This window comes from Embleya sp. NPDC056575 (assembly GCF_042793325.1).
Lineage (GTDB): Bacteria > Actinomycetota > Actinomycetes > Streptomycetales > Streptomycetaceae > Embleya.
In genome coordinates, this window is record NZ_JBHTVA010000032.1 from 59,602 (window position 1) to 116,381 (window position 56,780).

The 56,780-nt window shown below is 70.0% G+C and carries 55 protein-coding genes (1 of these 55 running past the window's edge); 22 read left to right on the top strand and 33 right to left on the bottom strand.

Annotation, left to right across the window (positions count from 1 at the left end; all coding sequences use genetic code 11):
* The first annotated feature begins 403 nt into the window (after positions 1–403).
* Positions 404–1,291 carry an enoyl-CoA hydratase/isomerase family protein gene (locus ACFRCG_RS25070; protein WP_380035042.1) on the top strand — a complete coding sequence of 296 codons (888 nt, stop codon included), beginning with the start codon at positions 404–406 and terminating at the stop codon, positions 1,289–1,291.
* A 189-nt stretch (positions 1,292–1,480) separates the two neighbouring features.
* Positions 1,481–2,035, top strand: a complete 555-nt coding sequence (locus ACFRCG_RS25075) for a flavin reductase family protein (RefSeq protein WP_379999252.1) — start codon at positions 1,481–1,483, stop codon at positions 2,033–2,035.
* Between the two features lie 63 nt (positions 2,036–2,098).
* Here ACFRCG_RS25075 and ACFRCG_RS25080 read toward each other — a convergent pair whose 3' ends face one another.
* The 3 genes from ACFRCG_RS25080 to ACFRCG_RS25090 form a co-directional block, all read right to left on the bottom strand.
* On the bottom strand, positions 2,099–3,760 hold the full coding sequence (locus ACFRCG_RS25080) for a cation acetate symporter (RefSeq protein ID WP_380035198.1): 1,662 nt from the start codon (positions 3,758–3,760) through the stop codon (positions 2,099–2,101).
* A 53-nt stretch (positions 3,761–3,813) separates the two neighbouring features.
* Complete coding sequence (locus ACFRCG_RS25085) at positions 3,814–4,239, bottom strand: DUF485 domain-containing protein (RefSeq protein ID WP_380035045.1); 426 nt, start codon at positions 4,237–4,239, stop codon at positions 3,814–3,816.
* Between the two features lie 365 nt (positions 4,240–4,604).
* On the bottom strand, positions 4,605–5,171 hold the full coding sequence (locus ACFRCG_RS25090) for an ATP-binding protein (RefSeq protein WP_380035048.1): 567 nt from the start codon (positions 5,169–5,171) through the stop codon (positions 4,605–4,607).
* A gap of 129 nt (positions 5,172–5,300) precedes the next feature.
* Here ACFRCG_RS25090 and ACFRCG_RS25095 point away from each other — a divergent pair, with 129 nt between their 5' ends.
* The gene (locus tag ACFRCG_RS25095; protein ID WP_380035051.1) at positions 5,301–6,152 is read left to right on the top strand and encodes a helix-turn-helix domain-containing protein; all 852 of its coding nucleotides are present in this window, start codon (positions 5,301–5,303) and stop codon (positions 6,150–6,152) included.
* Between the two features lie 8 nt (positions 6,153–6,160).
* A complete protein-coding gene (locus ACFRCG_RS25100; RefSeq protein ID WP_380035054.1) occupies positions 6,161–6,352 on the top strand; it encodes a hypothetical protein in 192 nt (63 codons plus the stop codon).
* A gap of 297 nt (positions 6,353–6,649) precedes the next feature.
* Here the strand turns inward: ACFRCG_RS25100 and ACFRCG_RS25105 are convergent, their stop codons facing one another.
* The 9 genes from ACFRCG_RS25105 to ACFRCG_RS25145 all read right to left on the bottom strand — a co-directional run bounded on the left by ACFRCG_RS25105 (position 6,650) and on the right by ACFRCG_RS25145 (position 15,146).
* The gene (locus ACFRCG_RS25105; RefSeq protein WP_380035057.1) at positions 6,650–7,360 is read right to left on the bottom strand and encodes a DinB family protein; all 711 of its coding nucleotides are present in this window, start codon (positions 7,358–7,360) and stop codon (positions 6,650–6,652) included.
* Between the two features lie 148 nt (positions 7,361–7,508).
* Positions 7,509–7,976, bottom strand: coding sequence for a MarR family transcriptional regulator (locus ACFRCG_RS25110; protein WP_380035060.1), 468 nt, complete (start codon positions 7,974–7,976; stop codon positions 7,509–7,511).
* Positions 7,977–8,101: 125 nt separating this feature from the next.
* The gene (locus ACFRCG_RS25115) at positions 8,102–8,614 is read right to left on the bottom strand and encodes a hypothetical protein (protein ID WP_380035063.1); all 513 of its coding nucleotides are present in this window, start codon (positions 8,612–8,614) and stop codon (positions 8,102–8,104) included.
* Between the two features lie 11 nt (positions 8,615–8,625).
* Positions 8,626–9,870: a hypothetical protein gene (locus tag ACFRCG_RS25120; protein ID WP_380035065.1), complete on the bottom strand. Its 1,245-nt coding sequence runs from the start codon at positions 9,868–9,870 to the stop codon at positions 8,626–8,628.
* Entirely contained in the window at positions 9,867–10,250 is a 384-nt protein-coding gene (locus ACFRCG_RS25125) for a hypothetical protein (RefSeq protein ID WP_380035068.1), read from the bottom strand. Before ACFRCG_RS25125 ends, ACFRCG_RS25120 begins: the two co-directional genes overlap by 4 nt.
* Positions 10,251–10,433: 183 nt before the next feature.
* On the bottom strand, positions 10,434–11,501 hold the full coding sequence (locus ACFRCG_RS25130; RefSeq protein WP_380035071.1) for a Zn-dependent alcohol dehydrogenase: 1,068 nt from the start codon (positions 11,499–11,501) through the stop codon (positions 10,434–10,436).
* 246 nt (positions 11,502–11,747) lie between these two features.
* Positions 11,748–13,130, bottom strand: a complete 1,383-nt coding sequence (locus tag ACFRCG_RS25135; RefSeq protein ID WP_380035074.1) for a hypothetical protein — start codon at positions 13,128–13,130, stop codon at positions 11,748–11,750.
* A gap of 69 nt (positions 13,131–13,199) precedes the next feature.
* On the bottom strand, positions 13,200–13,532 hold the full coding sequence (locus tag ACFRCG_RS25140; RefSeq protein ID WP_380035077.1) for a multiprotein-bridging factor 1 family protein: 333 nt from the start codon (positions 13,530–13,532) through the stop codon (positions 13,200–13,202).
* Positions 13,533–14,219: 687 nt separating this feature from the next.
* The gene (locus tag ACFRCG_RS25145; protein ID WP_380035080.1) at positions 14,220–15,146 is read right to left on the bottom strand and encodes a cyclase family protein; all 927 of its coding nucleotides are present in this window, start codon (positions 15,144–15,146) and stop codon (positions 14,220–14,222) included.
* A 336-nt stretch (positions 15,147–15,482) separates the two neighbouring features.
* Between ACFRCG_RS25145 and ACFRCG_RS25150 the strand changes: the two genes are divergently transcribed.
* The 3 genes from ACFRCG_RS25150 (at position 15,483) to ACFRCG_RS25160 (ending at position 18,485) form a co-directional block, all read left to right on the top strand.
* The gene (locus ACFRCG_RS25150; RefSeq protein WP_380035083.1) at positions 15,483–16,403 is read left to right on the top strand and encodes an SDR family oxidoreductase; all 921 of its coding nucleotides are present in this window, start codon (positions 15,483–15,485) and stop codon (positions 16,401–16,403) included.
* A gap of 115 nt (positions 16,404–16,518) precedes the next feature.
* Entirely contained in the window at positions 16,519–17,703 is a 1,185-nt protein-coding gene (locus tag ACFRCG_RS25155) for an acyl-CoA dehydrogenase family protein (RefSeq protein ID WP_380035086.1), read from the top strand.
* Positions 17,700–18,485, top strand: a complete 786-nt coding sequence (locus tag ACFRCG_RS25160) for an SDR family oxidoreductase (protein WP_380035089.1) — start codon at positions 17,700–17,702, stop codon at positions 18,483–18,485. Before ACFRCG_RS25155 ends, ACFRCG_RS25160 begins: the two co-directional genes overlap by 4 nt.
* A 172-nt stretch (positions 18,486–18,657) precedes the next feature.
* Here ACFRCG_RS25160 and ACFRCG_RS25165 read toward each other — a convergent pair whose 3' ends face one another.
* Positions 18,658–18,921 (bottom strand): hypothetical protein, encoded by a 264-nt coding sequence (locus ACFRCG_RS25165; protein WP_380035092.1) that lies wholly within the window; start codon positions 18,919–18,921, stop codon positions 18,658–18,660.
* Between the two features lie 384 nt (positions 18,922–19,305).
* Here ACFRCG_RS25165 and ACFRCG_RS25170 point away from each other — a divergent pair, with 384 nt between their 5' ends.
* The 5 genes from ACFRCG_RS25170 to ACFRCG_RS25190 are packed head-to-tail and all read left to right on the top strand — an operon-like array spanning position 19,306 to position 23,812.
* On the top strand, positions 19,306–20,487 hold the full coding sequence (locus tag ACFRCG_RS25170) for an acyl-CoA dehydrogenase family protein (protein ID WP_380035095.1): 1,182 nt from the start codon (positions 19,306–19,308) through the stop codon (positions 20,485–20,487).
* 12 nt (positions 20,488–20,499) lie between these two features.
* Positions 20,500–21,666: a CaiB/BaiF CoA transferase family protein gene (locus tag ACFRCG_RS25175; protein WP_380035098.1), complete on the top strand. Its 1,167-nt coding sequence runs from the start codon at positions 20,500–20,502 to the stop codon at positions 21,664–21,666.
* Positions 21,663–22,190 (top strand): MaoC family dehydratase N-terminal domain-containing protein, encoded by a 528-nt coding sequence (locus ACFRCG_RS25180; protein WP_380035100.1) that lies wholly within the window; start codon positions 21,663–21,665, stop codon positions 22,188–22,190. The genes ACFRCG_RS25175 and ACFRCG_RS25180 overlap by 4 nt, the downstream gene beginning before the upstream one ends.
* On the top strand, positions 22,187–22,660 hold the full coding sequence (locus ACFRCG_RS25185) for a hypothetical protein (protein ID WP_379999205.1): 474 nt from the start codon (positions 22,187–22,189) through the stop codon (positions 22,658–22,660). Before ACFRCG_RS25180 ends, ACFRCG_RS25185 begins: the two co-directional genes overlap by 4 nt.
* A gap of 12 nt (positions 22,661–22,672) precedes the next feature.
* A complete protein-coding gene (locus ACFRCG_RS25190) occupies positions 22,673–23,812 on the top strand; it encodes an acyl-CoA dehydrogenase family protein (RefSeq protein WP_380035103.1) in 1,140 nt (379 codons plus the stop codon).
* A gap of 1,608 nt (positions 23,813–25,420) precedes the next feature.
* Here ACFRCG_RS25190 and ACFRCG_RS25195 read toward each other — a convergent pair.
* The 3 genes from ACFRCG_RS25195 to ACFRCG_RS25205 form a co-directional block, all read right to left on the bottom strand.
* Entirely contained in the window at positions 25,421–25,966 is a 546-nt protein-coding gene (locus tag ACFRCG_RS25195; protein ID WP_380035106.1) for an AAA family ATPase, read from the bottom strand.
* 109 nt (positions 25,967–26,075) lie between these two features.
* A complete protein-coding gene (locus ACFRCG_RS25200; protein WP_380035109.1) occupies positions 26,076–26,636 on the bottom strand; it encodes a GNAT family N-acetyltransferase in 561 nt (186 codons plus the stop codon).
* Positions 26,637–26,807: 171 nt separating this feature from the next.
* Positions 26,808–27,368 (bottom strand): dihydrofolate reductase family protein, encoded by a 561-nt coding sequence (locus ACFRCG_RS25205; protein WP_380035112.1) that lies wholly within the window; start codon positions 27,366–27,368, stop codon positions 26,808–26,810.
* Between the two features lie 210 nt (positions 27,369–27,578).
* On the opposite strand from ACFRCG_RS25205, the gene ACFRCG_RS25210 reads away from it, so the two are divergent.
* Positions 27,579–28,454, top strand: coding sequence for a GyrI-like domain-containing protein (locus ACFRCG_RS25210; protein WP_380035115.1), 876 nt, complete (start codon positions 27,579–27,581; stop codon positions 28,452–28,454).
* A gap of 7 nt (positions 28,455–28,461) precedes the next feature.
* On the opposite strand, the gene ACFRCG_RS25215 is transcribed toward ACFRCG_RS25210, so the two are convergent.
* A complete protein-coding gene (locus ACFRCG_RS25215; protein ID WP_380035118.1) occupies positions 28,462–29,781 on the bottom strand; it encodes a DUF4419 domain-containing protein in 1,320 nt (439 codons plus the stop codon).
* A gap of 15 nt (positions 29,782–29,796) precedes the next feature.
* On the bottom strand, positions 29,797–30,576 hold the full coding sequence (locus ACFRCG_RS25220; RefSeq protein ID WP_380035121.1) for an SDR family NAD(P)-dependent oxidoreductase: 780 nt from the start codon (positions 30,574–30,576) through the stop codon (positions 29,797–29,799).
* Between the two features lie 196 nt (positions 30,577–30,772).
* Between ACFRCG_RS25220 and ACFRCG_RS25225 the strand changes: the two genes are divergently transcribed.
* The 4 genes from ACFRCG_RS25225 to ACFRCG_RS25240 all read left to right on the top strand — a co-directional run bounded on the left by ACFRCG_RS25225 (position 30,773) and on the right by ACFRCG_RS25240 (position 35,439).
* Entirely contained in the window at positions 30,773–31,498 is a 726-nt protein-coding gene (locus tag ACFRCG_RS25225) for a hypothetical protein (RefSeq protein WP_380035124.1), read from the top strand.
* Between the two features lie 109 nt (positions 31,499–31,607).
* A complete protein-coding gene (locus ACFRCG_RS25230) occupies positions 31,608–32,231 on the top strand; it encodes an ArsR/SmtB family transcription factor (protein ID WP_380035127.1) in 624 nt (207 codons plus the stop codon).
* Between the two features lie 169 nt (positions 32,232–32,400).
* Positions 32,401–34,512: an MMPL family transporter gene (locus ACFRCG_RS25235; protein ID WP_380035130.1), complete on the top strand. Its 2,112-nt coding sequence runs from the start codon at positions 32,401–32,403 to the stop codon at positions 34,510–34,512.
* 105 nt (positions 34,513–34,617) lie between these two features.
* On the top strand, positions 34,618–35,439 hold the full coding sequence (locus ACFRCG_RS25240; protein WP_380035132.1) for a class I SAM-dependent methyltransferase: 822 nt from the start codon (positions 34,618–34,620) through the stop codon (positions 35,437–35,439).
* 408 nt (positions 35,440–35,847) lie between these two features.
* Here the strand turns inward: ACFRCG_RS25240 and ACFRCG_RS25245 are convergent, their stop codons facing one another.
* The 4 genes from ACFRCG_RS25245 to ACFRCG_RS25260 form a co-directional block, all read right to left on the bottom strand.
* Complete coding sequence (locus tag ACFRCG_RS25245; protein ID WP_380035135.1) at positions 35,848–36,834, bottom strand: acyl-CoA dehydrogenase family protein; 987 nt, start codon at positions 36,832–36,834, stop codon at positions 35,848–35,850.
* Positions 36,835–36,883: 49 nt separating this feature from the next.
* The gene (locus ACFRCG_RS25250) at positions 36,884–38,071 is read right to left on the bottom strand and encodes an acyl-CoA dehydrogenase (protein ID WP_380035138.1); all 1,188 of its coding nucleotides are present in this window, start codon (positions 38,069–38,071) and stop codon (positions 36,884–36,886) included.
* 136 nt (positions 38,072–38,207) lie between these two features.
* Positions 38,208–39,116 (bottom strand): SDR family oxidoreductase, encoded by a 909-nt coding sequence (locus tag ACFRCG_RS25255; RefSeq protein WP_379999163.1) that lies wholly within the window; start codon positions 39,114–39,116, stop codon positions 38,208–38,210.
* Positions 39,117–39,412: 296 nt separating this feature from the next.
* The gene (locus ACFRCG_RS25260; protein ID WP_380035141.1) at positions 39,413–40,690 is read right to left on the bottom strand and encodes an amidohydrolase family protein; all 1,278 of its coding nucleotides are present in this window, start codon (positions 40,688–40,690) and stop codon (positions 39,413–39,415) included.
* A 98-nt stretch (positions 40,691–40,788) separates the two neighbouring features.
* Between ACFRCG_RS25260 and ACFRCG_RS25265 the strand changes: the two genes are divergently transcribed.
* Positions 40,789–41,403 carry an isochorismatase family protein gene (locus ACFRCG_RS25265; RefSeq protein ID WP_126639303.1) on the top strand — a complete coding sequence of 205 codons (615 nt, stop codon included), beginning with the start codon at positions 40,789–40,791 and terminating at the stop codon, positions 41,401–41,403.
* A gap of 77 nt (positions 41,404–41,480) precedes the next feature.
* Here ACFRCG_RS25265 and ACFRCG_RS25270 read toward each other — a convergent pair whose 3' ends face one another.
* Positions 41,481–43,043, bottom strand: coding sequence for a class I adenylate-forming enzyme family protein (locus tag ACFRCG_RS25270; protein ID WP_380035145.1), 1,563 nt, complete (start codon positions 43,041–43,043; stop codon positions 41,481–41,483).
* Positions 43,044–43,264: 221 nt separating this feature from the next.
* Between ACFRCG_RS25270 and ACFRCG_RS25275 the strand changes: the two genes are divergently transcribed.
* Positions 43,265–43,639: a Rieske (2Fe-2S) protein gene (locus ACFRCG_RS25275; protein WP_380035148.1), complete on the top strand. Its 375-nt coding sequence runs from the start codon at positions 43,265–43,267 to the stop codon at positions 43,637–43,639.
* A gap of 660 nt (positions 43,640–44,299) precedes the next feature.
* On the opposite strand, the gene ACFRCG_RS25280 is transcribed toward ACFRCG_RS25275, so the two are convergent.
* From ACFRCG_RS25280 to ACFRCG_RS25290, 3 genes are all read right to left on the bottom strand, one after another.
* The gene (locus tag ACFRCG_RS25280; RefSeq protein ID WP_380035151.1) at positions 44,300–44,887 is read right to left on the bottom strand and encodes a TetR/AcrR family transcriptional regulator; all 588 of its coding nucleotides are present in this window, start codon (positions 44,885–44,887) and stop codon (positions 44,300–44,302) included.
* The gene (locus ACFRCG_RS25285) at positions 44,880–45,311 is read right to left on the bottom strand and encodes a DUF4260 family protein (protein ID WP_380035154.1); all 432 of its coding nucleotides are present in this window, start codon (positions 45,309–45,311) and stop codon (positions 44,880–44,882) included. The genes ACFRCG_RS25280 and ACFRCG_RS25285 overlap by 8 nt, the downstream gene beginning before the upstream one ends.
* 1,162 nt (positions 45,312–46,473) lie before the next feature.
* Complete coding sequence (locus ACFRCG_RS25290) at positions 46,474–47,313, bottom strand: alpha/beta fold hydrolase (RefSeq protein WP_380035157.1); 840 nt, start codon at positions 47,311–47,313, stop codon at positions 46,474–46,476.
* A gap of 123 nt (positions 47,314–47,436) precedes the next feature.
* On the opposite strand from ACFRCG_RS25290, the gene ACFRCG_RS25295 reads away from it, so the two are divergent.
* Positions 47,437–47,931: a MarR family transcriptional regulator gene (locus ACFRCG_RS25295; protein WP_380035160.1), complete on the top strand. Its 495-nt coding sequence runs from the start codon at positions 47,437–47,439 to the stop codon at positions 47,929–47,931.
* A gap of 8 nt (positions 47,932–47,939) precedes the next feature.
* On the opposite strand, the gene ACFRCG_RS25300 is transcribed toward ACFRCG_RS25295, so the two are convergent.
* The 7 genes from ACFRCG_RS25300 to ACFRCG_RS25330 form a co-directional block, all read right to left on the bottom strand.
* Positions 47,940–48,560, bottom strand: coding sequence for a Uma2 family endonuclease (locus ACFRCG_RS25300; RefSeq protein WP_380035163.1), 621 nt, complete (start codon positions 48,558–48,560; stop codon positions 47,940–47,942).
* 127 nt (positions 48,561–48,687) lie between these two features.
* The gene (hemB, locus tag ACFRCG_RS25305) at positions 48,688–49,686 is read right to left on the bottom strand and encodes a porphobilinogen synthase (protein ID WP_380035167.1); all 999 of its coding nucleotides are present in this window, start codon (positions 49,684–49,686) and stop codon (positions 48,688–48,690) included.
* A 70-nt stretch (positions 49,687–49,756) separates the two neighbouring features.
* Positions 49,757–51,364, bottom strand: coding sequence for a uroporphyrinogen-III synthase (locus ACFRCG_RS25310; RefSeq protein WP_380035170.1), 1,608 nt, complete (start codon positions 51,362–51,364; stop codon positions 49,757–49,759).
* The gene (hemC, locus tag ACFRCG_RS25315; RefSeq protein WP_380035173.1) at positions 51,361–52,293 is read right to left on the bottom strand and encodes a hydroxymethylbilane synthase; all 933 of its coding nucleotides are present in this window, start codon (positions 52,291–52,293) and stop codon (positions 51,361–51,363) included. Before hemC ends, ACFRCG_RS25310 begins: the two co-directional genes overlap by 4 nt.
* Positions 52,290–53,618, bottom strand: coding sequence for a glutamyl-tRNA reductase (locus ACFRCG_RS25320; RefSeq protein ID WP_380035176.1), 1,329 nt, complete (start codon positions 53,616–53,618; stop codon positions 52,290–52,292). The genes hemC and ACFRCG_RS25320 overlap by 4 nt, the downstream gene beginning before the upstream one ends.
* A 58-nt stretch (positions 53,619–53,676) precedes the next feature.
* Positions 53,677–54,420: a redox-sensing transcriptional repressor Rex gene (locus ACFRCG_RS25325; protein WP_078976624.1), complete on the bottom strand. Its 744-nt coding sequence runs from the start codon at positions 54,418–54,420 to the stop codon at positions 53,677–53,679.
* 301 nt (positions 54,421–54,721) lie between these two features.
* The gene (locus ACFRCG_RS25330; protein ID WP_380035179.1) at positions 54,722–54,991 is read right to left on the bottom strand and encodes a glutaredoxin family protein; all 270 of its coding nucleotides are present in this window, start codon (positions 54,989–54,991) and stop codon (positions 54,722–54,724) included.
* A 140-nt stretch (positions 54,992–55,131) separates the two neighbouring features.
* Here ACFRCG_RS25330 and ACFRCG_RS25335 point away from each other — a divergent pair, with 140 nt between their 5' ends.
* Together ACFRCG_RS25335 and ACFRCG_RS25340 are read left to right on the top strand one after the other, a co-directional pair.
* The gene (locus ACFRCG_RS25335) at positions 55,132–56,037 is read left to right on the top strand and encodes an HAD family hydrolase (protein WP_380035182.1); all 906 of its coding nucleotides are present in this window, start codon (positions 55,132–55,134) and stop codon (positions 56,035–56,037) included.
* A 310-nt stretch (positions 56,038–56,347) separates the two neighbouring features.
* Positions 56,348–56,780: the 5' portion of an ECF subfamily RNA polymerase sigma factor, BldN family gene (locus tag ACFRCG_RS25340; RefSeq protein ID WP_380035185.1), read on the top strand. It continues 353 nt past the right edge of the window; the window shows 433 of its 786 coding nt (coding positions 1–433); it begins with the start codon at positions 56,348–56,350; the stop codon falls past the right edge of the window.

Below are 56,780 nucleotides of genomic sequence, written 5' to 3' on the forward strand. Positions count from 1 at the left end.
CGCGTTTGAGGCCACCCCAACCAGACCAACACTCGACGCCAGACACAAACCTCCCAGCCCGCCCGGCGCATGAGGCCACTCAGCCCGGCCGGCGCTTGAGGCCACCCAACCAGACCGACACACCACGCCAGACACAAACCTCCCAGCCCGGCCGGCGCATGAGGCCACTCAGCCCGGCCGGCGTTTGAGGCCACCCCAACCAGACCAACACTCGACGCCAGACACAAACCTCCCAGCCCGCCCGGCGCATGAGGCCACTCAGCCCGGCCGGCGCATGAGGCCAACCCAAACCAAACCAAAGCCCACGCCGGACACAACCCGGTCCAGCCCGGCCGGCATTTGAGGCCAACGCACGACCAGCCCGTCCGGCGCTCGAGGACGGCCAACCCACCCAGGAGCCACCATGACCACCCCCGACCAAGACCTGCTGCACAGCGTGCGCGCCGGCGTCCTGACCCTCACCCTCAACCGCCCCGCAGCCAGCAACTCCCTCACCTGGTCCCAACGCGAACTCCTGATCGACCTCCTGGCAGAGGCCTCCGCAACGGAACAGATCCGAGCCGTAATCCTCACCGCCGCAGGCCAAAAGCACTTCTGTACCGGCATGGACCTCCGCAGCAGCCCCGGCACCAAGTCCCTCCTCGCCGAAGCCGCAGCCCAAGCCGAAGACGCGAACACGGACACGGCCACGGCCACGGACACCGACACCCCCCAACCCCCCACCCGCCCCACCGGCTACGCCACCCGCATGATGAAGACGGGCGTCCAACGCCTCACCAACGCGATCCTGGACTGCGAAAAGCCCGTGCTCGCAGCAATCAACGGCACCACCGCCGGCTACGGCATGAGCCTCGCCCTCGCCTGCGACCTCGTGATCGCCGCCGACTCGGCCCGCTTCATCCAGATCTTCACCCGTCGCGGCCTGGTCCCGGACGGCGGCAGCGCCTACCTCCTCCCCCGCCTGGTCGGCCCACAGAAGGCCAAGGAACTCATGTTCTTCGGCGACGACCTCCCCGCCGCCGAGGCACTCCGGATCGGCGTCGTGAACAAGGTCGTCCCCGCCGACGAACTCGACGCCACGGCCCGCGAATGGGCCGAGCGCCTGGCCACGGGCCCCACCCGGGCGTACGCGTTCACCAAGCACCTGGTGAACCGCTCCCTCGAAAGCGACCGCACGACGGCCTTCGACGAGGAGGCCCGCATCGTCGAGGCGAACATGACCTCGCGCGACGCCAACGAGGGAGTCGCGTCGCTGATGGAGCGTCGCAAGCCGGAGTACTACGGCTGGTAATCGAACGCCGGCGGCCGGCCGAGGACCCCCACCACGGCCCGCCGACGGGCGGATGTGCCTTACGCCACAAGGCAACTGACGAGTCGTCAGATGTGACGAAGGACCCGCTCTCGTTTGATTGACGCAAGGAAATCGGGTGACGTAGCGTCACAGACCCGACGCCCCTAGACACCTGCGAGGAAGTCCATCATGGGCAAGATCGACGCAGCGAGCACGAAGCCGGCGGATCCCGCCGCGATCGCCCTGCCCGAGGGCGACGGCATCGTCGAGGCCGCCACGTTCCGACACGTCCTCGGCCACTTCGCCAGCGGCGTGACGGTGATCACTGCGCTCGACGGCGACACCCCGGTGGGCTTCGCGTGCCAGTCCTTCGCCTCGCTCTCGCTCGACCCGCCGCTGGTCACCTTCTTCGTCGCCAAGACCTCCACCACGTGGCCGCGGATCCGCCCGGGCGGCCGCTTCTGCGTCAACGTGCTCGCCGAGGACCAGGAAGCCCTGTGCCGCGCCTTCGCGGTCAGCGGCGCCGACAAGTTCGCCGGCGTCTCCCACGCCCCGACGCCGACCGGATCGCCGAGGCTGGACGACGTCCTGGCCTGGATCGACTGCACGCTGGAGAGCGTGGTGGACGGCGGCGACCACGAGATCGTGATCGGCCGGGTCCAGGCCCTCGACGCGCCGCGCGTGGAGTGCGCGCCGCTGCTGTTCTACAAGGGCCGCTTCGGCCACCCCAGCCGCAACGGGTAGCCACGATCCCGGACCCGGGCGCGAGTCGCCGGGACCGGAGTCCGGGACCGTGGCGGTGTGCGATCAGTGCGCGCCGGCTCCGGTCAGGGCCCTGACCTCGAGTTCGGCGAACTTGCGGTCGTCGTCGTCGGTACGCCGGCGGCGGGCCGACAGCGCGCCGATCGCGGCGCACGCGAAGCCGACCGGGATCGAGATGATGCCCGGGTTCTCCAGCGGGATCGGCGCCGGCGTCGTACAGCTGAACAGCGCCGTGGCGTTGCCCACGTCCTTGCGGTCCTTCGAGACGTCGCAGTCCGACGCCTGCTTGGCCGTCAACTGCTTGATCGCGGGCTTCGTGTCGGTGGCCCCGCCCCAGCAGATCGGGGACAACAACACCACGAGCACCGAGGTGACCAGGCCGCCGTAGATGCCGAACACCGCGCCGCGCGTGTTGAAGTTCTTCCAGAACAGCGAGAACAGGATGGCCGGCAGGTTCGCCGAGGCGGCGATCGCGAACGCCAGCGCGACCAGGAACGCCACGTTCAACTCGCGGGCGAACACCGACAGTACGATCGCGGCCGTACCGATCACCAGCGCCGAGATCCGCGCGACCTTGACCTCGTCCTTGTCGGTGGTGCGGCCCTTGCGGAAGACGTTCGCGTACAGGTCGTGCGCGAACGACGAGGACGACGCGAGGGTGAGCCCGGCCACCACGGCCAGGATGGTCGCGAAGGCCACCGCGGCGATGAAGGCCAGCATCAGCGCGCCGCCGGTGGTACCCGCGCCGCCGCCGAGGTGTTCGGCGAGCCGGGTCGCGGCGGTGTTGCCGCTCGGATCGGCCTTCTTGATCTCCTTGCTGCCGATCAGCGCGGCGGCGCCGAAGCCCAGGATCAGGGTCATCAGGTAGAACACCCCGATGATGGCGATCGCCCAGGTCACCGAGCGGCGCGCGACGCGCGCGTTGGGCACGGTGTAGAAGCGGACCAGGATGTGCGGCAGGCCCGCCGTACCGAGCACGAGGGCCAGACCGAGCGAGATCAGGTCGATCTTCGACCAGCCGTCGGTGGCACCGTACTTGAGCCCCGGCTGCAGGAACGACTCGCCCGAACCGGACTTGCTCGCCGCCGTGCCGAGCAGGTCCGCCACGTTGAAGTCGAACTTGGCCAGCACCCACACGCACATCACGAACGCGCCCACCATCAGCAGGCCGGCCTTGACGATCTGCACCCAGGAGGTGCCCTTCATGCCGCCGACGGTGACGTACACGATCATCAGCGCGCCGACCGCCGCGATGACCGAGATCTGCGCGGCGTCGCTCTTGACGTCGAGCAGAAGCGAGACGACCGAGGCCGCGCCGACCATCTGTGCGATCAGGTAGAAGATCGACACCACGATCGTGGACACGCTCGCGGCCGTTCGCACGGGACGTTCGCGCATCCGGTTCGCGAGCACGTCGGCCATGGTGAACCGGCCGGAGTTGCGCATCGGTTCGGCGACCAGGAGCAGTGCCACCAGCCAGGCGACGAGGAAGCCGATGGAGTACAGGAACCCGTCGTAGCCGGACAACGCCAGGATGCCCGCGATGCCGAGGAAGGACGCGGCCGACATGTAGTCGCCGCCGATCGCCAGGCCGTTCTGGAGTGAGGTGAACGAGCGGCCGCCGGCGTAGAAGTCCGCCGCCGTACGGTTCTTGCGGCTCGCCCAGAAGGTGATGCCGAGAGTCACCACGACCAGTATGGCGAACATCGCGAACGTCCAGCCTCGGTTGCTGGACTTCGCGGCGAGTTCGAGAGAAAGATTCACGCTTCGAGTTCCTCTCGCAGTTCGGTGGCGACGGGGTCGAGTCGGGTACGCGCGAATCGCGAATAGGCCCAGGCGATCAGGAACGTCGACACGAACTGGAGCAGACCGAACACCAGGGCGACGTTGATGTGGTTCATCAGTTCCTTGGCCATGAAGTCGCGCGCGTAGGCGGACATCACCACGTACAGCAGGAACCACGCGAGGAATGCGGCGGTCACCGGGAAGATGAAGGAACGTTGACGCCGTTTCAGCGCCCCGAACCTCGGATCCTGTTCCATCTCCAGATACCCGGTGCGATCGTCGACGTACGGCACGCGCGGAGCCGGGACGGCGGCGGAGTCCGGTTCCGGCTCAAGCTCGGCGACCAGTTCGGAAGCGGGCTCGGGGGGACGATCGTGCGGATCTTCGTGCGGAGTCGGCATGAGGCGGTAGGGCTCCTCTCCAGCGGACACCCCGCGCGTGGCCCGAGGCGCCGATCGGGTACCAAACCGCGGTCCGTGGGACCTGGGGCCGCAGCGGAGCGAGTTTAGAGGCGCCGCCGGGACGCGCGGAACCTATCCGATCAACTGAAAGCGGGACTGACGGGTTACGCGGATAACCCATGAATTCCCAAGACCCACAGAATCGACCGAACTTGACACCGATTCCCCGAACTTCGACCGAACCACCGACCAAGTCGCCTATTCTGGACCGTCTTTGCCAATCAGCGTCACACCCGAAAGCCCTCGATCACCATCCCCCGATCCGGATCTTCCCCACCCGACGCGTCGAGCCGGCGCACCGCCGGTCACCGCCGCCGCATCCCCACCACGACCGACTTGCCGCACCCGGGCCGCGCCACCACCGCCCACACATCGGCGACCCGATCCACGAGCAACAACCCCCGCCCACCGCAGTCCCGCCGCCCGGGCGAGCCGACCCGAGGCCGCCCGGATCCGTGGTCGGAGACGGCGAGCCAGACGTACCCGTCCACGAACCAGAGCACCATCTCGACCGGCCGCCGCGCCCCGTATCGCACCGCGTTCGTCACCAACTCGGAGGCCAGTAGCACGAGTTCATCCACCATCTCGGCAGAACAATCACGCGGAAGAGCCCCCACGACAGCCCGCCGAGCGCAACGCACCGAGGCCGGCTCGGCGGGAAGACTCCAGTGCGACGGAACAACGGGAATCGGAGGCGAACATCGATCGTCGGAACAGAGGGTTTCGGACATGGCCAACTCCTCGACAAAACAGCCGTGATGAGCACAGGCGCGCCGAACACGCGCCGCCGACGAAACCGGTGGCCTACCTCCCGAGCGCGACACACCCACCCCGGAACAGGCGAGCACGCCAACGCGGTGCACTTCCGGCATCGCTTTGCGTACTTGAAGCAGTACTCACCGTAGGGCCTTGGGAGCACATGTGCCACCCGCTTGCCAAAGGACGTTGGCCCAAGGCTTGGAAGCGGGGCAGACTGAGCAGCATGTACGCAGGGAGCGCGTGTGGCGCCGAGGAGTAACCCAACCGCTCGCCAGCAACGCCTGGGCGCCGAACTTCGCAAGCTGCGTGAGGCCGCCGGCCTGTCCACGGAGCAGGCGGCCTCGCTCCTGGCGACGAACCGAACCGTCATCACCAGCACGGAAGCGGGCCGCCATGGGATCAGTCCCGAGCGGGTGCGGCGCATGGCCTACAACTACGACTGCACGGACCAAGAGTTGGTCGACGCCCTGGCAGGCATGGGTGCCGACCGGACCAAGGGCTGGTGGGAAGACTTCCGAGACGTCCTACCGCCGACGTTCCTGGACATCGCCGAATTGGAGTGGTTCTCCCGGGACCTGCGGATGAGCACGATGGCGCACATCCCCGGGCCCTTCCAAACTGAGCCATACGCCCGCGCCCTCTTCCAAGCAGCGATTCCATCGCTCCCCGACGACGAGTTCGAGGCCCGGGTCTCTCACCGAACGCAACGTCGAAAGTCGCTCGATCGCCCGGGCGCACCCACGTACACGGCCATAATTCACGAGGCCGCACTCCGCATCGAGGTCGGCGGTCGCCGCGTGCTGCACGAACAGCTTGACCACATACTGGAGTTGATGGGTCACGCCAACATCGCCGTACGAGCCATCCCGTTCTCGGCTGGGGCGTTCCCCGGCTCCGGGCAGGCCTTCCTCTACGCCCACGCCGAGGTACCGAGCCTGGACACGGTGCAGCTGGACCGCACAAACGTCGCCGAGTTCCTGCATGTCGGGGCCCAACTCCGCAAGTTCAGTCTCCAACTCGACCAGATGGAACGGATCGCCCTTCCGGAATCCGGAACGCGCGACCTGATCCGCTCGATCGCCCACCAGTTCTAGGAGAACGCATGCCTGACATCACCTGGGATGAGCCCTTCTGCCAGGACTCCGGGAACTGCTTCCGCCTCGGCACCGACGCCGACGGCAACGCCTACATCGCCGTCGCCGGGCACGAGGACACCTACCTCACCGACACCATCGACGCCCTCCGCACCCTCATCCGCGACATCAAAGCCGGAAAAGCCGACCACCTGCTCTAATGGCCGTCCCGTCTGGTTGGCGCGCCAGGAGGCGGCGATCAACAGGACCGGTCCTCCGTCACAACGAGGCATCGTGGTCGGCATGCTGAAGTCGCACTGGCTCAGCCCGGTGAACGGGGCTGTCCAGAAAGGCTCCGACGCCGTGATCACACCGGCCACGGCGGATCACGGCATCGGCGCCAGGGGGCCTGCGGGGCTGTCCACAGCTCGGATCCGGAAGCCACCGCCCCGGCTCTCGCAGCGGACGATCACTCCGAAGAGCGACCGCATGATCGGGACCAACGTCAAGGACCCGGCTCAGCGTTCCTGCGTGTCGAGGTCACGGACGCAGAACCCGTGGTGTGCCCAGTCCTCGTCCAGTACCACCCGCAGGCACTCGACCACCGACTTGCCCACGGCGTACGGTGGCCAGCCCGGTCCCGCGGGAACGGGAGCGACCGCGGACAGCTCGTCGACCGTCACGGTCGCCAGCCAACGCTCCAGTTCGGCGGACTGCTCGTATCGCACGGCCAGTACCTCGTCGAGACCCGGGGTCGCCGCTCGATCGAGGCCCTGTTCCTCCTGATCGGGCACGAAGTCGGACGCCAACCCGATCCGAGTGAAGGGCCGGGTCGATCCCAGGCAACAGCGGCGAAACCACGAGTCGTGTACGAAAACCAGGTGGCGCAGGGTCTCCACTGCCGACCACTCGCCGGCGACACGCCGGTGCTCGGAGCCCGCGGCCATCGCACGGAGCCGCTCGACCGTCCTCGCCCAGTCGTCCCGTAGCCGTCGATGGGCTTTCCGCAGATCGGCCGGGTCGTCCGAGCGCATCGGCAACCGAACCGGATACCGCCGGTCCAGCTCGGCCTCGATGTAGGGCGTCACCTCCACGCCGTTGACCACCAGGTTGCCGACCAGCCCGTCGATCACGACGTCCCGCATCACCACGCCGATCAGCCGAGCGCGGGTCAGGTCGCACTCGCGAAACTCGGCGTCGGTCAGATCCTGATTCTCAAAACGCGCCATGCCGAGCATTGTGTACCGACGGGTCGACACCAGGCGGGCGTCCGGACGGAGAAGGTCCGGACGCGGGGCGTCCGAGACATCGTTCGCGACCAAAGGTCCCCACCCGCGAACTCGCCGGGCCAGGGCATCCGGCCCAGGCGCCGGTCCGTCACGCGGCCGGGCCGCCCGCGTTGTGGATCAGGCGTTGGAGGACCTTGAGCGTCGTGACGTAGTCCGCGTCGGCAATGCCCTCGTGGAGGGCCGCACGGATCGCCGGGGCGTTGCGGGCAAGGTCGACGCGGGCCTGTTCGCCCGCCTCGGTGAGGAACAGGCGGCCCTCGGCGTCGCGGGTCAACCAACCGCGCTCCACGAGCGCCTCGGACTCCGCCGCCAAGTCGTCCTCGGGGCGGAGGTAGGAGGCCATCGCCGCCCGCAGTTCCGGCACGGTCATCCCCGCGCCGTCCGGCGAGATGTCGTTCGCCGACAGATTGCGCAGCAGCCAGAACTGCGGCTGGGTGTAGCCCTTCTCGGCCTGCCGGGCCCGGGTGTAGGCGATGAGCGCTTCGTAGGCGACACCGGTCCAGTACGCGGCGGGCTGTCCGGCGAGTTCGGCATCGGAGATCTGCTGGGTGGTCATGGCACGTCCTCCTGGCACATCGGCGCGGATCCTGCACTGCGTGCAGGTCATGCGGCGACCGTAGGACTTCAAGTTCACTTGAAGTCAAGCGCGATCGACCCCGGGGCGTCGCCGGATACCGCCGGTCAGTTGAAGGCGTCCAGGTACACCGAGCAATCCACCCCCGCCGGCGGCGTGTTCACCAGGGCCGTCGTGGGCCACGTCCTCGTGTCGGTGAGCGCCGAGGTCGTGCCCACCTCGGGCCGCCAGCCGTGGCGTTCGGCGAAGCGGCGGATGTTCTGCGCGCCGATGGCGTCCATCGCGACCGGGGTGGTCAGTTTCGCGTCCGCCAGCACCCCCGGGACCGTGCCGCAGGGGATCCGATACGTCAGCTGCACGAGCGTCCCGCGCATGTTCGCCCTCACGTAATAGCGCACATTCGTGGCCCCCGGCGGCAGCGTAAGTCCGGTCAGCCGCAGCGACTCGCTCAGCGATACGTCGCCGCTCCCCGGGTCGGCGCGCGAGTCACGCTCGTCGTCCGACCAGGGATGCCACAGGAACAAACGCAGCGCCCCATAGCCCAGCAGCCCGAGCACCAGCATGCCCACGCAGAAGGCGCCCGCCAGAAACAGTGCGCGCCGGGCGCCCCTCCTCGCCACGCCCGAGGACGTCACCCGACCAGCCCCGGGGCCATGTACCACGTCGTGCTGCCCACGATGTCGAAGTCGTGGGCCAAACCCGTCTCGTTGAGTCGGGCCAGGTCGTTCTGCGGGACACCCTCGATGTCGTTTCTGTGTGCGCCGCCCTCGGGATTGCCCCAGTTGTAGCGCTTGTAGATGTCGACCCGGATCGTGCCCTCCGGATGGCCGTTGACCATCTTGAAGTCGGTGCCGACGATCCGATACTGATAGCCGTTCATCGTGTAATAGAAATCCTGCAACTCGGGCGTGACCGGTCCGTTCTCCATGTCCCGGGCCACGCTGCCGCCCTGCCACCCGGTGTCGAAATTACCACTCGGAGCATTCGACCGCATGGTGTCGTTGAGGATCTTCTGAAACGCGGGATCCGCCTTCAGGAACTCCTGCGCGTCGAACTGGACGTCCCGCCCGTCGCCTTCGAGCCAGTACTTCATGTAGGAGGCCGCACGATCGTTGCCGAAATACCCGTCCTGCGCCGCGACCATGGCCATGGCCGCCAGTTCGGTCGCGCGATCCCTGGCCGTGGGATCGGTGACGTTGAATTCGCGCTTGGGGCCGGTGTCCCCCCGGAGAAGCGGCGGCTTCGTGAAGTAGGGCGGGATGAGGTTGGATCCCCCGAAGCTCGTCGTATTGCGATCCGGCGGGTGGTCCGCGATTTCCCGGATGCGCTTGGCGATACTCCGGGCCGATTCGTCGTGCTGCCTTTTCAGGTCCTTGGCGGAATCGAGAATCGCGTCCAGGTCGTCTTCGGCCTGTTCCAGCGCCTTCTTCGCCTCCGCGTGCCGCGTGAGCAGGGCCTCCTGCTCCTTGCCGGACGTGGTCATCACCTCGAAGAACCGCAGATCGACGTCCGGATTCCCCTCCATCTGCTTCACCCGGGCCCGGGCCGCCACCGCCTGGGCCTCCAGTTCCGTACGCGAGCGCTGATACTCGGCGAGCAGGAACGACCATTCGCCGATGGTGCGTTCGACGCCGGACAGGGCGTCGTGCATGATCCACACCTCGGGATAGATGTGCTGCACGGCGTCGTGGCAACTGCCGCCGGCCAACCCGCTCCAGGCCCCGGGGTCCCGCAGCGTCTTCTCCATCTCGGTGCGTACATTGCCCACCTGCCCCGATGCCTGGCGCACCTTCTCGGCCAGCAGCGCAAGCGCCGGCAGCAGCCCGGGCGCCGGATCGAACCGCAGCCCCGGAAACTCCTTCTCGGCCGAACTCACGCGAACGCCTCCCCGATCCGGCTCGGCGCACCCGCGGCCGTGGTCACGGCCCCGGTCGGCGCGGACGAGCCGTTCGGAGCGAGCGTGGATCGCAGCGTGCTCATGGACGTGGCCGTGCGCTCGTCGGTCACCGCGTAGGCCCGCTTGGAGTCGTCGACGGCCTTGCGGAATTCCCCGATCCGGTCCTGGAAATCCTTGACCCGCTTCGACCACTTGTCCTTGAAGTGATCACAGGCGGTGTCGAGATCCTTGTGCCCGGTACGAATCGGGCCGGTCTCGTGGAGTGCGTCCAGCGCCCATTTCGCGGCCTGGGTCGAGCCGTCGAACCCGGATATCAGTGCATCCAGCCACGCAAAGTCGACAGAGAACTTTTCCGCCATCGCAATCCCCCCGGTTCGCAGCGTGGCAGAAACTATATCCCGTCTGTTGTAGAGGGCAATGAAAAACTCGGGAATCGTCCTTGATCAAAAACGGAAGCGCGCCCCTCGACCACGAGGGACGCGCTTCGACACCGCGGCGATCGCCGGTGGAAGCCACCGGGGCGCCGGCCGAGGGGGCCGACGTCAGAAGACGAAGACACCTCGGGCGACCTTGCCCGCCTCGGCGTCCTCCACCGCCTGGTGGAAGTCGTCCAACGCGTAGGTCTGGGTGACCAGTTCGTCGAGCTTGAGGGCGCCGGTCCGGTACAGGTCGGCGTAGCGGGCGATGTCGTACTGCGGGCGCGAGGAGCCGTAGCGGCAGCCCATGATCGACTTGTCCAGGAACATCGAGGACACGTGGAACGACGCCTCGGCGTCCGACGGCGCGACGCCCAGGATGATCGCCTGGCCGGCCCGGCCGAGCATGTCGATCGCGTTGCGGATCACCGCGACGTGCCCGACGCACTCGAACGCGTGGTCCACGCCGCCCGGGACAAGTGCCTGTACCGCCTTGACCGAGTCCTCCACGGCACGCGCGTCGACGAAGTCGGTCGCGCCGAACTCGCGCGCCACCGCCTCCTTCGCCGGGTTCGCGTCGACGGCCACGATCCGGACCGCGCCCGCGAGCTTCGCGCCCTGGATCACGTTCAGCCCGATGCCGCCGGTACCGATCACCGCGACCGTGTCGCCGGGCTGCACCTTCGCCCGGTTGAGCACCGCACCGACCCCCGTCAGCACTCCGCAGCCGATCAGCGCGGCGGAGGCCAACGGGATGTCCTTCGGGATCTTCACCGCCTGGACGCCCTTGACCACGATCCGCTCGGCGAACACCGACAGGCCCGCGAAGTTGTAGACCGGCTTGCCGCCGCGCGTGAACGGCTGGTTGAGCTGACCGAAGCTCTTGGCGCACATCGTCGGCCGACCCCGGTCGCACTCCCGGCACGCGCCGCACGAGGCCAGCGTGGACAGCGCGACGTGGTCGCCGGCCTTGACGTGGGTCACCAACTCGCCCACGGCCTCCACGACTCCCGCGCCCTCGTGCCCGAGTACGACCGGGGGCGGGAAGGGGATGGTGCCGTTGATCACCGAGATGTCGCTGTGGCACAGACCGGCCGCGCCGATCTTCACCAAGACCTCGTTGGCCCCGGGTGCGCGGACCTCCAGGTCGTCGACGATCGAGGCTTCCTTGCCGTCGAAAAGAACGCCCTTCACCGGTTCCTCCTCCATCGGAAATGGGCTGACGAGCCGGGGCGCTCGACGGCTGACCGACCCGACCGTCTCCGGAACCGAATTCCGAGCGCGCACGCGTACCCGCGCGGCACTCTAGCCCGGAACTGATGAGCAGTCAGCCGGTTGTGACAGTCCTCTCGTATCACCCCGAGACCACCTCTGATCAGCCCGTAATCACACACGTGTCACCACCACGCGCGGTTCACCACCGGTGCCACAGCAGCGACTTCACCCCACACGCCCCACCCCGGCGAAATCAAGAATCCGCCACATCACCGCGCCCGGAAGCGCGGGATTGGCCGCCGCACTCGGCCCGAGTTCCGGGTCGTCCAACACCGCGAGCAACCGCTCGCCCGCCAGTGCCGGATGCCGCGCGAGCGCCGTACGCACACACCGCTCCGAATCGGCGAGCAACCGGACGACCACCTCGATCGGCGCGTCCGGATCCCGCAGCACCAACTCCCGCATCCCGGGATCCGGATCATCGGCGAACCGAGCAAGCCCACGCGTCGGAAACCCCGGCCGCCAGGTCAGCCGCTCCCGATGCCGCCCCCGAAAGTCCCGATACGCCCGCAACAAAAACTCCGGCGCGACCCCCGCCTGGTGACGGCAGGTCAGCACCCGCACCCCGAGGTCGGAATCCCCCACAAGGACGTCCCGCGCCTCCCCCGAGAGCCCACCCGAACAAGCCGCGATCCGCCGCATCCCGGCATGCGCAGAACGCGCCCACGTATCGGGCGTGCCCGCCGCCGGACGCGCGACGTACCGAACCGCGTCGTCCAGATCCTCCAACTCCGGCACCCGGTAATCGATCGCCGCTCGCTGACCCTCCGTCAATTCCGGCCGCATCGACACCCGGTAACGCACAGCCGGATCGGGATCACGCCCGAGCACCGCCACCAGATCGGCCGGCAAATGCGGATTCCCGGCGGCGTGATACCGATAGTGCGCCGGCGCTTCACCCCACACGATCCGCTCGGCATCGGCCCGCGCGAGCTGCCGCCGAGAGATCGCCGTCTCACTGCCACGGTTGATGGGTGCCCAGTCGATGTCGGTGAGGCACCGCCGCGCATCGCCCGCCGCCCTCTCGGCTCGCTCTCGAACCTCCCGCACGGGATCTTGGATCAGCGCCCTCCGCTCGGCGGAGGTGAGCGTTTCCCACCACCCGCACGCCATCGAGCGCAGTTCCGGCTCCGGCCGTCGCGCGAACGATCGGAAGATGTGCGACGGCGTGTCGCGAGCGGCCAGGAACTCCTGAAGCATCTCGCCCCGAGTCAACATGCGATCGCGGGCATCGCTCCGCAACGACATCACCCACGTGAGAAACCGCGCGTATCCCTCGTCCGGCAACGGACGCGGATCCCCATCGGGATGCCGCCCACCGCTCAGCGTCCGCGCCACCACGCGCCAATCCGAGTCCGTGACCAAACGCGCCCGCTGCAGGGGGTCCACGTACGGATTGGTCCCCAACGCCATGCGCACCCAACGATCGGGATGCCCAAGCATCACCTCGATCACGTCCTGCGGCAAGCACTCGACCTCGGCCAACGCCGCCCGAACCCCGGGCCGCTCATGCGCGGCCACCGCCCGCAACACAACCTCCCGGGACACCGCAGGATTCCGCAGCACACCCGCAACCAGCCCGTCGACCACAACCGTCCCCCTCCCCTGCCGAGCACCTCAGCCGGCGTGCGGCGTGAGCACGACCCCCGACGCGTCCCCGTCCAGGGTGACGCGCACCGCCGCATCGAGCGCCGCCGCCAATCGAGCCGCCAAGCCCGGTGTGGGCACCGTGCCGCCGAGTTCGAGCCGCGCGATCTGCGCCCGCTTCACCTCCGCTCGGCGGGCCGATTCCCGCTGCGAAACACCCGACGCGGTTCGCCGGTCGTAGACCGCCTGCCCGAAGTCGAAAGCCACCCGGATCTCCATCCGCACGGCCGCGACCTCGGGCAGCTCGACATCGCCGACCACGCGGCGCCGCTCCCGAGCAAGCCGCCATCGCGCGTGGTCCATGCGAGCCCTCCCGTCGTGGTGCCGCGATCAACCCCCCGTCGGATCGATGCTCGCCCCACCGACCGCGCGAGCCAAGTCCGCCGCGCGGCCCGGCGGGCTCACGCCCCGCGGTGATCGTGCCCACGAAGTGGCCTCTGCGGGCGCCGCGTTGGACAAGGCGGCCGCAGGTGGGTGGTGGGCCGTGGTCCGAAGTCACCGCCGTGGTCCCCCCGGGGCCTTCGCGGAGACCAAAAGGCTTGCCGGTGAGCGTCACCGGGTAACGCGTGTCCAGCACTTGCCGACCGCCGAAAGCCTCATGTGGCGCCGCACCGCATCGGTGACACGGCGTCGCGTGGGCGCGGTGGTGCGCAAGTTGCCGGAGTTACTGCTGTGTCGCCCGAACCGCGGCGCAGACGAATCGTGATCTGTCGCGCGAAATCGGCGCCCCGAGGGTGTTGACGGGCCGTCCGACACTGATCACCCTGAGTGTGGCGGTCGTTCGCGAGGGGACGACGAGGCGCCCGGGTCGTGCCCCGGGTTTCCTCGACGAAGTGGGACCGCCGCCGTTCCGGGCCTCGTCGCGGTGCCCGGAACGCACGCGGGCCCCGGGACGGGTCGATCCTGTCCGGGGCCCGCGCGCCGTGCGATCTACGCGTGTTCGGCAAAGCGACCGGCCCGAGCCCGCAACGGCCCGCCCGCCCCGGGCCCCTACTTGATCGCCACCGGATTCACCGGCGTCCCCACGCCCCCCACGAAGGGCTCCGGCGACGCCTCCAGGAAGAACTCGTACACGCCGTCCGCCGCGCAGTCCTCGGACAGCTCCTCCAGGTTCCAGTTCTGCCCCTGGAGCATGCCCATCTCCACCAGGTGCAGCGCGTGCACCGCCATGAAGCAGTCCTCGATCTCCGGCGGGAAGACCTCGAACGTCACCGTGTCGTTGGCCACCGCCGCCACATCGCGCGCGTGGAACCACTCGGGCGTGCGCACCGACAGACCCGGGCCGTAGAAGTACATGTCCTTCTCGCCCGCGAAGTACTGCCGGATCTGCCCCGTACGCACCAGCACGATGTCGCCCGCGCGCACCTTCACGTCGCCGAACTCCTCGGCCGCCTCCAGGTCCGCCGGCGTCACCGCGTACTCCGGCGCCAGCATGTCCACCCCCTTGGCCCGCGCCACGTCCAGCAGCACCCCGCGCGAGACCAGCGTCCTCACGTTGTGAATGCCCAGCTTGCGCGCGCCCTCCTCGGCGGTGACCGTCTCCTTCGCCGAGTGCCCGTTGTACAGCCGGTCGTCGTACGTCGCGTGGGTCAGCCCGTCCCAGTGGGTGCCCGCCTGGATGCCCATCGTCACCGCGTCGTCGCTGGTGGCCACCGTCCCGGGGCCGAAGACCTCGTGGTTGACCAGGAACGTGGTGCGCTTGGGGTTGTCCCGGCCCGGGATCATCCCGTTCTGGATGCCGTCCTCGCGCAGCTCGACGGCCAGCGAGAAGCGCTTGCCGGTGCGCACACAACCGGCCGCCGCCCGGACCACGTCGTCCGTGATCAGGTTGATCGTCCCGATCTCGTCCTCCCGTCCCCAGCGGCCCCAGTTGTTCACGCGTGCGGCCAGTTCGTGGAACTCGGGGGGCAGCGACATGGGGGCCTCCTCCAGGCGGTGGTGACACGTGCCGACGGGCACGAATACCCACGGGCACATTCTCGAACGGATCCGGGAAGCGTGCGCCGTGCTGTGTGCTGCGGCACTCTACCCAGGAAAACTAACGGATCGTCAGATAATGTCGAGAGGGCGTTCTCACAGGCCGCGCACCTTGCGTACGCAAGGCGGCGAGGCTGTTGTACGCCCGCGCCCGGCGGGACCGGCGGCCCCGGCCGCACCGACCGACCCGGACGTGCCACGACCGACCCGACCTGGGCCTCGGCCCTCGATTCCCGGGGCCTACTGGCGAGGCCACCGACAAGGAGCGGACAACACATGGGTGACTTCCTCACGGGCAAGGTAATCGCGGTCACCGGCGCCGGCCGCGGCATCGGCCGGGCCGTGGCGCTCGCCGCCGCCGCGCACGGCGCCAAGGTCGTCGTGAACGACTACGGCGTCGCCATGGACGGCAGCGCGCCGACCAGCGAGGTCGCCGACGCCGTGGTGAAGGAGATCGAGGCGCTGGGCGGCGAGGCCGTCGCGGTCGCCGACTCCGTGGCCACGATGGAGGGCGGCGCCCGCATCGTGCAGGCCGGCGTCGAGAAGTGGGGTCGCATCGACGGCGTCGTCACCGTCGCGGGCAACCTGCGCGAGCGCATGCTCTTCAACATGACCGAGGACGAGTGGGACAGCGTCATCGCCACCCACCTCAAGGGCACCTTCACCGTCGTACAGGCCGCCTCCAAGGTGATGAAGACCCAGGGCTTCGGCTCGATCGTCGGCTTCACTTCCGGGGTGTACGCGCTCGGCTCGGTCGCCCAGGCGAACTACGCCGCGGCCAAGGGCGGCATCGTCTCCTTCGTGCGCTCCGCCGCGCTGGGCCTGAACAAGTACGGCGTCAACGCGAACTGCGTCGCGCCGGTGGCCCGCACCCGGATGTCCGAGGGTGTCCCGCAGACGCTCAAGGAGATCGGCGACCCCGAGGACGTCGCCGAGCTGGTGGTCTTCCTGCTCTCCGACCACGCCAAGAACATCACCGGCCAGGTGTACACGACCGCCGGACCCAAGATCGCGCTGTGGGACCAGCCGCACGAGATCAAGACGATGTACGCGGCCGACCGCTGGACGGCCGAGGAGATCGCCGAGAAGCTGCCGACCCAGATCGGCCAGGACCCGATGCCGGTGCTCGCCCAGCTCAAGGAGTACGCGGCCGCCGCGGCGAAGAAGAAGGCCGCCGAGGCCGCCGCCGGCAACTGACGCGACCCCCGACAGGCGACGCACGCGGGGTCGGTGCGCACCGACCCGGTCCACCGACCCCGCGCGCGCGGCCGTCGTCCCGCCCGCACGGCGAGGCGACGAGATTGGACTGGCTGTGGATTTCCGGTACAGCGCCGAAGACGAGGAGTTCCGGGCCGAGGTCCGCGCGTGGCTCCGGGAGAACCTTTCCGGTGAGTTCGCCGCGGCGGTCGGTACCGGCGGTCCCGGCAGCGAACACGAGCACTTCGAGATCCGCCGGGCGTGGGAGCTGCGCCTGGGCGAGGGCGGCTGGATCGGCCTGGCCTGGCCCCGGGAGTACGGGGGCCGCGAGGCGTCGTTGATGCAGCAGGTGATCTTCGGCGAGGAGTACGCCCGTGCCCAGGCGCCCGGCCGGGTCAACCACATGGGCGAGAACCTGCTCGGCCCGACCGTGCTCGCGTTCGGCACCGACGAGCAGAAGGCGCGCTTCCTGCCCGCCATCGCGCGCGGCGAGGAACTGTGGTGCCAGGGCTACTCCGAGCCGGGCGCCGGCTCCGACCTGTCCAACCTGCGCACCTCCGCCGCGGTCGACCCCGAGTCCGGCGACTGGCTGATCACCGGCCAGAAGGTATGGACCTCGCTCGCCCACGAGGCGAACTGGTGCTTCGTACTCGCCCGCACCGATCCCGGCTCGCAGCGGCACAGGGGCATCACCTTCCTGCTCGCGCCGATGGACCAGCCGGGCATCGAGATCCGCCCGATCGTGCAGCTCACCGGCACCAGCGAGTTCAACGAGGTCTTCTTCGACAAGGCCCACGCGCGCGCCGAGCACGTGGTGGGCGAGGTGGGCGCGGGCTGGGGCGTGGCGATGGGCCTGCTCGCGTTCGAGCGTGGGGTGTCCACGCTGGCCCAGCAGATCGGCTTCGAGATCGAGTTGGACAAGGTGGTCGCAGAGGCGAAGGCCAACGGCGCCATCGAGGACCCCGTCCTGCGCGACCGGCTGCTGCAGAGCTGGATCGACCTGAAGGTGCTGCGCTGCAACGCGCTGCGCACGCTCGGCTCGCCCGACCCCGGTGCGGCCTCGGTGGCCAAGCTGGTGTGGGCGGGCTGGCACCAACGCCTCGGCACGCTCGCGATGGACGTGGCCGGCGTCGAATCCACCCTGGCCGTCGCGGCTCCGTACGAACTGTCCGAGGCGCAGCGCCTGTTCCTGTTCACCAAGTCCGACACCATCTACGGCGGGTCGAACGAGGTGCAGCGCAACATCATCGCCGAGCGCGTCCTCGGCATGCCCCGTGAACCGCGAGGAGACGCCAAGTGACCCCCACCGCCGCCCCCACCTACGTCGAGGGCCACGGCCTGCTGACCGGCAAGACGGTCCTGATCACCGCCGCGGCGGGCACCGGGATCGGCTTCGCCGCCGCCAAGCGCGCCGCCGAGGAGGGCGCCGTGATCGCGATCAGCGACAAGCACGAACGCCGCCTGGGCGAGGCCGCCGACGAACTCGCCAAGCTGATCGGGTCGCGGCCGTTGGCCGTGCCCTGTGACGTCACCGTCGAGGACGACGTGCAGAACCTGATCGACACGGCCGCGCGCGAACTCGGCGGCATCGACGTGCTGATCAACAACGCCGGGCTCGGCGGCGAGGCCAACCTCGTCGACATGACCGACGCGCAGTGGGACCTGGTGATGAACGTGACCCTCAACGGCACGTTCCGCTGCACCCGGGCGGCGCTGCGGCACATGCGGCCGCGCGGGAAGGGCGTGATCGTCAACAACGCCTCGGTGCTGGGCTGGCGGGCGCAGAAGGGTCAGGCGCACTACGCGGCGGCCAAGGCCGGCGTGATGGCGCTGACCCGCTGCTCGGCGGTGGAGGCGGCGGAGTTCGGGGTACGGGTCAACGCGGTCGCGCCGAGCATCGCGATGCACGCGTTCCTGGCGAAGGCGTCGTCGGAGGAACTGCTCGACGAGTTGTCCTCACGCGAGGCGTTCGGCCGCGCCGCCGAGCCGTGGGAGGTGGCGAACGTGATGGTCTTCCTCGCCTCGGACTACTCGTCGTACATGACCGGCGAGGTCGTCTCGGTCAGTTCACAGCGCGCGTAGGCCATCACGACGGCGCGCGGGGCGTGTCGCGATATGGGCGCGTCCAGGGCCGTGCGCATCGCGGCCCGGACGCGTCGCGGTGCGCGGGTTCGCCGCGCGCCGCCCGTTCTTGACGCAGCGTCAGCCCGACACCCGCCGCCGCGAGATCCGGCGCGGTGCCGCTGACGCTGCGTCAACAACCGGTCCTGGGACCGGGTATCAGCCCGCGCAGCGACCGGGCCGGGCGTCGGCGCGCACCCGCCCAGTCGGGCCCGCGGCTGCCGCGGGCGAGGAAATCGAGGATGTCCGGCAGGAGTTCGGAGACCCGGTACGGCGGGCCGTCGGCGTCGGTCTCGTCCGGGTCGGGACCGGTCGCGTCGTCGGCCTCGAACGCCGACCACTCGACCTCGCACCACGGGTGCTCCCGACCGCATTGCGGGCAAGCATTTCCGCTCATGTCCACCCACGATAGGTGGTCGATCGCGGACGCGCCGTAACTTTTCCGGACTTGTCCAGAACCGCTTCGTCGGCCCTGGCGTGATCATGCCCACCCCGGCGCCCCCACACGCCCCGGCGCGCACGCGGGCGCCGAAACCGAGTACGCGCCGACGAAACACCGACTGCGGCAAGAACGCACCGGAGCCGAACCGAAGCCGTCACGCAAACGACCCGCCCCGATCCCGACGAGACGGGGCCCACACATCATTTGCCGACCGCCACTCGAAATGAACCCAGGCCGGTGTTACCTTGATCTGACTATCCGTCAGGTTCTGTGCCGGCTGCCTCACCTGCACGTACACAGGTGAGGCTGCCGGCATGGGCGCGCCCCGAAAGGCGACCCGTGGACTTCGACTTCTCCCCCGACCAGACCGCGTTCAGCGAGACGGTCGAGCGGTTTCTCGACGCCAATCCCGACCCCGAAGTGTTCGATGTCACCCGGGAGAACATGGCCCAGGTCGTCGACACCCCCGCACGCCGCGCCTACATGCGCAAGATGGCCGACCAAGGCTGGCTCGGCATCACCTGGCCCGAGGAGTGGGGCGGCCAGGACGGCGACGGGGTCTACGAATACCTGCTCAACGAAGCCCTCGCCGGGCGCGGTGGACCGCAGATCGGCAAGGGCGTCGGCATCATCGGCAAGACCCTGCTCGCGCACGGCAGCGACAAGCTCAAGGCCGAGTTCCTGCCCAAGATCCTGAACAACGAGGTCGAGTTCGCGGTCGGCTACAGCGAGCCCGAGGCCGGCTCCGACGCCGCCTCGATGAAGCTGCGCGCGGTCCGCGACGGCGAGGGCTGGCGGCTCAACGGCCAGAAGACCTGGACCACTTCCGCGCACTTCGCCGAGTGGTACTGGGTCGGCGCGCGCACCGACCCCGACGCGCCCAAACACCACGGCATCACGCTGTTCCTGGTGCCGATGGACCACCCGGGCATCACCGTCCGGGCGATCTGGACGATGGGCGACGAGCGCACCAACGACGTCTTCTTCGACGACGTCTGGGTCTCCGACGAGTACGTGGTCGGCGAGCTGAACAAGGGCTTCCAATACATCTCCCAGGCGCTCGACCTCGAACGCTTCACGATGTTCTCGTTCGCCCCGATCCAGCAGCGGCTGAACGTACTGACCGAGTACGTCAAGGAGGCCACGCGCGACGACGAGCCGCTGCGCGAGGACCCGATCGTGCGCAAGCAGCTGGCCACGCTGGTCACCGAGGCCGCCGTGGCGCGCCTGCTCGGGCTGCGCGTGGTGGCCGCCGCGGCCGGTGGCGGAAAACCGCCCACGGTCGAGGCGTCGGGCTACAAGCTCTACGCCACCGAGCTGTCCAAGCGGCTCGCGAACGCGTCGATGGACATCGCCTCGCCGGGCACCCAGCTGCGGGTGGGCACCGAGGACGCGCCGATGACCGGTCGCGCCGACTCGACCTACCGCTACACCGTGCTGGACACCATCGGCGGCGGCACCTCCGAGGTGCAGAAGAACATCATCGCCCGGCGCGGCCTCGGCCTTCCCAAGAACTTCTGACGAGGCCGCGTCATGTCCGGAGAGTTCCTGCAAGGCGTCACCGTATTGGACCTGGCGAGCGTGGGCCCCGCCGCCCGCGCCTCGCGCTGGCTGGCGGACTACGGCGCCGACGTGATCAAGGTCGGCCCGGTCCCGGCCCGGAGCGGCGTGCAGATCGCGCCGCCCTACTACTCGTACAGCGCGCACCGGCGAATGCGGCGCGTGCTGCTCGACATGAAGGCCCCCGAGGGCCGCGAGGCGTTCCTCACCCTGGTCGAGGGCGCCGACGTGGTGATCGAGAGCTTCCGCCCGGGTGTGGTGGACCGCCTGGGCATCGGCCCGGACGCGGCCTCGGCGCGCAACCCCTCGATCGTCTACTGCTCCACGTCCGGCTTCGGCCAGGACGGCCCGTACGCCCAGCAGGCCGGGCACGACCTGAACTACCTGGGCGTGGGCGGCTTCCTGCACGTGTCCGGGCCGGGCGCGGACGGTGGGCCGCCGATCCCCGGCGCGACCGTCGCGGACAGCGCGGGCGGCGGGATGCACGCGGTGATCGCGATCATGGGCGCGCTGTTCCGCCGGCAGCGCACCGGCGACGGCGCGCGTCTGGACGTCTCGGTGGCCGACGGGATGCTTGCGCTGATGGCGCTGGGCGTGGACGAGTACCTGGCCACCGGCGTCGAACCGGAGCCCCGGCACGGCATTTTGACGGGCCGCTACGCGTGCTACGACACCTACCGCGCGCGGGACGGCAAGTGGCTGGCGGTGGCCGCGATCGAGGGCCGCTTCTGGGCCAACCTGTGCCGGTTGACCGGGCTGGACAAGTGGGCGTCGCGCCAGCTCGACGACGACGCGCAGGACGCGATCCGGGCGGATCTTTCGACGGTGTTCGCCGGCCGTGACCGGGACGACTGGGTGGCCGAGCTGGCCCCCGCCGACACCTGCGTGTCGGCCGTGTCGTCCGTACCGGAACTGCTGGCCGACCCGCAGTATCTGGCCCGCGGCGCGTTCACCACCGCAACCCACCCCGCCCAGGGCGAGTTCCGCCAGGTGGGCCCGGTACTGGCCGGTCAGCAGGCGCCGACCGAACCGTACCCGGTCCGCGAATCCGGGATCACCGACACCGACGAGCTGCTCGCCTCCGCCGGGTACACCCCCGACCGGGTGGCCGAGCTTCGTGCTTCAGGAGTGGTCGCATGACGGCACAGGACACCACGCTGCCCGAGGACGTGGCGGCACTGATCGGCAAGGTCCAGTACGAGAAGCGGGGTGACTTCCCCGCCGAGCGCGGCTACATCTGGACCTCGTGCGCGTCGGTGCAGAACGGCAATCCGCTGTTCTGGGACGACGCGGTCGCGGCGGAGCTGACGGATGGTCATATCGCCCCGCTCAGCCTGCTGTCCGCGTGGGCCCGCCCGCACTACTGGGCACCCGGCGCGGAGGGTGAGCAACTGTCCCTCCAGGTGCACTTCGACCTCAAGATCCGCTTCGAACTGCCCGAGGCGATCATGACCGACAACACCAACGTGTTCTACGAACCGGTGCGCCTGGGCGACATCGTGACGTCGCGTCAGGTGCTTCGGTCGGTCAGCCCGGAAAAGCGCACCAAGCTCGGGATCGGCCGCTTCTGGGTGATCGACGTCGAGTACCACAACCAGGACGGCGCCCTGCTCGGCACCGAGTCCTACACCGGCTACGGCTACCGGCGGGAGGCCACCGCATGAGCGACCTGACCCTGGACCGGTTGGCCAAGGGCGACGCGCTGCCGACCTTCGGCGTGGACGTCACCGCGACCACGGTCATCCTGGGAGCGTTGGCCAGCCGCGACTGGCGGCCGATGCACCACGACTACAAGTTCGCGGTCGAGCGCCAGGGTGTGCAGGACATCTTCCTGAACACCCCGAACCAGGCAGCCTGGTTCGAGCGCTACCTCAACGACTGGACCGGCCCGAAGGGCCGGATCGGCCGGATGGTGTTCCGGATGACCAAGCCGGTCTTCCCGGGCGACCACATGCTGCTCACCGGCACGGTGGACGACGTCTCCGTGGACGAGACCGGCTGCGGCTGGGTCCGGGCCGAGATCTCGCTGACCGTCGACGGCGCGGTCCGCACCACGGCCACCGCGCGAATCGCGTTGCCCACCACCCCCGACGACAACCCGTGGGACCGGCGCGGCGAGCGCTGGAAGCCCTAGAGGAGACGCGCGATGGACCTCGATTTCACCCAGGAACAGGACATCCTCCGGGAGACCGTGCGCGGCCTGACGGCCCGGCACGCCGACCTCACCGTCGTTCGCGAGTTGGAGAACGACCCGGTCGGCTATCCCAAGGACTTCTGGAAGAAGCTCGGCGAGTCCGGCCTGACCGGTCTGACGCTCCCGGAGAAGTGGGGCGGGTCGGAGATGACCACGCTCGACGCGACCGTGGTCTACGAGGAGTTCGGCCGCTCCCTCGCGCCGACTCCGCACTTCGTCAGCTCGGTCCTCGTCGGCGGTGTGCTGGCCGCGGCCGGGTCCGACGAGCAGCGCGAGAAGTACCTGCCGGGCATCGCGGCGGGCACCACCATCGCGAGCGTGGCGTGGCTGGAGCCGGACCGCGGCTTCGGCGGCAAGGGCGTCGCGCTGGCGGCCCGCGCGGACGGCGACGGCTACCTGCTGTCCGGTACGAAGCGGCACGTCGCCTACGCGGCGGCGGCCGACGTCCTGCTCGTGCTCGCCCGCACCGGCACCGCGGGCACCCCGGGCGATCCGAACCAGGGCGTGTCGCTGTTCCTGGTCGACCCGAAGGCGGCCGGGGTCACCACGACCCAGCAGCAGACGATCGCCTCGGACACCCAGTACCGCGTCGAACTCTCGGATGTGCGAGGTGAGTTGGTCGGCACGGCGGGGGCCGGCTGGCCGGTCTGGTCGGACGTGCTGCACGACGGCCTGATCCTGCTCGCGGCCCAGGCGGTCGGCGGCGCGAAGCGCGCGCTGGAGATCACCGTCGAATACGCCAAGCACCGCAAGCAGTTCGACAAGCCGCTCGGCGCCTTCCAGGCGATCGCGCACAACATGGCCGACGCCTCGACCGCCGTCGACGGCGCCGAGACCCTGGTCTGGGAGGCCGCCTGGTCCCGCGACAAGGGCCGCGACACCGCCCGCCTGGCCCCGATGGCCAAGCTCTTCGCCGCCCGCACCTACCGCGAGGTCACGGACCTGGCGGTACACGTCCACGGCGGGATGGGCTTCACCCTGGAATGCGACGTACAGCTGTACTTCCGCCGCGCCAAGTCCCTGCAACTCAACTGGTGGGACGACCGCTACCTGGAGAACCTGATCGCGGCGGACGTACTCGACAAGGGCTGAACACACCGACGACGCCCGGCCCGAGGGCGACTCCCGCAGATGCGGGGGTCGCCCTCGTTCGGTTTTCCGAGTGTGGTCACGCCGTGGGCGGCCTTCGGCGGCAATAGGCGGCAAGGGGGCAACCGGCCATCGGGTCGACCCGCGTCCGCGGCGCGCATCGCGCTTCGGGTTACGCGGGCCGGTCGGTGGCCTGTCCGAGTCGGCGGTGAGCCGCTGCCGGCGTGCGGGGCTCCGAGACTCGAAGTGCGCGGTGAGGCGTGTGCGTTGCTTGGCGAACCCGGCCGGCAGCGGCGGGGAGGGTGGGCGCTCGGGTCGAGTCCGCCGGGCGGCGTTCCCGAGTGGGTCGGGTGCTTCCGGCGAGCGTTGCGCTGTTGGTTGCGGGTGGCCTGGTGCGGGGCCGGTCAGAGTCGGTGGTGGGCCGCTGCCGGCGTGCGGGGCTTCGAGACCCGGGCTCCCGACGAGACGGGCGCGTTGGTCGGCGAAAACCGACCGGCAGCGGCGGGGAGGGTGGGCGCTCGGGTCGAGTCCGCCGGGCGGCGTTCCCGAGTGGGTCGGGCGTTTCCGGCGAGCGTTGCGCCTTTGGCTGCGGGTGGCTGGTCCGGGGCCGATCAGAGTCGGCGGTGAGCCGCCGCCGGCGTGCGGGGCTCCAAGACTGCGAGGTCTCGACGAGACGGGCGTGTTGCTCGGTAAAAACCGGCTGGCAGCGGCGAGCAGGGAGGGCGCTCCGGTTGAGTCCGCCGGCGAGCCTTCCCGAATGGGTCCGGTGCTTCCGGCGCACGTTGCGCCTTTGGCTGCGGGTGGCTGGTCCGGGGCCGGTCAGAGTCGGCGGTGAGCCGCCGCCGGCGTGCGGGGCTTCGAGACCCGGGGCTCCCGACGGGATAGGCGTGTTGGTCGGCGAAAAGTCGAGTCCTCCGAGGAGCCTTCCCGGGCAGTTCGGCGCGTTTAGAGGGGAGTTGGGGTTCGAAACCGGATCGCGATGGGTGGTTGTGGGCTTCGAGCTTCGGTGACCTGCGGTTTTGTGGGGTCGGGGTGGAAAGTCGGGCGTCGAGTGCCGGTTTCGTGCGCTCCGGCCTCCTCAAAGCCGCCGTAGGACCAAAACCCTCCAATCGCCGTCGACTTCGGGCGCTGCGACCTCGCAGAGGCCGTCGAGAAGACCGAAAGTGCCCGGCAGGGGCCGAAACCGGATCCCGAGGCACCTCAAGTGCTCCCTCTCCGCACTGACCTGCGGTTTTCCCTCAGGCCGAGGCCACGGCACCCCACGCCGTCCAGTTTCGTGAACTCCCGCTCCCACACGCCCACCGCACCTCGAAATGCCCCTGCCCGGCCCACTCGGGAAGGCTCCTCGGAGGACTCGACCCGAGTGCCCTCCCTGCCCGCCGCTGCCGGTCGGTTTTCGGTGAGCAACACACGCGCCTCGCCGGAAGCTCCAAGCCTTGGAGCCCCGCACGCCGGCAGCGGCCCACCACCGACTCTGACCGGCCCCGGACCAGCCACCCGCACTTACCCAACGATCCTCGCCGCACCCGCGACGTCCGTCCGGGAACCCTGACCACCCATCACCGCGCACCGGCGCCCACGACAGCCGCCGTCACACCGTCACGCCGTCGATCAACCCGCGACGCGAGCGGTCGCCAAGTCCGCGAGGATGCCGTCGACCGTCTCGGCGGGGGTCAGATCGGAGGTGTCCAACCACAACCCGAGCCGTGGGGTTTCCCGGCGCAGGGCCCCGTCGAGGGCGTCCACCGTCCAGGGCCCGCCGTAGCCGGTCTTGTCCCGGCCGGCCTCCCGCCCCGTCACCGCTTCCGGGCTCGGGGCAAGGACGACGACGTACAGGGGCCGCGTGGCCACGGCGTCCACGAACGCGGCGAGGTGTTCGCCAAGCACCACGTCCTGGACGACGACGGTCCACCCGGCCCGGGCGTACATGTCCGCGACCGCCGCCGAAGCCCCGTGCCGCAGCCGCAGTTGCTCCGTCGCCTCGGCGGTCGGCCGCGGCGTCATCTCCTCCCGGCCCGACACGATCATCCGCCGGAAGGTGTCGCCGCGCAGATGTACGGAACGCGGCAGCCGCTCGGCCAACAGCTGGGCGACCGTGGACTTCCCGGCCGCCATGACACCCGTGACGAGCACAATCGCCGAATCCGGCTCCCGCACCGCAAACCCCCTCGTAGCGAGCCTTCGTCCGATCCTCCCGAAAGCCCGGCCGAACCCGACCCCGCAGGCGACACCGACACCCTCGCCAACCTCCCGAGCGTTCGCCGGTTCAGCCGCCCGCAGCGCCCGCCACCGGGCGGTTCAGCCGCCAAACCACGTCGATCCCGGTCCCGGACGGAGCCACCGGCGGCGTCCCCGGTTCCCGCCGGATCTCGGTGAAGCCCAACCGCCGCGGTATCGCCTCACTCGCGGCGTTGGCCACGTCGTGTGTGATCTCCACGTACTCGAACTCCGGCATGGCGAACATCTCTTCGACCAGCGCCGCGGTCGCCCTCGTGGCGAGGCCCTTGCCGGTGGCGGCGGGGTGCAGCCAGTAGCCCATACGGCGGCCCTGCGGTTCGGGTGCACGGTAGGTCTGGCACATGCCCACGGGGGTGCCGTCCCGGGTGATCGCGTAGTTGTACACGTCACCGTTCGCCCAGCCCTTCTCGAACCGCTCGAGCAGCTTCCGGGTGTACTCCTCGCTGTGCTGAGCCACCCACGGCTCCCAGGGGCGAAGGTGGTCCACGGATTCATCGATCAACGTGAACGCCGCGGCGAAGTCCTCCTGCGCCCGCCAACGTCGCAGGACGAAGTCTCCGCATTCGATGATCTGCCTCGGTTGCGCCATGACCGCCATGATCGTTTGCACGACGCCGCTCCGCAACGGACATCCTCCGGCCACCGCATGGACGTACATCCGCGGCGACGGACGACCGCCGCTCACGGTTCGACGTCCGGACGACCCACGGTCGCGGAGGGCGACGTGGCCCGCTCGACCCCGGCGGAGCCGCCCGTCACCTCACCGGACCTGATAGCGCAGCAGCACGACCCCGCTCCCGAAGGCCCGGCTCTCCACCAGCCGCAGGTCGGTCTTGTCGTCCGTGGGCCGGAACATCGGCTTCCCGCGGCCGATCAGCACCGGGTGCACGTACACCGCGTACTCGTCGATCAAGCCCAACCTCTGGAACGTGGCCGCCAGGTCCGCACCGCCCACCACCATGTCGCCGCCCGGCTCCGCCTTGAGCGCCATGATCTCCTCGGGCACCACGTCCCGCTTGGTCGTGGTGTTCCAGTCGGTCCACTCGCGGGTCCGGGAGAAGACGATCTTCGGCATGTCCCGCCAGATCCCGGCGAACTCCAGCATCGGCCCGACGCTCTCCGGACCGGCGTCCGCCGTCGGCCAGAAGTCGGCCATCAACTCGTGCACGACCCGCCCCTGCAGAAAGGCGCTCATCTTCCGCAGCCGCTCGTTGAAGTGTTCGTGCAACTCGTCGTCGACCGCACTCCAATCGATCTCCCGATTCGGCCCCTCCATGAACCCGTCGAGGGTCACCGACTGCCAGTACACGATCTTGCGCATCGCACACCTCATCGAACTCGTCGCGGACCGAACCACACCGCATCGCACGCGGCACGGCCACGCTCTCAGACGCCGACGACATCACCGGGCCATCCACTCCCCCATTCACCCACCCGACCGAACCGGGCACAGGATGTCGGGTCCGCCCCACCACCCCCTCCCTAGCGTTGTCGGCACAAGGAACACGACGGAAGGGAAGAAGGAATCCACGTGCTGGAGCAGCTGAACCAGGCCCTGGACCACATCGAGTCGCACCTCGACCAGGACCTCGACGTGGCCGAGTTGGCGCGGATCGCCATGACGTCGGAGTACCACCTCCGCCGCCTGTTCTCCGCGCTGGCCGGGATGCCGCTGTCGGAGTACATCCGACGCCGACGGCTCACCCTGGCGGCGGCCGAGGTCCTGGCCGGCGAGCCGACCCTGCTGGAGGTCGCGGTCCGCCACGGCTACTCCTCGGGCGAGGCCTTCGCCCGCGCGTTCCGCGCCATGCACGGCGTGGGCCCGGGCGAGGCCCGGCGTACCGGTGCGGTGCTCAGCGCACAGCCGCGGATGTCCTTCCGACTCATCATCGATGGGAGCAGCACCATGCAATATCGGATCGTGCACAAGGACGCGTTCCGCGTGGTCGGCAAGAGGGCCAGGGTCCCGCTCGTCCACGAGGGCGTGAACCAGGCGATCGCCGAGTTCGTCGGGGGCATCGACCGGGAGACGACCGCCCGCATCAAGGCCCTCTCCGACCAGGACCCGGACGGGATCGTCGCGGTCACCGACAACCTCGACCCCAGCCGCGCCGAGGGCACCGAACTCGACTACTACCACGGCGTCGTGACGAACAATCAGGTTCCCGACGACCCCGACGCCCTCGACACCCTGGCCGTCCCGGCCGGCACCTGGGCCGTCTTCGAGAACTCCGGCCCGTACCCGCAGGCCCTCCAATACCTGTGGCGCGACATCTTCACCCAGTGGTTCCCGTCCAACCCGTACCGCAGCCGCCCGGGCCCGGAAATCCTCCGCGTCCGCCCCACCGAAGACGGCACCCGAGCCGACGCGGCCCTGTGGATCCCGGTGGAACCCACCGCGCCCTGACCCGAGTTCACCAATACCGCAGGGCAAGGCCGAAATCCGGACCGCAGCAATCCCAGCACTCGGTCTCACCTGCGGCCGAGGTGACGTGGCCGACATACCAATGACCGGCCTCGTCCCGAACGACCCGCGGTCCCTCCATGTCGATCACACAGTCGGCGTGGAGGGGCCGGCCGTCGAAGGTCACGGTGCCGGGAGTATCGAGAATCCGGACCTCGGGGCAGCCGGTGAGTCGCCGAATGTCGGCCAACGTCCAGGGCTCGGGCAAACGCTGGTCACGGGGTTCGGCATCGGGAAGGAACTCGACCACGGCGGTGCCGAGTCGGGGCCGGATCCACTCGCCGTCGCGCTCGATGCCCAGAATGCCGCCGAGGAAGCCCATGTCGAACGAGCCGGCGAGGGATTCCCACCGAAAGGGCACCTTGGAGACGTGCGAGGGGAAGTGACCCACGGCCGTGCGGCCCGCTCCGAACTCGTCCTTGGGAACAGGCCCGCCGTCGCCGTACCGGTGGGCGAGGAAGGCATTGATCCATCCGGTGACCGAGTCGCCGCCGGACGCGGACCGATACTTGTAGATCGACCGCCAGAACTCCTGATCCACGCCGTCCCCCGCGGCGGTCGCGGCGATGGTGTCCAGCACCGGGGCCAAGCCCGCGAACCACGCCCGCAGCCCCGCGAACCGCTCGGCCAATCCGCGCACCCGGGCAGCGAGCAGACGCCAGTCCTCGTCCGTACCCTCCAGCCGGATCCGGGGAATGCCGCACAGTGTCTTCCAGTGGAAGTCGTAGTAGGGCCCAACCACATCCAGCAGTGCCACCAGCACGGCGGCGGCATCGGCGGCGGTGGTGGTCGAGAAGGCCGGTTGGAAGAGATCGGCCGTCTCCGCCCCGATCCGCGCTCGCAGCGGCCCTCGCACCAGACCGATCGAGCGCCCCCAGTCGAGCGGCGCCGCGTCGTCGCGCACGACGATGGTCTGCCGCTGCCCCGGGGTATCCGTGAACAACTCCGCGTAGGTGTCGGCATTGAGCCGCACATGGACGGCTACCTCGTGAACGACGACGTACCACAGCACGTCCGGCGACAAGGCGAGCGGCAGATGGGCCGAGAAGCACATGTGCATGGCCCGCGACAACAGACTGGCCGACGACTCCGTGACCTCCGGAGCATCGGTCGGCCGGCCCACCATGCGATCCGTATCGAGGTGGTGGAATCGCGCCGAACTCCCCACCACCGCCCGCAGGAACCGACCGTTGCCGATCTCGGCCGGCTCGTCCGCCCACCGAGCCACCCCGGCATCCGCACCGAGCGGCAGGTCGATCTCGAACGCCATGCGCTCTCCTCTCCGTCAGACGCCGTAGCCGCCGTCCACGTCCAGCTTCTGGCCGCTGATGAAACCCGCGCGGTCGGAGGCCAGGAAGCAGACCGCCTCGGCGATGTCCGTCGCGCCGCCGAAGCGTCGCAGCGGGATGTTGCGGCGGGCCACGTCGAGTGCGCGGTCGTCGAGGTCGCCGCTGTCGATCAGCCGCGCGGCCATGCCGTCGGTGAGCATGCCGGGTCCGACGCAGTTGGCGCGCACCCCGAAGCGGCCCTCCTCGGCCGCGATGCCGCGCACGATGGCCTCGACCGCGCTCTTCGTACAGGACGACAGGCCGTCCCGCACCGGGAATCGGCTGGTGGCCGCCGTGGTGACCGCGACCAGGCTGCCGTTGCCCGCCGCGCGCAGATGCGGCAGCGACGGGTGTACCAGGTTGAAGAACGCCGCGGCGTCGCCGTCCAGTTGCTCGCGGTACTGCGCCGGGGTGACCCGGCTCAGGTGCAACATCGGTACGTGCGGCCCGGCCGCGTACACCACCGTGTGCACCCCGCCGAACTCCGCCGCCGCCTCCGCCACGAACGTCGCCACCGCGTCCGCGTCGGTCAGATCGACCCGCCACGCACGAGCCCGCCGCTTGTACTCGACCCGGGCCTGCTCGGCGACGGCCTCGGTCGCCGCGGCGCCGTTGCGATAGGTGACCGCCAGGTCCGCCCCCCGCTCGGCGAACAGGCGGCAGATCGCGGCCCCGATCCCACCCCCGGCCCCGACGACCACGACCGCCCCCGCCCGGCTCCCGAAGTCGCGCTCCATGACTGGCTCCCTAGCTGCCGAGCTGATCTGACGATCAGTCAGGAATATCCCCGGCCCCGCGAACTGTCAACGGACCACCGCCCTGATCTGCACAAACGACGACCGCCATACTGAGCCGGCCGCACCCCACCCACCGCCTCTCGCGAAGGTTCGTGCACTGGTACGTGTTCGCCCGCACCGGACGGTCGGCCCGCTCGTGATCACCCTCCTGGCCGCCGTGACGGCGGGCGCGAGTCCCGCCGAGGAACCGGCCGACGCCTCCTCCGTGAAGCCGCGCACCGTGACGGTCCAGAGCCCGAGCGCATCCGAGGCCGACGCCGGCACCGGCGGCGCCTTGTCGAAGGCGGAGCTCAAGCGGGTGCTGCTGAAAAAGACGGACATGCCGCAGGGCCGGCAACTCGACGTCGACTCCGACCGGGACGACGACAAACCGCCGGCCATGGCGGACGACTGCGATCGGCTGACCGCACAGAGCAATCCGGCGTCCGGGGTGTATCGCGTCCTGGCGAAGGCATCGATCGTCAGCCACGATCCCGCCCCCGGCGGCGCGGCATACGCGATTCTCGGCGCGGGCCTGACCTCCCTGTCGGCCGACGACGCCAAAAAGGTCATCCCCACCGCCCGCGACCTGCTTCCACGATGCGTGGACCAGCGTGTGACGAAGGACGGCATGTCCGGCCTCTTCACCACCCGAGCCTTCGACTTTCCCCACCTCGGCGACGAAAGCCTGGCCTTCGAGGCCATCTCGCGCACGGACACGGGGCCGGCCTGGGTGCACTCGATCGTCCTGGTACGCGTAGGCACCACCATGATCCGCGTCGTGCGCGTCAACCTCACCGGCACCACGCCCCAGCACCCGGACGAAGCACTGGTCCGGAAGCAGGTCGAGCAGGTTCTCGCCGGTCCGAACAAAGCCGGCTGACGCTCGGGCCGCTCTGCCTCCGGCCGACCCGCGTCCAGCACACACAAAGATGCAAAACTTCTTTGCAAAAGCTCTTTGCAACTTCCCGGTCCGCGCTTAGGCTCGCCATGTGACCACCTCCCAGCCCCCGGAGCGCCAGGAGATCACCGACCTCGACGCGCTGCGCCTGCTCGCGCATCCCCTGCGCTACCGGATCGCCCGCGCCCTGCGCGACGGGCCGGCCACCTCGACCTCCCTCGGCCGCGCCCTGGGCCTGAGCAGCGGGCTGGCGAGCTACCACCTGCGGCAGTTGGCCGAGCACGGGTTCATCGAGGAGGCCCCGGAACTGGCCAAGGGCCGCGAGCGCTGGTGGCGCGTGATCAAGACCGATCGACGCTTCCCGATGCGCAGCGAGCAGACCACCGAGATGCGGGCCGTCTTCGACGAGATGACCCGCCTCGACCTCGCCGCCGACCTCGAACAACTGGCGCGGCTGCGGATCGAGGGCACCGACCTGCCCGGCGAATGGGCCGACGCGGTGCCCTTCTCGCACAGCGAGATCAAAGTGACCTTCGACGAACTCCTCGAATTCTTCGAGGAGTACATCAAGCTGCTCTACCGCTACAAACGCTCCCCCGAGGACACCCCACCCGAGGCCCGTACCGTCCTGACCCGCTTCTTCGCGTTTCCGGAACCGGCGGAACCGGCCGAACCACCATCGCAGTCGCCGGAGCCGCCGCCCGCCCGAGCCTGACCCGAAACACGCACGAACCAATACCCGAAACCAACACCCGCGCCCGGCCCCGCGACGACCCCGGGCCGTCGAGTTGCAGCTCGACGGCCCGGAAGGCGGAGGCCGCACCCCACGTCCGCGAGGACGTGTCTTCACGAGCGCGCGCATCCACCCACGAGGAGATCATCCCGTGTTCCGTACAGGCAAGTCGCTCACCCCTGCCCACAACCACCCACCGGGCCGCGATCCGGCCGTCGAGCGAACCCCCCGGCCGGCGACCGGCAGGCGCCACACCTGGCCGGCGCTCCTCGCCTGGCTGATCCTGATCGCCATAGCCATCCCCCTCGCCTCCCAACGCGCACCGCACTCCCGCGACAACACCACCGTCGAACTCCCCCGCGGCGCCGAATCCACCCGAGTCGCCGAACTCACCGACCGCTTCCCCGACGGCGACCTCGCGGACGGCATCCTGATCTACGCCCGCCCCGGCGGCCTCGGACCCGCCGACCTCGCCAAGGTCGAGGCCGACCGCACCGCCCTCGCCCCGCTCGCCCGCGGCCCGATCGCCGCCGCCGGCCGCTCCGCCGACGGCGCCGCGATCACCCTGGTCGTCCCGCTCGATGCCAAGGCCGGGGACGGCCGTACCCCCGCCGACCAGGCACGCAAGGTCCGCGACCGGGCCCGCGCGGAGCTGCCGGCCGGCCTGACCGTACGACTGACCGGCCCGGCCGGCAACGCACTCGACGCCGAGGACGCGATCGAGAGCACCGGCCGCACGCTGACCCTGGTCACCGTGCTCGTGGTGGCCGTCCTGCTCCTGTTCACCTACCGCAGCCCGATCCTGTGGCTGCTGCCCCTGGTCTGCGTGGCCGTCGCCCTCCTGCTCAGCCGAGCCGTCGGACACCTCCTCGAACGTTTCGCCCACCTCACCGTCGACGACGGCAACACCATCACCGTCACCGCGTTGCTGTTCGGCGCCGGCACCGACTACGCGATGCTCCTCCTGGCCCGCTACCGCGAGGAACTGCTCCGACACCCCACCCCGTACACCGCGATGCGGGTCGCGCTGCGCCGGGCGCTGCCGTCGATCGCCGCGTCCGCCGCGACGGTCGCCGCCGCGCTGCTGTGCCTGCTCGCCGCCGACATGGGCTTCAACCACACCCTGGGGCCGGCCGGCGCGATCGCGATCGGCTGCGGCTTCGTGGTGATGGCCACCCTGTTCCCGGCGCTGCTCGTGGTCCTGGGCCGCCGGGTGTTCTGGCCGCTCATCCCGCGCCACGGCGCCGCGCCGAGCGCCGGCCGCTCGATCTGGCCCCGCCTGGGTCGCGGCGTGGCCCGCCGCCCGCGCGTGGTCTGGATCGGCGCGAGCCTGGCCCTCGGCGTACTGGCCCTGGGCGCCCTCGGCGTCGAAACCGGCCTGGACGACGCGCACACCGTGGTCGGCGAACCCGACTCCGTCGCCGGGCAGGAGCTGCTGGCCGCGCACTTCCCGGCGGGCCGGAGCCGCCCGGTCCGCATCGTCGCCGACGCCGCGTCGGCGGACGCCGTCACCCACGCCCTGCGCACCGTCCCCGGCATCGGCACACCGAGCGCACCGCTCCGCTCCACCGACGGCACGCTGGTCGAGATCCGAGCCGTCCTGGACGTGCCCCCGGACAGCGACGCCGCCGTCGACCGGGTGTCCGCGATCAAGGCCGCCGTACACGCCGTCCCGAACGCCCACGCCCTGGTCGGCGGCCCCACCGCGACCGGCGTGGACAAGGCTGCGGCCCAGGCGCACGACCGGCGCACGGTCATCCCGTTGGTGGTCGGCGTCGTCTTCCTGATCCTGGTGCTGCTCCTGCGCGCCCTGGTCGCGCCGCTGCTCCTGATGGCGACCGTACTGCTGTCCTACCTCGCCGCCCTCGGCCTGAGTTGGCAACTCTTCCGCCACGTCCTGGACTTCCCGGCGATGGACGTACAGATCATGCTGGTCGGCTTCCTCTTCCTGGTCGCACTGGGCGCCGACTACAACATCTTCCTGATCCACCGCATCCGCGAGGAGGCCCGAACCCGCGCCCACGAATCCGCCGTCCTCACCGGCCTGACCGCCACCGGCGGCGTGATCACCGGCGCCGGCGCGGTCCTGGCCGCCACCTTCGCCGCACTCACCGGCGCGCCGCAGGTCGCCTTCATCCAGATCGGCGCCCTGGTCGCCCTCGGCGTGCTGATCGACACCTTCCTGGTCCGCTCGATCCTGGTCCCGGCACTGGCCCTGGACACCGGCCGCGCCTTCTGGTGGCCGACCCGCCGCCGCCCGTAGACCCCGGACCCGGGCGAAGATCCCGTAGCGTAGTCCGCGCCGGACACACAGCGACCGGCAACGACACAGCGATCAGCGGGTGTTCCACACCGGGAGGCCAAACCGATGGCGTTGCCACCGTCCGAATCCCCTTCGTCCGAAGCCCACTCGTCCGACGACCCGATCCGCGTCCTCGACGTGACCACCGACGACTACCGCCGAGCCTTCGAACTCTTCCTCGCCGGATCGGACGAAAAGGCCGTCACCCACGCCCACCTGCTCGCCCTGGTCGAACAGCTGCCCCGGCGCTCGGTGTTCCTCGACATCGGGGCGGGCTCCGGGGCGACCACGCGGTACCTGGGCAGCCGCTTCGAGCGCACCATCGCCATCGAACCCAGCAGGTACATGCGCGACGCCCTCCGCCTCACCTACCCGGAGGCGGAGGTGCTGAGCGACCCCGTCGAGACGGCCGCGCCGCCCACCCTCGCCGACTTCGCGCTGTGCTCGCACATGTTCTATTTCCTGCCGGAGTCGCAGTATCTGCCCACGGTGCGCCGACTGCTCGACTGGGTCCGCCCGGGCGGCGAACTCGTCCTCGTCCTACAAAACCCCGACAACGAATGCATGCGCCTCGTACGGCACTTCTACGACATCCGCTTCGACTTGTCACCGACGGCAAAGGCACTCGAAACCGGCCACGAGGACCTGGTCGAGTCCTGCACCCTCGAAACCCTCCCGGTCCGCTTCCACGCCGACAACCTGCCGGACACCCTCGCGGTAGCCGAGTTCATGGCCAACGTCCCAGACCTGGCCGAACGAACCAGCCGCCCCACCCGCCGAGACCTCGAAACCTACGTCCGTACCCACTTCACCGACCCAACCGGCACCGGCTACACCGTCCACCACGACCACGACATCATCCGAATCAAACGCCCCAAAACCCCATGACCACCCCAGCCGGCACATGAGCCCGATTCAGCCCGACCGGCGCATGAGACCACCCAACCGGCCGGCCCGGCGTTCGAGCCCAACCAGCCCGGTCACCCGGTGAGGCCACCCAAGGCAGCCAAACCACAAGCCTCCACAACCGGGCCGGCACATAAGCCCTATTCAGCCCGGCCGGCGCTTGAGGCCACCCAACCCAGCCAAAACACAAGCCCCCACAACCCAGCCGGCACATAAGCCCTATTCAGCCCGGCCGGCGCTTGAGGCCACCCAACGCAACCCAAACCCAACGCCGGCCGAACACCCAACCCAACAGCCCGCCACACCGCCCGCACCCACCACCCCCACAGCCCGGCCGGCGCTTGAGGCCAGGCGTTTGAGGCCACCCCAAACCCAACGCCGGCCCCACCGCTAAAGAGTCGCAGCCAACGCCGCCTCGTTCTCCTCCGCCGCCCCGAACTGCGTCGCATGCACCCACGACCGCTTCACATACAGATGCACGTCCACCTCCCAGGTGAACCCCATCCCCCCATACACCTGCGTGGCGTCCTTCCCATTCCGCGTCGCCGCGTCGTCCCCCATCACCTTCGCCGTCAACACCGCGACCTCGACATCCCCCACGGCCGGGTCATCCAACGTCACCGCCGCCGCGTACACGGCCGCCCGAGCGATCTCGGTCCGCACCAGCATGTCCGCACACAGGTGCTTGACCGCCTGGAAACCCCCGATCACCCGACCGAACTGCTCACGCTCCTTCGCATACTGCGTAGCCAACTCGGTGAGCCGCCCCGCAATGCCCAACTGCAGCGCGGCCGTGAGCACCGCCCCGACCCGCCGCCACTCCTCCGCGACCCGCGCATCGGCCACCACTTCGCCATCCGGCAGCTCGTCCACCGCCGTCACCGGCGTGAACGGATCCACCGGATGCGCGACCGGCGTCCCCCGCACCGAAGCCGGATCCACCCGCCGGATGCCCTCGTCCGTCAGCACCAACAAACAATCCAGTGCGTCCAGATGCTCCACCAGCAGCGGCCACGAGTCGCCCTCGATCAGCCCGACCACCACGTCGCCCGCGGCCGCCTCCTCGCCCAGCCGACCCGGCAACGACGCGGCCAGATGCGTGGCCACCAGCGGCCCGGGCAACAACACCCGCCCGGCCTCCTCGTACACCAGCGCCGCCTCGGCCACCCCGAGTCCGACCCCGCCCGCCTCCTCGGCGATCCGCAGCGAGAAGAAGCCGGTCTCGGCCAGTTCCCGCCACAGCGCACGATCCACCATGCCGGGCACCGGCGCGCTGTCCACCAGCGCCCGCATCCGCTCCCGGTCGAACCGGCCCTCGCAGAACTCCCGTACCCCGGACCGCAGATCGCGCTGGTCCTCGCTCAGCTGGAAATCCATGTCCCGACCACCTCCTCGCTCAGCCTCGGCCGAAATCCCACGACCCCGCTCACCGTTCCTTCGGCAGGCCGAGGATGCGCTCGCCCACGATGTTGCGCTGGATCTGCGACGTACCCGCCGCGATCGTGTACGACAGCGACGACAGCCGCTCGTCCATCAACGTCGCGCCCGGCAGCCCCGCGACGTCGTCCACGGCCAGGGCGCCCCGCCCGAGCAGCCGGTGCGCGAGTTCGTACACCTTCTGCTTCGTCTCGGAGAACCGCAGCTTGAACACCGAACCGCCGACCCCGGGCACCCCGGACCGCTGCGCCTCGGACACGTTCCACTTGGTCAGCGCCCACAGCGCCTCGAACTCGGCGGTCAGATGGCCCAGTTCGCGCCGCAACGCGACATCGTCCCAGGCGGTGGCCTGACGCCGCGTGACCTTCTTGGCCAGCGCCGCCAATTCGCGCAACAGCCGCTGACACGCCACCACTTCGCTGACGAACGCGGTGCCGCGCTCGAACGACAGGGTGACCATGGTGACCCGCCAGCCGTCGTTCTCCTCGCCCACCCGGTTGGCCACCGGCACCCGTACGTCGTCGAAGAACACCTCGGCGAACTCCGAGGTTCCCATCACCGTTTCCAGCGGCCGGATGGTGATCCCCGGCGTGTCCATCGGCACGATCAACCAGGTGATGCCCTTGTGCTTGGGCGCGTCCGGGTCGGTGCGTACCAACATCTCGCAGTAGTCCGCCACTTCGGCGTGCGAGGTCCAGATCTTCGAACCGTTGACCACGTAATCGTCGCCGTCCCGCACCGCCCGGGTGCGCAGCGAGGCGAGGTCGCTGCCCGCTCCCGGCTCGGAGAAGCCCTGACACCACACGTCGTCGCCGCGCAGGATCCCCGGCAGATACCGCCGCCGCTGCTCGTCGGTGCCGGCCGCGTCGATCGTCGGCCCCGCGTGCAGCAGGCCGACGAAGTTCGCCCCCACGTAGGGCGCGCCGGCCCGCTCGGTCTCCTCCAGGAAGATCAGATGCTCGGTGGGCGTGGCGCCCTTGCCGCCGGCCTCCACCGACCAGTGCAGGCCCGCGTATCCGGCGTCGAACAACAACCGCTGCCACGCCGTGTCGTAGGCGCGCCGCCCGGGCCAGTCGTTGCGATCGGGCTTGGGTGGCAGCAACGGGATGGCCTGATCGAGCCACGCGCGCAGTTCCGCGCGAAAGCCCTCCTCGGCCTCGGTGTACCGCAGGTCCATGGTCGTCGACTCCCTGTCGAACTGGGAACGGGCAAACGAAAAAGCGAACGAAGACGGCCGAACCGAGGCGTCCGACCGCAGCGGCCCGACCGAAGCAACCCGCCGCAGCGACCCGACCGCAGCGGTCCCGCCGAACTCAGGCCCCGTACACCGGAGTCGGCGTCGGCGCCTCGTCGAGCAGCTTCGCCACCACCGGCCCCAACTCGGCCGGCTCCCAGCGCCGGCCCGCGGTGGCCTCGGGACCGTGCTGCCATCCGGTCGCGACGGAGACCTTGTCCCCCTCGACCTCGAAGACCCGCCCCGTCACCTCCCGCGACTGGGTCGAGCCGAGCCAGACCACCAGCGGCGACACGTTCGCCGGGTCGTAGAAGTCGAAGCCGCCGTCCTCGGGCTTGCGCACCAGGTCCGGCATGGCCTCCTCGGTCATCCGGGTGCGCGCGGCCGGCGCGATCGCGTTGGCGGTCACCCCGTAGCGGCCCATCTCCACCGCGGCGATCTGGGTCAGGCAGGTGATCCCGGCCTTGGCCGCCGCGTAGTTGCCCTGTCCGACCGAGCCCATCAGCCCCGCGCCCGACGTGGTGTTGATCAGCCGCGCGTCGACCTCGACGCCCGCCTTGGCCTGGGCCCGCCAGTACGCGCCCGCGTGCCGCATCACCGCGAAGTGCCCCTTGAGGTGCACCCGGATCACCGCGTCGAACTCGTCCTCGCCCAGCGAGACAAGCATGCGGTCGCGCAGGAAGCCCGCGTTGTTGACCACCACGTCCAACCGGCCGAACGTGTCGATGGCGGTCTGCACCAAGCGCTCCGCGCCCGCCCAGTCGGCGACGTCGTCCGCGTTGACCACCGCCTTGCCGCCCAGCGCCTCGATGTCGGCCACGACCTGCTGGGCCGGGCCGAGCGAACGCCCGTCGCCCTGGCGCGAGGCACCGATGTCGTTGACCACCACGTGCGCGCCCTCGCGGGCGAATGCCAGCGCGTGCTCGCGCCCGATGCCGCCGCCGGCACCGGTGACGATGACGACGCGCCCCTCGCAGATCCCACTCATTCCAGGCCCCTCTGGTGTAGAAGACCGACGCCGTACCGAGGACCGACCCACGTCGAATACCTCGGAAGCGGCCCGCCGAGAAAGTCGACGAGCCGCCCCCTGCCACCGCACCGCGAGCCACTGCCATGACCACGCGGCACATCCGTACCGAAGAACCGACCCCACCCGACCCGAGCCGAGTCGAACCGACCCAAACCACACCGATCCAAACCACACCGGCCCGAAGCGACCGCAGCGACCCGCAGCAGCGCGCGACAGCCCGCGGCGACCCACAGCACCCCGCAGCGATCAGGTGCTCAAGCCCCCGCCGCACCCACCTGATCCCGACCCCGATCCCGATCGAAATCGAGATCGAGCATCCGAATCGCATTGCCTCGGATGATCTTGTAAACGGTCTCCGCGCCCAGCCCCGCCAGATGCTCCTCGGCGATCTTCTTCGTGTGCGGCCACGTGGAGTCGACGTGCGGGTAATCGGTCTCGAACGTGACGTTGTCCTCGCCGATCACATCGAGCGAGTTGACCCCGTGCCGGTCCCGGAAGAAGCAGGCGAACATGTTCCGCCGGAAGTAGTACGACGGCGCCTCGGGCAACACCTCACCGGTGACCGCCCAGGCCCGGTGCTCCAGCCACACGTCGTCCATGCGCTCCAGGGCGTACGGGATCCAGCCCATCTGCCCCTCGGAGTAGGCCAGCTTGATCTTCGGGAACCGCGCCGGGATACCCGCGAAGATGAAGTCGGCCATCGAGGCCATCGCGTTGTTGAAGCTCAGCGACGCCTGGACCGCCGCCGGCGCGTCCGGCGAGGCGGCCGGCATCGTCGAGGACGAGCCGATGTGCATGTTGATCGTCACGCCCAGGTCGGCGCAGGTCTCGAAGAACGGGTCCCAGTAGCCGGTGTGGATGCTGGGCAGGCCGAGGAAGGCCGGGATCTCCGAGAAGCACACGGCGGTGACCCCGCGGGCCCGATTGCGCTTGATCTCCTCGACGGCGAGCCGCACGTCCCACAGCGGGATGATGATCAGCGGGATGAGTCGCCCGCCGGAGTCGCCGCACCACTCCTCGACCATCCAGTCGTTGTAGGCGCGCACGCACGCGAGCGCGACCTCCTTGTCCGCGGCTTCCGAGAAGGTCTGGCCGCAAAACCGCGGGAAGGTCGGGAAGCACAGCGAGGCCTCGACATGGTTGACGTCCATGTCCTTCAGCCGCTCGGCCGGGTCGTACAGTCCGGGGCGCATCTCGCCGCGCGTGATGCCTTCGAGGGTCATCTCGTCCCGGCTGAAGCCGACGGCGGCGATGTTGCGCTTGTACGGGAAGCGCAGGTCCTCGTAGAACCACCAGTCGGCCGGCGGGCCGTTGGGATCGGTGGTGATCTTGTAACTCGCCCCGGTGTACTCCAGCTGACCGATGCCCGTGGTGACCGGCTTCGGGCCGCGCTCGTGGTACTTCTTCGGCAACCAGCGCTCGAACAGGTGTGCCGGCTCGATGACATGGTCATCGACGCTGATGATCTTCGGCAGTTCACCGAAGGAGTTTCCGGACTGCGTGGCAGCCTGCCCGGGCTGGTTGGTGCTCATCGGCCCCTCCCGCTCACTAAATCTGATGGACCGTCAGATTTAGCGTAATCTCTGGGCGGAGGGAACCACAAGCTGACTCAACGTCAGGAGAATCACGGATGGCCCTGCGTCTCGAAGAACTGATCGACCCCGGACACACCGCGTTGATCACCCAGGAATGCCAGAACGGAGTGATCGGCACGCAGGCGGTGTTCCCCGCGCTGACCGCGCACACCGGGGGGCTGATTCCGGCCGTCGATCGGCTCGCCAAGGCCGCCCGCCGGGCCCAAGTCCCGGTCGTGCACTGCCTGGCGGTGCGCCGCCCGGACGGCCGGGGCGCCAACACCAACGCCCGGATGTTCGGCGCCGCGGCCAAGGCGCCGGTACTCCTGGCGCCCGGCTCGGACGCCGCCGCGGTGGCCGACGGGATCACCGTCCACCCCTCCGACCTGGTGCTTTCCCGCTACCACGGGCTCGGCCCGATGGCCGACACCGGACTGGCCGCCGTGCTGCGGAACCTGGGCGTGCGTACCGTCGTGGGCGTCGGCGTCTCGCTCAACGTCGGCATGCTCAACTTCGCGATGGACGCGGTGAACGCGGGATTCCAGTTCGTCGTACCGCGCGAGGCGGTGGCCGGATTCCCCCCCGAATACGCCGAGGCCGTACTCGCCAACACCTTCAACGCGATCGCGACGATCACCACGGTCGACGCCGTACTGGCCGCCTGGGCCTGACCCCTGATGCCCCGTCACCAATCCGGTGACGGGGCATCAGCAGCGGTTGGGGGTGGCCTGAAAGGCCGAATCGGCGGTCAGCGCCGGGGCGTCCAGGGCTTCTTGTCGTACTCCTCGCGCAACTTGAACTTCAACACCTTGCGCAGCGTCTCGTTCCGGGGCAGCGCGTCTACCAGTTCCAATTGCTCCGGGATCTTCTGCGTCATCAGCCCGGCCTCGCGCAGGTAGCCGACCATCTCGGCGAATTCCAGGTCGGATTCACCCGGTTGGCGCTCCACCACGGCGCAGACCCGCTCCCCGCGTTCACGGTCGACCAGGCCGATCACCGCCGCGTCGGCGACCTTCGGGTGGGCGAACAGCAGGTCCTCGATCTCGCGCGCGGAGATGTTCTCCCCCTTGCGGATGATCACGTCCTTGAGCCGACCGGTCAGCGAGAGGTGCCCGTCGGCGCGCAGTCGGCCCAGGTCGCCGGTGCGGAAGAAGCCGTCCTCGTCGAACGCGTCGGCGGTCAGCGCGGGGTCGGTGTACCCCTTGAACACCATCGGGCCGCGCAGCCGGACCTCGCCCTCCTCACCGGTGTCCGCGACGGAGCCGTCCGCCCGCGCGATGCGCACCTCGATGCCGCTGACCGGCTTGCCCTCGGTGTACGAGCGCTGGTCCTCGGAGTCGTACGGTCCGCCCTGGGCGATCATCGGCGACTCGGTCATCCCGTACCCGTGGCACAGGATCGCCCGCATCTCGTCGCGCACCTCACCGACCAGCTCCGGCGGCTTGGGCGCACCTCCGCCGGAGACGATCCGCAGGGTCGGGATGATCTTCTCGCCGGGCTGCTTGCGCTGCTCGTTCAGGAACGCGACGTAGAACGCGGTCGAGCCGCCGACCATGGTGACGCCGAGCCGCTTGTAGACGGGCACCACGCCCGCCGGGTCGAAGTTCTCCACGATCACCGCCGGGAAGCCCGAGGCGAGCACGGTGACGATGTAGTCCGGGCCCGCGATATGCGCGTACGGGAACGCGATCGAGCCGATGTCGCTCGGCGACATGTCCAGCGCGACGGCCAGCCCCTTGCCGCCCGCGAGCAGCGTCGAGTCGCTGTGCTGGACGCCCTTCGGGTCGGACGTCGTCCCGGAGGTGTAGTAGAGCCAGCGCACCTCGTCGCCGTCGGTCGGCGCGGGCGGCAGGTCGGCCGGGTCGCCCTCGGGCAGCTCGTCGTAGGCGATCATCACGCGCGGCGCCGGGCTCAGCTCCTTGGCCAGCGCCTCGCCCATGCCGACGAAGTCGAAGCCCTTCCACTCGCGCGGGCACAGGAAGAACTCGGCCCCGGTCTGCCGCAGACAGAACCCGACCTCCTTCTCCCGGTAGAACGGGATGATCGGGTTCTGCACCGCGCCGAGCCGGGCGAGCGCGAACGAGACCACGATGGACTCGATCCGCGTGGTCAACTGCCAGGTCACACGGGTCCCGGCGGTGACGCCGAGCGCGTGGAAGCCCGCGGCCACGCGCTCGGCCCACGCCTTGAACCCACCGAAGGTGACCCTGCGGTCCTCCGGGTCGAGCAGCATGGGTACATCGGGAGACGCCGCCGCGCGGCGCTCCACCAGCTCCCAGAGAGTGGTGGCGTCGTAGATCGGGTCAGACACGTGTCCTCCGCGCGGGAAGCCGGGGCCGGGGTACGTCGCCGGGGCATGGCGAAGCCGAAGCCCCGGGGCATGGACCTGACGGTACGTCAGAAGCTTTGCGGGAAGAAAGACTTCGCGTGGTCACGCGGATCACAACCGGATCTCGGCGACCTTGATCGCATACTGGCGAAGCAAGGCCGTACTGCCTAACCTGGGGCGATACCGCCAACCCCGGGGGCACGATGTCACCCTTCCGCCGGGAGCGCCCACCGGTGTGCCTGGGCCCGCTCACGAGCCTCCCCGAAGGCGTCCCGACCCGAGTCGGCACCAGCCCCCCGGTCGCGATCCTGCGCCACGGCGACACGGTCCACGTCTTCGAGGACCGCTGCCCCCACGCCGGCGCCATCCTCTCCAGAGGCACCCTGACCAACGAACACCTGACCTGCCCGGCCCACAAGGCCACCTTCGAAATAGCCACGGGCCGCTCCCTGGGCCCGGTCCGGTGCCGCCCACTACGCACATACAAGTCCTGGACCGAAAACAACCTCGTCTACCACTCCCCATCCCCCCGCCCCACCAAAAAATCCAACTCCTCCCCCTGCCCCAACCAACCCTGACCACAACCCCCAACCCCAACGCCCACCACCCGACAACACACAGCCGACCAAAACCGAATCAACCCAACCGCCACTCGAAGCCCACGCACCACACCGGCCGGCTCCCAAGACCACCCCAGCCAAGCAACACACAACCGGCCAAGCCCCCATCAGCCCGGCCGGCGCTTGAAGCCCATGCACCACGACGGCCGCCTGCACCCAGCCCGGCCGGCGCTTGAGGCCATCCCATTCAGCCCAGCCGGCGTCTGAGGCCACCCCAGCCAAGCAACACACAACCGGCCAGGACCCCATCAGCCCGGCCGGCGTTTGAAGCCATGCACCACACCGGCCGGCCCCATTCAGCCCGGCCGGCGTCTGAGGCCACCCCAGCCGAGCAACACACAACCGGCCAAGACCCCATCCCAGCGCTTGAAGCCCATGCACCACGACGGCCGCCTGCACCCAGCCCGGCCGGCGCTTGAGGCCACCCCAGCCAAGCAATGCGCAACTGGCCAAGCCCCCATTCAGCCCGGCCGGCGCTTGAGGCCATCCCATTCAGCCCGGCCGGCGTTTGAGGCCACCCCGGCCAAGCAACACACAACCGGCCAAGACCCCGTCAGCCCGGTGCTTGAGGCCAAGGACGGCCGGCCCGCCTCGCGCTGGGAGCCGCCAGGCCCGGGTTCACCCCGCAAAGGCCCCGCAGCCCCTGGCCCACGCCCCCGAGAGGTCCGCCCCCGGCGGAAACCGGCCCGCCAACTCCAGCGAAACCATCCCGTGCGCAAACCCCCATACGGCCCGCGCAGCGTCGTGATCGCCCCCCATCGCCCGCATCAACGGCGCCGCCGCCCGCTCCTCCAGCCCCGACGGCAACGCCGCGCGATCCAACGGCTGCCCACTCATCAACCGGTACAGATCCGGATGCGCAAGCGCGTAGGCCCGATACGCCCCCGTCAACGCCGTGATCCGTTCCAGCCGCGAACCCCCCGCCGCCGACCCCGCCGACCCCGCCGACCCGGCCGACGCCGCCTCCGCGGCCTCCAGCGCCTCCGCCAGTTCCGCCATCGCCTGCGCGATCAACGCGCTCTCCACCGCGGACTTGTCCGCGAAGTGCTTGTACAACGACGGCGCCTTGATCCCGATCCGCTCCGCGATCCGCCGCATCGACACCGCCTCCGGCCCCTCCCTCTCCAGGAGTTCCCGCGCGGCGGCCACGATCTCCCCCGCCCGACCACCGGCCGGAGGAGCGGAAACGTACGAAACGTCAGACATGCTTACGGAACCCTTCGGGAGTGCGCAGTCCGTACCCGGCGGCACGGTCCATCGCGATGTGGGTGAGCCAGCCGAGGCCGGCGGTGAACAGCGGCGGCCACTCGATCGACCCGAAGGGGTAGCCGACCAGCACGATCAGCGGGACCCAGGCCCGGTGCAACGCGTTGTAGAACGGCACCGCGCGCGCCTGCAGCCGACCCCGCTCGTGCGTGCCGTCCCGCAGCGCGTCACCGGCTCCGACGAACATGGTCAGGTCGGGCAGTACGAAGAAGACCAGCGCCGCCGCGGAAGTGGCGAAGCCATACTTCACGCTCTCGAACACCGCGAACGTCGCCAAAAACAGCGCCAGTACGCCCCACGCACCGCGCCGCGTCCGCCGAAGCGCCGCCGAACCGCGGATTCCCGTGCCCATGATGGTGCTCATGCCGCCTCCGTCCGCCTGTGGCTAACGATGTTAGCCGCTTGCGTCCATCATCCGGCTAACACCATTAGCCGTCAAGTCCGGACGGCAACCACATCCATCAAGAGCGCCCCAAGCCCACCAAACCCCACCCTCGGACCCCGACCCCAACCCCCAAAGCGAACACAAACCCGACCAAAAACCCGAAGACCAACCACCCCACAGCCCCACCCACCCGCAACCCACCCACCATCGGGCGCATCGACCCGCCCGCCCGAACCGGCTCACCAACCCCACCCGGCACACGGACCTCCCCCCGCGCCCCGGCATCCACAGCCGACGCAAGAAACGGCCGCCGCCCGGACCCCACCACCCGCCGCCCACCACCGGCAACGTCGCCCGAACCCACCACCCCAGCCCGCCGCCCCGACCCCAACGGCCGATCCACCACAGAACGCCCGACCCCATCCCCCGAACCACCCGAGCCCCCACCCCCCGAGTCCACCACCGAGCCCCCAAGCCCAACCGGCCAACCGCCTCCTCCCCCACCCCCGCCACCCACCTGCAACGCGGCCGGCCGCGCCCCCGGCACCTTCACCCCCGGCGGCCCCGTCACCACCGGCCGCACCCCCACCACCCCCGCCACCCCCAACACCGGCGGCTTCGGCGCAGGCGGCTTCGGAGGCTTGGTCGCCGGCGGCCGCGGCGGTCGCGGATGCGCCGGTTTCGTCGGCGGCTTACCCACATCCTCGACCCGTACCGCCGCCCCTCCGTCACCCCGACGGCCACCGCCCGCACCCGCCGGCGCGTACCCCACGCCCGTCCACCCGACCCGCACCCCACACCACGCCCCGCCCGAACCCCCACCGGCCTCGACCACGGCCCCCGCTCGCCGCCCACACCCCTCGGCCCCCGCCGAACCGCAGCCCCCGACAACCGGCAAGCACACACACGCCACCACCAGGAACCGCACCACAACCCGAGAGTCGGCCATGGCGCAAGGTTGACCCGACCCACCGACCCACCCCGAACGAACCCCCGAAAATCCCACATACGAGTGACCCGCCGGCCCAGCCCCACCGAGCCGCCTCACGCCCCGCCAGCCCAGCCCACCGAGCCCGCCCCACCAGCCCGGCTCCACCACCCCGGCCCAACCGGTCCGGCCCACCCCCATCAGCCGCCCACCTCAGCCGGCCACGCCCCCCAACACCCCCCGCACCGCCGCCGCAAACGCCCGCGGATGCGTCAGATTGCCGTTGTGCCCACCCGGAAACACCGCCGCCGCAACCCCGACCACCCCCTCCAGCGCCACCGCACACCGCCGCGTGAAGACCCGCCGCCCCGTCGTCGCCCCCACCCCGGGGATGATGCGCGTCGCCGAGGAGCGCAGCAGATCCGGCGGCAGCACATCGTCCACCACCGCCGGGAACTCCCGCCCGATGAAGAAATCGAAGTTCGCCATCCGCCGCGCGCTCATCGGCTGCGCGGTCAGATCCGGCTCACGCTCCTCCACACCCGGCTCGATGCCCAGGTGAGCCGTGATGGCGGGAAACGCACCACCCATCCCGGCCCGCGCGTGCACCTCCCGAATCGCGCTCAACTCACCCCGATGCGCGTCGCGTTCCGCATCGGAGAGCAACCACGGCGCGACCGGCTCGTGGGCGATCAACGTGTGCAGCAACTCCGGCCGGGTCGCCGCCACCCGCAGCCCGATCAACCCGCCCATGCTCAGCCCCAGCATCATCGCCGGCCCATCGGCGACCTCGACCAACAACCGCGCCACGTCGTCGGCGTGGTCCCCGATGCTCACCGGCGCCGCCGGGTCGGCCAACGTACTCCGGGAAAGCCCACGCCGGTCATAGGTCACCACGGTGTGATCGGCCACCAGCCGATCGACCATGTCCACACTGCGCCCGGCGTCCCCCTCCCCGCTCTCCCCGATCAGCAACAGCGGCCCGGAGCCCCGTACTTCGTAGTACAGCTCCGCACCCGGCACGGACAAAACAGCACCAGCGGTCACGGCCATGAAAATTCCCCCGGGAAGTCGTCGCGGGCGGCACCGACCCACCACCCACCCATGACCGCGACCATAGTCCATCGAACTAGATACATCAAAATCGATACATCTTTTCCGATGTACTATCGGCCCATGACGTCCCCCACCCCCACACCTCCCACAACGCCCATGACCCCCGTCGACCTCTTCCTCCTCGGCCGCACCCTCATGAAGATCGGCGAGGACGCCCTACCCGCCCCCGAGGTCGGCACCGCCCCTCACCCCGGCGGCGTGCGCCCGATCCTGATCGCCCTGAGCGACATCGCCGCCCACCCCGACAGCGCCATCGGCGAGATCGCCCGCCGCACCGGCCTCCCGCAAAGCCAGGTCTCCACCGCCGTGGCCCGCCTCAGGGAAACCGGTTCGATCGAAACCACCCAGGACCCCACCGACCGCCGCCGCCTCCTGGTCCGCACGGCCGCGACCCCGTCCGCCAGAGTCGCCGAAGTCCGCGCCGCCGGCATCGAGGACGCCCTCACCCGTGCCCTCGCCACCACCGACGTACAGGTCGTCGCCGACGTCACCGCGGCCCTGACCGTCCTGGCCCGCCACCTGCCCCCGGCGGCCCTGACCCGCCTACGCCCCTGACCCCCGAATCAGCGCGCCGTGATCTCCGGACCGATCGTGAAGCCCTTCAGCGGCCCTTCCGGAATCGTGACCGCCGTCCCGTAGACCGCCCGCAGCAACATGCGGTACTCACTCTTGGCCGCTTCCGGTTGACACAGCACCGTGACAACCCCGTCGCCATCGAAGTCGTCGACGATCACGTAGACATCGATGCCGGCCTCGGCGTAGGCACGACGCTTGCGCTCCCGATCCCGTTCTGCGGCCTCCCGCCCGGGCGACACGATCTCGGCAACGAGAACCACACCCAAAGCCGACACACCGAGCCCTTCCGAGTCCGGCGCCTCGTCCAAATCCTCGGGAGCCACGAAGACGTCGGGGATGTACACCTTGCCGCGATGGATGACATTGATGTCCTGGTAAGCAGCGAATACCCCGTCCACATCCAAATGTTCCTTGAATGCGTCCCGGAGTCGGTTCGCGACCTTCCCATGTCGCCGGGACCCCGTGGGAGACACCTCGATGGCTCCTCTGATGATTTCGGCGCGGAGTCCCTCGGGAAGAGTCATCGCCTTCCAGGCACGCCACAGAAGCTCATCGAGATCACCGGACGGCGAAGTAGTCACCATCGGCTCATGCGTCGCAGTCGCCATCGGGAAACACCTCCTCACCCCAAGTGTGGATCACGGTCGCCGGTGGTGAACAGTTCCCGACAACCGTAGGAGGCCCGCGAACCGCACAACCCCACCTCGCCCACCCACCACCCGAACGAGTGATCCCCTACCGCACCCGCCGCGCCACCTCGGTCGCCCAATACGTCAGGATCGACGCCGCGCCCGCCCGCTTGATCGACGTCAGCGTCTCCAGGATCACCCGGTCCCGGTCGATCCAGCCGTTCGCCGCCGCCGCCTCGACCATCGCGTACTCGCCGCTGACCTGGTACGCCGCCACCGGCACATGCACCTCGTCCGCGATCCGCCGCACCACGTCCAGGTACGACATCGCCGGCTTGACCATCACCAGGTCCGCGCCCTCGGCCACATCCAGCAGCACCTCGCGCACCGACTCGTCGGAGTTGGCCGGGTCCTGCTGGTACGTCATCCGGTCGCCCTGCAGCGTCGACTCGACCGCCTCGCGGAACGGACCGAAGAACCCCGACGCGTACTTCGCGCTGTAGGCCAGGATCGCCACGTCCACGTACCCGGCATCGTCCAACGCCCGCCGGATCGCCCCGACCTGACCGTCCATCATCCCGCTCGGCCCGACCATGTGCACACCCGCGTCGGCCTGCACCACGGCCATCCGCGCGTACGCCTCCAGCGTCGCGTCGTTGTCCACCGAGCCGTCGGCCGCCAACACGCCGCAGTGGCCGTGGTCGGTGAACTCGTCCAGGCACAGGTCGGACATCACCACGGCGTCCGCGCCCACCTCGGCCACCACGTCGCGGATCGCGACCTGGAGCACCCCCTCGGGGTCGAACCCGGCCGAGCCGACCGCGTCCTTGACCGACGGGATGCCGAACAGCATCAGCCCGCCCACGCCCGCCGCGACCGCGTCGTGCGCGGCCTTGCGCAGCGAGTCGCGGGTGTGCTGGACCACGCCCGGCATCGACGAGATCGGCACCGGCTCGCTCGCGCCCTCGCGCACGAACAGCGGCAGGATCAGGTCGGCGGGATGCAGCCGGGTCTCCGCGACCAGCCGGCGCATCGCCGGGGACGTGCGCAACCGCCGAGGACGGTGCGCGGGAAACCCTGACGATGCGTCAGCCTGGTACGACATGAGCCAATCGGCCTTTCTCACCGATCCGCCGAAACCACCACAGCCGGCGGATTCACCACGAGTACTGCGATTACTTCGCCTTGCGCCGCGACCCCGGCCGCCGCTCACTCGGCCGGGTGACCGGGTCGCCCGCCTCGATCATCGCGGCCCGTCGCGCCGTACCGAACTCCGCCAACGCCTCGGCCAGGGCGGCCACCGACGGCTCGGGCGCCAGCACGTCCACGCGCAGCCCGTGCTCCTCGGCGGTCTTCGCCGTGGCCGAGCCGATACACGCGATCACCGTCACCGCGTGCGGCTTGCCCGCGATGCCGACCAGGTTGCGCACCGTCGAGGACGACGTGAACAGGACCGCGTCGAAGCCGCCGCCCTTGATCGCCTCGCGGGTGTCCGCCGGCGGCGGCGCCGCGCGCACCGTGCGGTACGCCGTGACGTCGTCGACCTCCCAGCCCAGCTCGACCAGACCGGCCACCAGGGTCTCGGTGGCGATGTCGGCGCGCGGCAGGAACACCCGGTCGATCGGGTCGAAGACCGGGTCGTACGGCGGCCAGTCCTCCAGCAATCCCGCAGCCGACTGCTCGCCCGAGGGCACCAGGTCCGGCTTCACGCCGAACTCGACCAGCGCCCGCGCGGTCGCCTCGCCCACGGCCGCCACCTTGATGCCCGCGAAGGCACGCGCGTCCAGGCCGTAGTCCTCGAACCGCTCGCGCACCGCGCGCACGGCGTTGACCGACGTGAACGCGATCCACTCGTAGCGGCCGGTCACCAGGCCCTTGATCGCCCGCTCCATCTGCTGCGGCGTGCGCGGGGGCTCGACCGCGATGGTCGGCACCTCGTGCGGCACCGCGCCGTACGAGCGCAGCTGCTCGGAGAGCGTAACCGCCTGCTCCTTGGTCCGCGGGACCAGCACCTTCCACCCGAACAGCGGTTTGGTCTCGAACCACGACAGAGTGTCGCGTTGGGCGACCACCTCGCCGACGACCACGACGGCCGGCAGCGTGATCTTCGCGGCCCGCACGTCCGAGGCGACCTGGGCGAGCGTGCTCACCAGGGTGCGCTGCTCGGTGGTGGTGCCGTTGATCGTGACCGCGACCGGCGTGGCCGGCTTGCGCCCACCCGCGACCAGCTCCTGGGCGATCTCGGCGATCGAGTCCAGCGCGCCGCGCAGCACCAGGGTGCCCTCGACGGAGCCGACCGTGGCCCAGTCGATCGTGCCCTCGGCCATGTCCAGCACGCGCACACCGCCACTGCCCTTGGTCGGGTGCAGCGGGATACCCGCGTAGGTGGGCACGGCCGTGCTGACCGGCACACCCGGCACGACCTCGAAGACGATCTTCGCCTTCGCGACCGCGGTGACCTCGTCGATGACCGACTGGTCCACGCACGGGTCGCCGGCCACGGCCCGGACCACCTGCCGGCCCGATCGCGCGGCGGCCACCACGACCTTGGCCCGGGCCACGGCGGACAGGAGTTCCCCGTCGTCGCCGGTCACCGGGTCCAGGACCTCGACCCCGCTCTTGCAGTGGAACAGGACCTGGCGCAGCGTCGCCTCGTCGGCGACCACCACGTCGGCCTCTGCCAGCACCTCGATGGCCCGCAGTGTGAGCAGTCGCGGGTCGCCGGGACCGGCACCCACGAAGGTCACGATGCCGCTGGGCTTCTTCTTCGCTCTGGGGCTCAAGGGACGCGCTCCCCCATCAAACCGGAGGCCCCTCGGGCGAGGAGTTCGGCCGCGAGTTCGCGCCCGATCTTCTCCGCCTCGTCGAGGGTTCCGGTGGCGGACAACCGTACGCTGTCGGTGCCGTCGACATTCGCGACTACGGCCCGCAGGTACAGCTCGGTGACCTGCTCGCCTTCGGCGACCTCACAGAGGGCGCCGACCGGAGCCGAACATCCGGCTTCGAGGACGGCGAGCAGCGTGCGCTCGGCCAGTACGGCGGCTCGGGTGTCCGAGTCGTCCAAACCGGCGAGCAGTTCGACGAGGGCGGCATCGTGTGCCGCGCACTCGACGGCCAATGCCCCTTGACCGGGGGCAGGCAGCATGTGGAGCGGATCGAAGATCTCGGTGACCTCCTCCGCACGGCCCAGGCGGCCGAGGCCGGCCCTGGCCAGAACGACGCCGTCGAGCTTGCCCGAGCGTACGTAGCCGACCCGGGTGTCGACGTTGCCGCGGATCGGCAGGATCTCGTGGCCGAGGCCGAGCAGTCGCAACTGCGCGGCGCGGCGCGGCGAGCCGGTCCCGATCCGGGATCCGACCGGCAATTCGGCCAGCGCGAGCCCGTCCCGGGCCACCAGCACGTCGCGCGGATCGTGCCGCGGCGGGACGGCCGCGAGGGTGATGCCCTCGGGCTCGCCGGTGGGCAGGTCCTTGAGCGAGTGCACGACGAAGTCGACCTCGCCGGCGTGCAGCGCGTCGCGCAGCGCGTTGACGAACACGCCCGTGCCGCCGATCCGGGTCAGGTGCTCGCGCGAGACGTCGCCCTGGGTGGTGATCTCCACCAGTTCGACGGCGCGGCCGGTCAGGCTCGTGACGGCCTCGGCGACATGACCCGACTGGGCCATCGCCAGGGCGCTTCGCCTGGTGCCCAGTCGCAACGGTGCCTCGGTCACGCCGCACCTTCCACACTGTCGGGGGTATCGGCCCGGCGGACCACCTCGGGGGTGCCCGGGTCGAGATCGAACAACATCCGCAGCGCGTCGGCGTACGAGGAGCCGGCGGGCTCGCCGGCCAACTGCTTGACCCGCACCGTCGGCGCGTGCAGCAGCTTGTCCACCACGCGCCGTACGGTCTGCTCGACCTCGGCGCGCACCCGCTCGTCCATCTCCGGCACCCGGCCGACCAGCCGCTCCAGCTCGGCCCGGACCACGTCCGAGCCCATGCTGCGCAGCGCGACCACGGTCGGCGCGACCTGCTGCGCCTGCCGCGCGGTCGCGAACGCCGCGACCTCCTCGCAGACGATCTTGCGCACCAGATCCACGTCGGCCTCGCCGGCCGTACCCGCGGAGACCTGGGCGAGCAGTTCCAGGTCGATCAGCACCACACCGTCGAGCTCGCGCACGCCGGGGTCGATGTCGCGCGGCAGCGCCAGGTCGATCAGCACCAACGGCTGCTCGACCCCACGCTCGCGCCGCGCGGCGAGCACGGCCTCGATCTCGTCCCGACCGATCACGAGCCCGGCCGCGCCGGTGCAGGAGACCACCAGGTCCACCGAGGCCAGCGCCTCGGGCAGCGCCGACATCGGCACCGCGCGGCCCGAGACCGCCTCGGCCAGGTGTTCGGCACGCGCGTAGGTGCGGTTCGCGACCACGATCTGGCCCACGCCCTCGCGGTGCAGCGTCTTGGCGGCCAGCGCGCTCATCGAGCCCGCGCCCACCACCAGTGCCCGGCTTCCCCCGATCGGGCCCATCGACAACTCGGCCTGGGCCAGCCCGACGGTCATGAGCGACCGGCCGGCCTGGTCGATCCCGGTCTCGGCGTGGGCCCGCTTGCCGACCCGCAGCGCCTGCTGGGTCAACTCGTTCAGGACCCGCCCGGCGGTGCCGTGGGTCTGCGCGAGCGCGAGCGCGGCCTTTATCTGGCCGAGGATCTGCCCCTCGCCGACCACCATCGAGTCGAGCCCGCAGGCGACCGAGAACAGGTGCTGGACCGCGCGGTCCTCGTAGTGCACGTACAGGCACGGGGTCAGCTCGGACACCGGCACCCCGGTGTGCCGCGACAGCAGGTTGCCCAGTTCGGTGACGCCACCGTGGAAGCGGTCCACGTCCGCGTAGACCTCGACCCGGTTGCAGGTCGACAGCAGCACCGCCTCGCCGACCGGCTCGGCCGCCACCAGGTCGTGCAGAAGCGCCTCCTGGGCCGTCCCGGTCACCGAGACCCGCTCCAGGAGACCGACCTCGGCCGTTCGGTGGCTGAGGCCGACCGCCAGGACACTCATGGTGTCTTCCTACCGTTGATCGCCGTGTTCGCGGGCGCGATACCCGTGCGACAGCCGGTCACGCGGGCATCACCTCGGGGAGGTCGCCGCGTTCCCCGGGCTTCGAGGGTCGCGCCGGGACCGGCCCCGCGACGGGGTCGAGACCGGACTTGCGCTGTTCGTGGAAGGCCAGGATCTGCAACTCGATGGACAGATCCACCTTGCGCACGTCCACCCCTTCGGGCACCGAGAGCACGGTCGGCGCGAAGTTCAGGATGCTCGTGATGCCGGCGGCGACCAGTCGATCGGCCACCTCCTGCGCGGCCGGCGCCGGCGTGGTGATCACGCCGATCGACACGTGGTCCTCGCGCACGATCTGCTCGAGGTCGTCCATGTGCCGCACCGCCATGCCCGCGATCCGCTGCCCGGTGACCGCCCGGTCGGCGTCCAGCAGGGCCGCGACCCGGAAGCCGCGCGAGGCGAACCCGCCGTAGTTGGCGAGGGCGTGACCCAGATTTCCTATGCCGATGATGGCGACCGGCCAGTCTTGGGTGAGCCCGAGTTCACGCGAGATTTGGTACACGAGATACTCGACGTCGTAACCGACCCCACGGGTGCCGTAGGAGCCGAGATACGACAGGTCCTTGCGCAGCTTCGCCGAATTCACCCCGGCGGCAGCGGCGAGTTCCTCGGACGAGACCGTGGGAACACCCCGCTCCGACAGCGCACTGAGCGCCCGGAGGTACAGCGGAAGCCGCGCCACCGTCGCCTCGGGGATGCCACGTCCCCGCTGCGCCGGTCGCTCGGTACGCCCTGTAGCCACGCTGCTCCTGTGGGTGGGACCTGGGATTTCGATTGCCAGGTTAGGCTTTTGTGAACGTACGCACAAAGTAGGTGTCCGATTTGCGCGCCTGTCGTGATGCTCGTCACGCCTTGGTTCCGAAGTCGGGCGTGAACTCGATCACATGAGGTGACTCGAGCATGGCCCGTGCGTAGTCGTGGTGACCGATCGCATCCACCTCCGCACCGTACGTGTCGGCGATTCGTCCCCCGGTCGGCCCCCTCCCCCGGCAAACGACCGACCGCGACCGCATCGGATCGACGCGGACCGGCCTCGGACCGACTCAGCCGCCGAGCGCCTTGCGCAGCCGCCGCTCGTCGACCCGCCAGAAATCGTGCTGTTCACCGTCCACCAGGGTCACCGGGATCTGCTCCCAGTACTTGTGCTGGAGGTCCGCGTCCCGGGTGATGTCGACTTCGGTCCAGGTCACCCCCAGTTCCGCGGTCACCCGTTCGATCACGACCCGGGCGTCGTCACACAGGTGACAGCCGGGCTTGCTCAACAGCGTCACGGAGCGGGTCGCGGCGTCGGGGCGGCGGCGGAAAGGATTCACGTCCTCGATTGTCGCCCCACCACGGGCCGACCGGGAGAGCACCTCCCGGCCCGAGCCGAAGGCGGCGCTTCACCGATGGGGCGCGCACCCGCAAGACCGGCGCCACACGAGCGCAATACGGGCCTACTAGGCTCGTCACCATGGTTTTCTTGCGCCGGCGATCGAGGACCGAGAACAACCACGACAACGCCGTGCGGGCGGGCGAGGCGGCGGCGGCCGCGGCGCAGGCGAGCGCCCCGGCGCGCGCCCCGGGCGAGGCCGATGCGCCCACCCGGATCGGCGCCGCGTTCTTCGACCTGGACAACACCGTCATGCAGGGCGCGTCGATCTTCCATCTGGCCCGGGGCCTGTACGCCCGCCGGTTCCTGACCACCCGCGACATCGCCCGGTTCGGTTGGCAGCAGGCCAGGTTCCGGCTCGGCGGGGAGCACATGGGGCACGTGGGCGACGCGCAGGAGAGCGCGCTGTCGTTCGCCAAGGGGCACACGGTCGAGGAGATCCGGGTGATCGGCGAGGAGATCTTCGACGAGTGCATGGCGGACAAGATCTGGCCGGGCACCCGGGCGCTGGCCCAGATGCACCTGGACGCGGGCCGCCAGGTCTGGCTGGTCACCGCCGCGCCGATCGAGATCGCCGACACGATCGCCGGCCGACTGGGCCTGACCGGCGCGCTCGGCACCGTGCCCGAGACCCGCGCCGGCGTGTACACCGGCCGTCTGGTCGGCGAACTGCTGCACGGCGAGGCCAAGGCGGAGGCGGTCCGCGCGCTCGCCGCCCGCGAAGGGCTGAACCTGGGCGACTGCTCGGCCTACAGCGACTCGGCCAACGACATACCGATGTTGACCCTGGTGGGCGATCCCTGCGCGGTCAATCCGGACGCCCGACTGCGCCGCCACGCCCGGGCGCACGGGTGGCGCGTGAAGGACTACCGCACCGGTCGCAAGGCCGCCCGGATCGGCCTGCCGGCCGCCGCCGGGATCGGCGCCCTCGCGGGCGCGGTGGCCGCCGGAACCGCCGTTCGGCGGCGGGTGCCGACCCGGATCTGAGCACTCGGCCCCGGCCCCGCACACCCCCCGCGACCTGCGGCGAGGGGGTCCGTTCGGGCTGCCCCGCGCCGCCCGACGAGCGGCGAGTTGTCCGCATATAGCACACCTGACACGCGACAACCCGACAAACACGCAAAGAGCACACATCAGCGGTCGATCCCGGTAGCTTCACAACGCCGATGGGCACACTTGGTATCCCTTCCTTTACTAAGCGTTATTCTCGATCGGCGCACAGCGGTATCCAAGTTCCCTACTATGGGTGATCGATTCCGCACCGAACGTAATTACCGCTGAAGCAACAGGGAGTCCCGTGCACCGAATCGTCCGGGTTGACGTGTCCGGGCTGGCGACACTGCGTGCGGCGGTGTGCGCGAGCTTCGCCCCCCCGTCCGTCGGTTTCGCCGCCACAGCCGGTTACGGCGCCGGTGTCTGTCGCGCGACTTCGGCCGGGCCCGTGGGCCTCGCCCTCGCGGCGCGCGCCGGCACCACCGAACCGACCCGTCCCACCCGAGGCTCCGGCTACACCCGGGGCCCTGGTCCGGACGGCGAGGCCCGCCGCATCATGGCCCTCGTCGAACTCGCCCAGGACGGCGACGGCGACGCGTTCGCCCAGCTCTACGACAACTACTTCGACACCGTCTACCGGTACATCTACTACCGGGTCGGCGGTCGCGCCGTCGCCGAGGACCTGACCAGCGAGACCTTCCTGCGCGCGCTGCGCCGGATCGGCACCTTCACCTGGC

Excerpts from the sequence above, each read along its gene's own strand:
- ACFRCG_RS25240 (WP_380035132.1), top strand. The coding sequence starts at position 34,618 with ATGGCGTTGCCACCGTCCGAATCCCCTTCGTCCGAAGCCCACTCGTCC.
- ACFRCG_RS25285 (WP_380035154.1), bottom strand. The coding sequence starts at position 45,311 with ATGAGCACCATCATGGGCACGGGAATCCGCGGTTCGGCGGCGCTTCGG.
- ACFRCG_RS25205 (WP_380035112.1), bottom strand. The coding sequence starts at position 27,368 with ATGCGCAAGATCGTGTACTGGCAGTCGGTGACCCTCGACGGGTTCATG.
- ACFRCG_RS25290 (WP_380035157.1), bottom strand. The coding sequence starts at position 47,313 with ATGGCCGTGACCGCTGGTGCTGTTTTGTCCGTGCCGGGTGCGGAGCTG.
- ACFRCG_RS25165 (WP_380035092.1), bottom strand. The coding sequence starts at position 18,921 with ATGAGCGGAAATGCTTGCCCGCAATGCGGTCGGGAGCACCCGTGGTGC.
- ACFRCG_RS25275 (WP_380035148.1), top strand. The coding sequence starts at position 43,265 with ATGTCACCCTTCCGCCGGGAGCGCCCACCGGTGTGCCTGGGCCCGCTC.
- ACFRCG_RS25200 (WP_380035109.1), bottom strand. The coding sequence starts at position 26,636 with ATGGCGCAACCGAGGCAGATCATCGAATGCGGAGACTTCGTCCTGCGA.
- ACFRCG_RS25090 (WP_380035048.1), bottom strand. The coding sequence starts at position 5,171 with ATGCCGGAAGTGCACCGCGTTGGCGTGCTCGCCTGTTCCGGGGTGGGT.
- ACFRCG_RS25110 (WP_380035060.1), bottom strand. The coding sequence starts at position 7,976 with ATGACCACCCAGCAGATCTCCGATGCCGAACTCGCCGGACAGCCCGCC.
- ACFRCG_RS25085 (WP_380035045.1), bottom strand. The coding sequence starts at position 4,239 with ATGCCGACTCCGCACGAAGATCCGCACGATCGTCCCCCCGAGCCCGCT.
- ACFRCG_RS25145 (WP_380035080.1), bottom strand. The coding sequence starts at position 15,146 with ATGTCGCTGCCCCCCGAGTTCCACGAACTGGCCGCACGCGTGAACAAC.
- ACFRCG_RS25075 (WP_379999252.1), top strand. The coding sequence starts at position 1,481 with ATGGGCAAGATCGACGCAGCGAGCACGAAGCCGGCGGATCCCGCCGCG.
- ACFRCG_RS25150 (WP_380035083.1), top strand. The coding sequence starts at position 15,483 with ATGGGTGACTTCCTCACGGGCAAGGTAATCGCGGTCACCGGCGCCGGC.
- ACFRCG_RS25220 (WP_380035121.1), bottom strand. The coding sequence starts at position 30,576 with ATGGAGCGCGACTTCGGGAGCCGGGCGGGGGCGGTCGTGGTCGTCGGG.
- ACFRCG_RS25320 (WP_380035176.1), bottom strand. The coding sequence starts at position 53,618 with ATGAGTGTCCTGGCGGTCGGCCTCAGCCACCGAACGGCCGAGGTCGGT.
- ACFRCG_RS25255 (WP_379999163.1), bottom strand. The coding sequence starts at position 39,116 with ATGAGTGGGATCTGCGAGGGGCGCGTCGTCATCGTCACCGGTGCCGGC.
- ACFRCG_RS25140 (WP_380035077.1), bottom strand. The coding sequence starts at position 13,532 with ATGGACCACGCGCGATGGCGGCTTGCTCGGGAGCGGCGCCGCGTGGTC.
- ACFRCG_RS25245 (WP_380035135.1), bottom strand. The coding sequence starts at position 36,834 with ATGGATTTCCAGCTGAGCGAGGACCAGCGCGATCTGCGGTCCGGGGTA.
- ACFRCG_RS25280 (WP_380035151.1), bottom strand. The coding sequence starts at position 44,887 with ATGTCTGACGTTTCGTACGTTTCCGCTCCTCCGGCCGGTGGTCGGGCG.
- ACFRCG_RS25180 (WP_380035100.1), top strand. The coding sequence starts at position 21,663 with ATGACGGCACAGGACACCACGCTGCCCGAGGACGTGGCGGCACTGATC.
- ACFRCG_RS25215 (WP_380035118.1), bottom strand. The coding sequence starts at position 29,781 with ATGGCGTTCGAGATCGACCTGCCGCTCGGTGCGGATGCCGGGGTGGCT.
- ACFRCG_RS25070 (WP_380035042.1), top strand. The coding sequence starts at position 404 with ATGACCACCCCCGACCAAGACCTGCTGCACAGCGTGCGCGCCGGCGTC.
- ACFRCG_RS25260 (WP_380035141.1), bottom strand. The coding sequence starts at position 40,690 with ATGAGCACCAACCAGCCCGGGCAGGCTGCCACGCAGTCCGGAAACTCC.
- ACFRCG_RS25190 (WP_380035103.1), top strand. The coding sequence starts at position 22,673 with ATGGACCTCGATTTCACCCAGGAACAGGACATCCTCCGGGAGACCGTG.
- ACFRCG_RS25250 (WP_380035138.1), bottom strand. The coding sequence starts at position 38,071 with ATGGACCTGCGGTACACCGAGGCCGAGGAGGGCTTTCGCGCGGAACTG.
- ACFRCG_RS25105 (WP_380035057.1), bottom strand. The coding sequence starts at position 7,360 with ATGGCGCGTTTTGAGAATCAGGATCTGACCGACGCCGAGTTTCGCGAG.
- ACFRCG_RS25125 (WP_380035068.1), bottom strand. The coding sequence starts at position 10,250 with ATGGCGGAAAAGTTCTCTGTCGACTTTGCGTGGCTGGATGCACTGATA.
- ACFRCG_RS25175 (WP_380035098.1), top strand. The coding sequence starts at position 20,500 with ATGTCCGGAGAGTTCCTGCAAGGCGTCACCGTATTGGACCTGGCGAGC.
- hemB (WP_380035167.1), bottom strand. The coding sequence starts at position 49,686 with ATGTCGTACCAGGCTGACGCATCGTCAGGGTTTCCCGCGCACCGTCCT.
- ACFRCG_RS25295 (WP_380035160.1), top strand. The coding sequence starts at position 47,437 with ATGACGTCCCCCACCCCCACACCTCCCACAACGCCCATGACCCCCGTC.
- ACFRCG_RS25265 (WP_126639303.1), top strand. The coding sequence starts at position 40,789 with ATGGCCCTGCGTCTCGAAGAACTGATCGACCCCGGACACACCGCGTTG.
- ACFRCG_RS25185 (WP_379999205.1), top strand. The coding sequence starts at position 22,187 with ATGAGCGACCTGACCCTGGACCGGTTGGCCAAGGGCGACGCGCTGCCG.
- ACFRCG_RS25100 (WP_380035054.1), top strand. The coding sequence starts at position 6,161 with ATGCCTGACATCACCTGGGATGAGCCCTTCTGCCAGGACTCCGGGAAC.
- ACFRCG_RS25335 (WP_380035182.1), top strand. The coding sequence starts at position 55,132 with ATGGTTTTCTTGCGCCGGCGATCGAGGACCGAGAACAACCACGACAAC.
- ACFRCG_RS25080 (WP_380035198.1), bottom strand. The coding sequence starts at position 3,760 with ATGTTCGCCATACTGGTCGTGGTGACTCTCGGCATCACCTTCTGGGCG.
- ACFRCG_RS25300 (WP_380035163.1), bottom strand. The coding sequence starts at position 48,560 with ATGGCGACTGCGACGCATGAGCCGATGGTGACTACTTCGCCGTCCGGT.